At 68.9% G+C, this 55,301-nt stretch carries 56 protein-coding genes and 5 pseudogenes (2 of these 61 cut by a window edge); 26 read left to right on the top strand and 35 right to left on the bottom strand.

Going from position 1 to position 55,301, the window contains the following annotated elements; genetic code table 11:
* Nucleotides 1–541, bottom strand: partial view of a succinyl-diaminopimelate desuccinylase gene (gene dapE / locus LPH33_RS06745; RefSeq protein ID WP_016692048.1) — the 5' portion only. 536 nt of this gene lie to the left of the window's left edge; only the first 541 of its 1,077 coding nucleotides appear in the window; the start codon lies at nucleotides 539–541; its stop codon lies beyond the left edge, outside the window.
* A 98-nt stretch (nucleotides 542–639) separates the two neighbouring features.
* Here dapE and dapD point away from each other — a divergent pair, with 98 nt between their 5' ends.
* Together dapD and LPH33_RS06735 are read left to right on the top strand one after the other, a co-directional pair.
* Nucleotides 640–1,593 carry a 2,3,4,5-tetrahydropyridine-2,6-dicarboxylate N-succinyltransferase gene (dapD, locus tag LPH33_RS06740; RefSeq protein WP_160874837.1) on the top strand — a complete coding sequence of 318 codons (954 nt, stop codon included), beginning with the start codon at nucleotides 640–642 and terminating at the stop codon, nucleotides 1,591–1,593.
* A 108-nt stretch (nucleotides 1,594–1,701) separates the two neighbouring features.
* A complete protein-coding gene (locus LPH33_RS06735) occupies nucleotides 1,702–3,039 on the top strand; it encodes an amino acid permease (protein ID WP_420714494.1) in 1,338 nt (445 codons plus the stop codon).
* Here LPH33_RS06735 and LPH33_RS06730 read toward each other — a convergent pair.
* The 8 genes from LPH33_RS06730 to LPH33_RS06695 form a co-directional block, all read right to left on the bottom strand.
* Complete coding sequence (locus tag LPH33_RS06730) at nucleotides 3,008–4,624, bottom strand: substrate-binding domain-containing protein (RefSeq protein ID WP_229567522.1); 1,617 nt, start codon at nucleotides 4,622–4,624, stop codon at nucleotides 3,008–3,010. The two genes, LPH33_RS06735 and LPH33_RS06730, sit on opposite strands and share 32 nt — an antisense overlap.
* A gap of 153 nt (nucleotides 4,625–4,777) precedes the next feature.
* Nucleotides 4,778–6,031 carry a PucR family transcriptional regulator gene (locus LPH33_RS06725; protein WP_160874961.1) on the bottom strand — a complete coding sequence of 418 codons (1,254 nt, stop codon included), beginning with the start codon at nucleotides 6,029–6,031 and terminating at the stop codon, nucleotides 4,778–4,780.
* Between the two features lie 171 nt (nucleotides 6,032–6,202).
* The gene (locus LPH33_RS06720) at nucleotides 6,203–7,633 is read right to left on the bottom strand and encodes an acyl-CoA synthetase (protein ID WP_160874843.1); all 1,431 of its coding nucleotides are present in this window, start codon (nucleotides 7,631–7,633) and stop codon (nucleotides 6,203–6,205) included.
* Nucleotides 7,634–7,677: 44 nt separating this feature from the next.
* Nucleotides 7,678–8,382: a rhomboid family intramembrane serine protease gene (locus LPH33_RS06715; RefSeq protein ID WP_088896684.1), complete on the bottom strand. Its 705-nt coding sequence runs from the start codon at nucleotides 8,380–8,382 to the stop codon at nucleotides 7,678–7,680.
* A 187-nt stretch (nucleotides 8,383–8,569) separates the two neighbouring features.
* Nucleotides 8,570–9,682 carry a succinyldiaminopimelate transaminase gene (dapC, locus tag LPH33_RS06710; protein ID WP_229567520.1) on the bottom strand — a complete coding sequence of 371 codons (1,113 nt, stop codon included), beginning with the start codon at nucleotides 9,680–9,682 and terminating at the stop codon, nucleotides 8,570–8,572.
* Between the two features lie 22 nt (nucleotides 9,683–9,704).
* A complete protein-coding gene (fdxA, locus tag LPH33_RS06705) occupies nucleotides 9,705–10,028 on the bottom strand; it encodes a ferredoxin (RefSeq protein WP_006550573.1) in 324 nt (107 codons plus the stop codon).
* Nucleotides 10,029–10,182: 154 nt separating this feature from the next.
* Complete coding sequence (locus LPH33_RS06700; protein WP_229567519.1) at nucleotides 10,183–12,780, bottom strand: bifunctional FO biosynthesis protein CofGH; 2,598 nt, start codon at nucleotides 12,778–12,780, stop codon at nucleotides 10,183–10,185.
* 45 nt (nucleotides 12,781–12,825) lie between these two features.
* On the bottom strand, nucleotides 12,826–13,023 hold the full coding sequence (locus LPH33_RS06695) for a hypothetical protein (protein WP_088896683.1): 198 nt from the start codon (nucleotides 13,021–13,023) through the stop codon (nucleotides 12,826–12,828).
* 100 nt (nucleotides 13,024–13,123) lie between these two features.
* Here LPH33_RS06695 and LPH33_RS06690 point away from each other — a divergent pair, with 100 nt between their 5' ends.
* The 3 genes from LPH33_RS06690 to LPH33_RS06680 are packed head-to-tail and all read left to right on the top strand — an operon-like array spanning nucleotide 13,124 to nucleotide 15,944.
* Nucleotides 13,124–13,681 (top strand): PH domain-containing protein, encoded by a 558-nt coding sequence (locus LPH33_RS06690; RefSeq protein WP_088896682.1) that lies wholly within the window; start codon nucleotides 13,124–13,126, stop codon nucleotides 13,679–13,681.
* Nucleotides 13,678–15,189 (top strand): PH domain-containing protein, encoded by a 1,512-nt coding sequence (locus tag LPH33_RS06685; RefSeq protein ID WP_229567517.1) that lies wholly within the window; start codon nucleotides 13,678–13,680, stop codon nucleotides 15,187–15,189. The genes LPH33_RS06690 and LPH33_RS06685 overlap by 4 nt, the downstream gene beginning before the upstream one ends.
* On the top strand, nucleotides 15,186–15,944 hold the full coding sequence (locus LPH33_RS06680) for a uracil-DNA glycosylase (protein WP_160874845.1): 759 nt from the start codon (nucleotides 15,186–15,188) through the stop codon (nucleotides 15,942–15,944). Before LPH33_RS06685 ends, LPH33_RS06680 begins: the two co-directional genes overlap by 4 nt.
* Here the strand turns inward: LPH33_RS06680 and LPH33_RS06675 are convergent.
* The 5 genes from LPH33_RS06675 to typA all read right to left on the bottom strand — a co-directional run bounded on the left by LPH33_RS06675 (nucleotide 15,901) and on the right by typA (nucleotide 21,551).
* Nucleotides 15,901–16,341, bottom strand: a complete 441-nt coding sequence (locus LPH33_RS06675) for a hypothetical protein (RefSeq protein WP_088896679.1) — start codon at nucleotides 16,339–16,341, stop codon at nucleotides 15,901–15,903. The genes LPH33_RS06680 and LPH33_RS06675 overlap by 44 nt on opposite strands.
* Before the next feature lie 77 nt (nucleotides 16,342–16,418).
* Nucleotides 16,419–16,577 (bottom strand): hypothetical protein, encoded by a 159-nt coding sequence (locus LPH33_RS06670; RefSeq protein WP_016693616.1) that lies wholly within the window; start codon nucleotides 16,575–16,577, stop codon nucleotides 16,419–16,421.
* An 87-nt stretch (nucleotides 16,578–16,664) separates the two neighbouring features.
* Entirely contained in the window at nucleotides 16,665–17,588 is a 924-nt protein-coding gene (mshB, locus tag LPH33_RS06665; RefSeq protein WP_016693617.1) for an N-acetyl-1-D-myo-inositol-2-amino-2-deoxy-alpha-D-glucopyranoside deacetylase, read from the bottom strand.
* Nucleotides 17,567–19,585 (bottom strand): ABC transporter family substrate-binding protein, encoded by a 2,019-nt coding sequence (locus tag LPH33_RS06660; RefSeq protein WP_229567515.1) that lies wholly within the window; start codon nucleotides 19,583–19,585, stop codon nucleotides 17,567–17,569. Before LPH33_RS06660 ends, mshB begins: the two co-directional genes overlap by 22 nt.
* A 79-nt stretch (nucleotides 19,586–19,664) precedes the next feature.
* Nucleotides 19,665–21,551 (bottom strand): translational GTPase TypA, encoded by a 1,887-nt coding sequence (typA, locus tag LPH33_RS06655; RefSeq protein WP_006550583.1) that lies wholly within the window; start codon nucleotides 21,549–21,551, stop codon nucleotides 19,665–19,667.
* Nucleotides 21,552–21,910: 359 nt separating this feature from the next.
* Between typA and LPH33_RS06650 the strand changes: the two genes are divergently transcribed.
* A complete protein-coding gene (locus tag LPH33_RS06650) occupies nucleotides 21,911–22,087 on the top strand; it encodes a hypothetical protein (protein WP_006550584.1) in 177 nt (58 codons plus the stop codon).
* Between the two features lie 24 nt (nucleotides 22,088–22,111).
* Here LPH33_RS06650 and LPH33_RS06645 read toward each other — a convergent pair whose 3' ends face one another.
* Nucleotides 22,112–22,534, bottom strand: a complete 423-nt coding sequence (locus LPH33_RS06645; RefSeq protein ID WP_172414829.1) for a (deoxy)nucleoside triphosphate pyrophosphohydrolase — start codon at nucleotides 22,532–22,534, stop codon at nucleotides 22,112–22,114.
* Between the two features lie 25 nt (nucleotides 22,535–22,559).
* Between LPH33_RS06645 and LPH33_RS06640 the strand changes: the two genes are divergently transcribed.
* Nucleotides 22,560–22,856 (top strand): 4a-hydroxytetrahydrobiopterin dehydratase, encoded by a 297-nt coding sequence (locus tag LPH33_RS06640; protein WP_016693621.1) that lies wholly within the window; start codon nucleotides 22,560–22,562, stop codon nucleotides 22,854–22,856.
* A gap of 279 nt (nucleotides 22,857–23,135) precedes the next feature.
* Nucleotides 23,136–23,315, top strand: a pseudogene (locus LPH33_RS26950) (pentapeptide repeat-containing protein); the annotation flags it as partial.
* A gap of 55 nt (nucleotides 23,316–23,370) precedes the next feature.
* Here the strand turns inward: LPH33_RS26950 and LPH33_RS26945 are convergent.
* Nucleotides 23,371–24,105, bottom strand: a pseudogene (locus tag LPH33_RS26945) (glycosyltransferase 87 family protein); the annotation flags it as partial.
* A 453-nt stretch (nucleotides 24,106–24,558) separates the two neighbouring features.
* Here LPH33_RS26945 and LPH33_RS06630 point away from each other — a divergent pair.
* The 3 genes from LPH33_RS06630 to LPH33_RS06620 all read left to right on the top strand — a co-directional run bounded on the left by LPH33_RS06630 (nucleotide 24,559) and on the right by LPH33_RS06620 (nucleotide 27,474).
* Complete coding sequence (locus tag LPH33_RS06630) at nucleotides 24,559–25,401, top strand: hypothetical protein (protein ID WP_160874965.1); 843 nt, start codon at nucleotides 24,559–24,561, stop codon at nucleotides 25,399–25,401.
* Nucleotides 25,402–25,490: 89 nt separating this feature from the next.
* On the top strand, nucleotides 25,491–25,874 hold the full coding sequence (locus LPH33_RS06625) for a hypothetical protein (RefSeq protein WP_229567513.1): 384 nt from the start codon (nucleotides 25,491–25,493) through the stop codon (nucleotides 25,872–25,874).
* Between the two features lie 157 nt (nucleotides 25,875–26,031).
* Entirely contained in the window at nucleotides 26,032–27,474 is a 1,443-nt protein-coding gene (locus LPH33_RS06620; RefSeq protein WP_229567511.1) for an MFS transporter, read from the top strand.
* Here the strand turns inward: LPH33_RS06620 and LPH33_RS06615 are convergent.
* Nucleotides 27,471–28,229 (bottom strand): DUF1906 domain-containing protein, encoded by a 759-nt coding sequence (locus LPH33_RS06615; RefSeq protein WP_229567509.1) that lies wholly within the window; start codon nucleotides 28,227–28,229, stop codon nucleotides 27,471–27,473. The two genes, LPH33_RS06620 and LPH33_RS06615, sit on opposite strands and share 4 nt — an antisense overlap.
* 125 nt (nucleotides 28,230–28,354) lie before the next feature.
* A complete protein-coding gene (locus LPH33_RS06610; protein WP_088896674.1) occupies nucleotides 28,355–29,293 on the bottom strand; it encodes a winged helix-turn-helix domain-containing protein in 939 nt (312 codons plus the stop codon).
* Between the two features lie 185 nt (nucleotides 29,294–29,478).
* Between LPH33_RS06610 and LPH33_RS06605 the strand changes: the two genes are divergently transcribed.
* Nucleotides 29,479–30,864 (top strand): carotenoid oxygenase family protein, encoded by a 1,386-nt coding sequence (locus tag LPH33_RS06605; protein ID WP_229567508.1) that lies wholly within the window; start codon nucleotides 29,479–29,481, stop codon nucleotides 30,862–30,864.
* 25 nt (nucleotides 30,865–30,889) lie between these two features.
* Complete coding sequence (gene mug / locus LPH33_RS06600) at nucleotides 30,890–31,456, top strand: G/U mismatch-specific DNA glycosylase (RefSeq protein WP_016693629.1); 567 nt, start codon at nucleotides 30,890–30,892, stop codon at nucleotides 31,454–31,456.
* 1 nt (nucleotide 31,457) lies between these two features.
* On the opposite strand, the gene LPH33_RS06595 is transcribed toward mug, so the two are convergent.
* Nucleotides 31,458–31,799 carry a DUF1330 domain-containing protein gene (locus LPH33_RS06595; protein ID WP_016693630.1) on the bottom strand — a complete coding sequence of 114 codons (342 nt, stop codon included), beginning with the start codon at nucleotides 31,797–31,799 and terminating at the stop codon, nucleotides 31,458–31,460.
* An 87-nt stretch (nucleotides 31,800–31,886) separates the two neighbouring features.
* Between LPH33_RS06595 and LPH33_RS06590 the strand changes: the two genes are divergently transcribed.
* A complete protein-coding gene (locus tag LPH33_RS06590; RefSeq protein WP_016693631.1) occupies nucleotides 31,887–32,666 on the top strand; it encodes a helix-turn-helix domain-containing protein in 780 nt (259 codons plus the stop codon).
* An 84-nt stretch (nucleotides 32,667–32,750) separates the two neighbouring features.
* The gene (locus tag LPH33_RS06585) at nucleotides 32,751–32,966 is read left to right on the top strand and encodes a hypothetical protein (protein ID WP_026061451.1); all 216 of its coding nucleotides are present in this window, start codon (nucleotides 32,751–32,753) and stop codon (nucleotides 32,964–32,966) included.
* Between the two features lie 7 nt (nucleotides 32,967–32,973).
* On the opposite strand, the gene LPH33_RS06580 is transcribed toward LPH33_RS06585, so the two are convergent.
* Together LPH33_RS06580 and LPH33_RS06575 are read right to left on the bottom strand one after the other, a co-directional pair.
* Nucleotides 32,974–33,498, bottom strand: coding sequence for a 2'-5' RNA ligase family protein (locus LPH33_RS06580; RefSeq protein ID WP_016693633.1), 525 nt, complete (start codon nucleotides 33,496–33,498; stop codon nucleotides 32,974–32,976).
* Nucleotides 33,498–34,247 carry a CPBP family intramembrane glutamic endopeptidase gene (locus LPH33_RS06575; RefSeq protein WP_085989384.1) on the bottom strand — a complete coding sequence of 250 codons (750 nt, stop codon included), beginning with the start codon at nucleotides 34,245–34,247 and terminating at the stop codon, nucleotides 33,498–33,500. Before LPH33_RS06575 ends, LPH33_RS06580 begins: the two co-directional genes overlap by 1 nt.
* Before the next feature lie 281 nt (nucleotides 34,248–34,528).
* Between LPH33_RS06575 and LPH33_RS06570 the strand changes: the two genes are divergently transcribed.
* On the top strand, nucleotides 34,529–36,226 hold the full coding sequence (locus LPH33_RS06570; protein WP_229567507.1) for a fumarate hydratase: 1,698 nt from the start codon (nucleotides 34,529–34,531) through the stop codon (nucleotides 36,224–36,226).
* 67 nt (nucleotides 36,227–36,293) lie between these two features.
* On the opposite strand, the gene LPH33_RS06565 is transcribed toward LPH33_RS06570, so the two are convergent.
* On the bottom strand, nucleotides 36,294–36,755 hold the full coding sequence (locus LPH33_RS06565) for a carboxymuconolactone decarboxylase family protein (RefSeq protein ID WP_229567506.1): 462 nt from the start codon (nucleotides 36,753–36,755) through the stop codon (nucleotides 36,294–36,296).
* A gap of 75 nt (nucleotides 36,756–36,830) precedes the next feature.
* Between LPH33_RS06565 and LPH33_RS06560 the strand changes: the two genes are divergently transcribed.
* The gene (locus LPH33_RS06560) at nucleotides 36,831–37,721 is read left to right on the top strand and encodes a sigma-70 family RNA polymerase sigma factor (RefSeq protein ID WP_229567505.1); all 891 of its coding nucleotides are present in this window, start codon (nucleotides 36,831–36,833) and stop codon (nucleotides 37,719–37,721) included.
* Between the two features lie 67 nt (nucleotides 37,722–37,788).
* On the opposite strand, the gene LPH33_RS06555 is transcribed toward LPH33_RS06560, so the two are convergent.
* Nucleotides 37,789–38,181 carry a hypothetical protein gene (locus LPH33_RS06555; RefSeq protein WP_059383014.1) on the bottom strand — a complete coding sequence of 131 codons (393 nt, stop codon included), beginning with the start codon at nucleotides 38,179–38,181 and terminating at the stop codon, nucleotides 37,789–37,791.
* Nucleotides 38,182–38,402: 221 nt separating this feature from the next.
* On the opposite strand from LPH33_RS06555, the gene uraD reads away from it, so the two are divergent.
* From uraD to LPH33_RS06540, 3 genes and pseudogenes are all read left to right on the top strand, one after another.
* Nucleotides 38,403–38,909 carry a 2-oxo-4-hydroxy-4-carboxy-5-ureidoimidazoline decarboxylase gene (gene uraD, locus LPH33_RS06550; RefSeq protein ID WP_080968297.1) on the top strand — a complete coding sequence of 169 codons (507 nt, stop codon included), beginning with the start codon at nucleotides 38,403–38,405 and terminating at the stop codon, nucleotides 38,907–38,909.
* A pseudogene (locus LPH33_RS06545) lies at nucleotides 38,906–39,052 on the top strand (hydroxyisourate hydrolase); the annotation flags it as partial. The gene uraD and the pseudogene LPH33_RS06545, both read left to right, overlap by 4 nt.
* Before the next feature lie 115 nt (nucleotides 39,053–39,167).
* Nucleotides 39,168–39,360: pseudogene (locus tag LPH33_RS06540) on the top strand (hypothetical protein); the annotation flags it as partial.
* Between the two features lie 138 nt (nucleotides 39,361–39,498).
* On the opposite strand, the gene alc reads toward LPH33_RS06540, so the two are convergent.
* Genes alc through LPH33_RS06525 form a run of 3 tightly spaced genes read right to left on the bottom strand, consistent with a single transcriptional unit; the run spans nucleotide 39,499 to nucleotide 43,087 of the window.
* Nucleotides 39,499–40,467, bottom strand: coding sequence for an allantoicase (gene alc, locus LPH33_RS06535; protein ID WP_229567504.1), 969 nt, complete (start codon nucleotides 40,465–40,467; stop codon nucleotides 39,499–39,501).
* The gene (gene allB / locus LPH33_RS06530; RefSeq protein ID WP_229567503.1) at nucleotides 40,464–41,816 is read right to left on the bottom strand and encodes an allantoinase AllB; all 1,353 of its coding nucleotides are present in this window, start codon (nucleotides 41,814–41,816) and stop codon (nucleotides 40,464–40,466) included. The genes alc and allB overlap by 4 nt, the downstream gene beginning before the upstream one ends.
* A complete protein-coding gene (locus LPH33_RS06525) occupies nucleotides 41,813–43,087 on the bottom strand; it encodes a DUF6986 family protein (protein ID WP_229567502.1) in 1,275 nt (424 codons plus the stop codon). Before LPH33_RS06525 ends, allB begins: the two co-directional genes overlap by 4 nt.
* A 319-nt stretch (nucleotides 43,088–43,406) precedes the next feature.
* Between LPH33_RS06525 and LPH33_RS06520 the strand changes: the two genes are divergently transcribed.
* Nucleotides 43,407–43,712 (top strand): helix-turn-helix transcriptional regulator, encoded by a 306-nt coding sequence (locus LPH33_RS06520; protein ID WP_324256237.1) that lies wholly within the window; start codon nucleotides 43,407–43,409, stop codon nucleotides 43,710–43,712.
* A 36-nt stretch (nucleotides 43,713–43,748) separates the two neighbouring features.
* On the opposite strand, the gene LPH33_RS06515 is transcribed toward LPH33_RS06520, so the two are convergent.
* From LPH33_RS06515 to LPH33_RS06505, 3 genes are all read right to left on the bottom strand, one after another.
* Entirely contained in the window at nucleotides 43,749–44,342 is a 594-nt protein-coding gene (locus tag LPH33_RS06515; RefSeq protein WP_229567499.1) for a ClpP family protease, read from the bottom strand.
* Entirely contained in the window at nucleotides 44,339–44,947 is a 609-nt protein-coding gene (locus LPH33_RS06510; protein ID WP_160874875.1) for a ClpP family protease, read from the bottom strand. Before LPH33_RS06510 ends, LPH33_RS06515 begins: the two co-directional genes overlap by 4 nt.
* 77 nt (nucleotides 44,948–45,024) lie before the next feature.
* A complete protein-coding gene (locus LPH33_RS06505) occupies nucleotides 45,025–45,288 on the bottom strand; it encodes a hypothetical protein (protein ID WP_229567498.1) in 264 nt (87 codons plus the stop codon).
* Between the two features lie 789 nt (nucleotides 45,289–46,077).
* Here LPH33_RS06505 and LPH33_RS06500 point away from each other — a divergent pair.
* Complete coding sequence (locus tag LPH33_RS06500) at nucleotides 46,078–47,604, top strand: AMP-binding protein (RefSeq protein WP_160874877.1); 1,527 nt, start codon at nucleotides 46,078–46,080, stop codon at nucleotides 47,602–47,604.
* 25 nt (nucleotides 47,605–47,629) lie between these two features.
* Here LPH33_RS06500 and LPH33_RS06495 read toward each other — a convergent pair whose 3' ends face one another.
* Together LPH33_RS06495 and LPH33_RS06490 are read right to left on the bottom strand one after the other, a co-directional pair.
* A complete protein-coding gene (locus LPH33_RS06495) occupies nucleotides 47,630–48,964 on the bottom strand; it encodes an MFS transporter (protein WP_229567496.1) in 1,335 nt (444 codons plus the stop codon).
* 33 nt (nucleotides 48,965–48,997) lie between these two features.
* Nucleotides 48,998–49,486, bottom strand: coding sequence for a VOC family protein (locus LPH33_RS06490; RefSeq protein ID WP_229567495.1), 489 nt, complete (start codon nucleotides 49,484–49,486; stop codon nucleotides 48,998–49,000).
* A 123-nt stretch (nucleotides 49,487–49,609) separates the two neighbouring features.
* On the opposite strand from LPH33_RS06490, the gene LPH33_RS06485 reads away from it, so the two are divergent.
* The 4 genes from LPH33_RS06485 to LPH33_RS06470 all read left to right on the top strand — a co-directional run bounded on the left by LPH33_RS06485 (nucleotide 49,610) and on the right by LPH33_RS06470 (nucleotide 52,661).
* Nucleotides 49,610–50,512, top strand: coding sequence for an SDR family NAD(P)-dependent oxidoreductase (locus LPH33_RS06485; protein WP_229567493.1), 903 nt, complete (start codon nucleotides 49,610–49,612; stop codon nucleotides 50,510–50,512).
* Between the two features lie 27 nt (nucleotides 50,513–50,539).
* On the top strand, nucleotides 50,540–51,058 hold the full coding sequence (locus tag LPH33_RS06480) for a hypothetical protein (protein WP_016693880.1): 519 nt from the start codon (nucleotides 50,540–50,542) through the stop codon (nucleotides 51,056–51,058).
* Nucleotides 51,059–51,334: 276 nt separating this feature from the next.
* The gene (locus LPH33_RS06475; protein WP_229567492.1) at nucleotides 51,335–51,886 is read left to right on the top strand and encodes a CGNR zinc finger domain-containing protein; all 552 of its coding nucleotides are present in this window, start codon (nucleotides 51,335–51,337) and stop codon (nucleotides 51,884–51,886) included.
* A gap of 112 nt (nucleotides 51,887–51,998) precedes the next feature.
* Nucleotides 51,999–52,661, top strand: coding sequence for a pentapeptide repeat-containing protein (locus tag LPH33_RS06470; protein ID WP_145692706.1), 663 nt, complete (start codon nucleotides 51,999–52,001; stop codon nucleotides 52,659–52,661).
* A gap of 150 nt (nucleotides 52,662–52,811) precedes the next feature.
* Here the strand turns inward: LPH33_RS06470 and LPH33_RS06465 are convergent.
* The 4 genes and pseudogenes from LPH33_RS06465 to LPH33_RS06450 all read right to left on the bottom strand — a co-directional run.
* Nucleotides 52,812–53,030, bottom strand: a pseudogene (locus LPH33_RS06465) (FAD-dependent oxidoreductase); the annotation flags it as partial.
* 70 nt (nucleotides 53,031–53,100) lie between these two features.
* Nucleotides 53,101–53,766, bottom strand: coding sequence for a potassium channel family protein (locus LPH33_RS06460; RefSeq protein ID WP_016693884.1), 666 nt, complete (start codon nucleotides 53,764–53,766; stop codon nucleotides 53,101–53,103).
* Nucleotides 53,759–55,114 carry a TrkH family potassium uptake protein gene (locus tag LPH33_RS06455; protein WP_145692778.1) on the bottom strand — a complete coding sequence of 452 codons (1,356 nt, stop codon included), beginning with the start codon at nucleotides 55,112–55,114 and terminating at the stop codon, nucleotides 53,759–53,761. The genes LPH33_RS06460 and LPH33_RS06455 overlap by 8 nt, the downstream gene beginning before the upstream one ends.
* 77 nt (nucleotides 55,115–55,191) lie before the next feature.
* Nucleotides 55,192–55,301: the end of an MFS transporter gene (locus tag LPH33_RS06450; protein WP_229567488.1), read on the bottom strand. 1,114 nt of this gene lie beyond the right edge of the window; only the last 110 of its 1,224 coding nucleotides appear in the window; the start codon falls outside the window, past its right edge — the gene reads right to left on this strand; it ends in the stop codon at nucleotides 55,192–55,194.

The raw sequence follows: 55,301 nt of genomic DNA, 5'->3' as shown, positions 1-55,301 counted from the left end.
CACCGTCGGTCGTGATCCGCACCCGCAGGGTGCCCTGGCAGCCGGCCTCGATCTCACCCGAGGTGGGTTCGCCGAGGATCGCGACGTCCGCGTCGAGCCAGTCGCGCAGTTCGGTCTCGATCCGTCCGAGCCCGTTGTACGCGGCCGCGATCTCCTCGCAGTCGTACATCACGATCGTCAGGTCGTGCGCGGGATCGGTGACGGTCGCGGCGAGGTGCAGGAAGACGGCGTCGCCGGCCTTCATGTCGGAGGTGCCGCATCCCCACAGCAGGTCGCCGTCGCGCCGCGACGGCACGTTGTCGGCGATCGGGACGGTGTCGAGGTGGCCGGCGAGCATCACGCGGCTGCCGAGCCCGCGGTTCGTCCGCGCCAGGACACAGTTGCCGTTGCGCACGATCTCGAAGCCGTCGGTCTGCTCACGCAGGGCCGTCTCCACGGCGTCGGCGATGAGCGTCTCGTCCTGCGACACGCTCGGGATGTCGACGAGCGCGGCGGTCAGTTCGACGGGGTCGGCGTGCAGGTCCAGCTGCGGTACGGGCATACCTGCACGATACGAAACGCGTCCGCCCCTCAGACCCCGCACACGATATTCTCAGGGGGGACACAGGCGCAGGACCGCCTCGCGTACGCTTCTCACCCGTGAGTGCACACGGAGCATCAGCAGTAGGCATCGCGAACATCACGGAGGACGGGACCGTCCTCGACACGTGGTACCCGGCACCCGCCCTCGGCGAGCCGAGCGAAACCGGAACGACGCGGCTCGAGGGCACGGACATCCCGTCCGATCTCGCCCTGCTCGCCGGTCACGACGAGGCGCGCGAGGTCCAGCAGGTCGTGGTGCGCACCGACATCGCAGACCTGTCGAAGCCCCCCGTCGACACTCACGACGCCTACCTGCGCCTGCACCTGCTGTCGCACCGTCTCGTCCAGCCACACGGACTCAACCTCGACGGCATCTTCGGTCTGCTCGCGAACGTCGTGTGGACCAACTACGGCCCGTGCTCGCTCGAGAATTTCGAGACCGTGCGCTCGCGTCTGCGCATCCGCGGACCGGTGACCGTCTTCGGTGTCGACAAGTTCCCCCGCATGGTCGACTACGTCGTTCCCGCCGGTGTCCGCATCGCCGACGCCGACCGCGTCCGCCTCGGTGCGCACCTCGCGTCCGGCACCACCGTGATGCACGAGGGCTTCGTCAACTTCAACGCCGGCACGCTCGGCAACTCGATGGTCGAGGGCCGCATCTCCGCGGGTGTCGTCGTCGACGACGGTTCCGACGTCGGTGGTGGCGCCTCGATCATGGGCACCCTCTCCGGTGGCGGCAAGGAGGTCATCTCCGTCGGCAAGCGCTGCCTGCTCGGCGCGAACGCGGGCGTGGGCATCTCGCTCGGCGACGACTGCATCGTCGAGGCCGGCCTGTACGTCACCGCCGGCACCAAGGTCACCGGTCCTGACGGCACCGTCGTCAAGGCCGCGACCCTCAGCGGCGCCTCCAACCTCCTGCTGCGACGCAACTCGGTGAGCGGCGCGGTCGAGGTCGTGCCGAACAAGGGCAGCGGAGTCGAACTGAACGCAGCTCTGCACGCCAACGACTAGCTCTGCACCCCACAACAGATTCGGAACCGAGAAACTGTGAGTGAAACCCAGCGGCCCGCTTCCGAGGTCGAACATCTCGGGAGCGGCCTGAAGGTCCGCCATCTGACCATGATGGGACTCGGCTCCGCCATCGGCGCGGGCCTGTTCCTCGGTTCCGGAGTGGGCATCGCCGCCGCCGGTCCGGCCATCATCGTGTCGTACCTGCTCGCCGGCGTGATGATCATCTTCGTGATGCGCATGCTCGGCGAGATGGGTGCCGCGCTGCCGGTGAGCGGTTCGTTCTCCCACTACGCACGCATCGGGATCGGCCGCTGGGCCGGATTCAGCATGGGCTGGCTGTACTGGTTCATGCTGATCATGGTGCTCGGTGTCGAGATCACCGGCGCCTCCGCGATCGTGCAGTCGTGGCTACCGGGCGTACCCCAATGGGTGGTCGCGCTGGTGTTCGTCACCTTCTTCGCGGTGGTCAATCTCGCGCGGGTCGCCAACTTCGGTGAGTTCGAGTTCTGGTTCGCGGCACTGAAGGTCGCGGTCATCCTCGGCTTCCTGGTGATCGGCATCCTGCTCGTGTTCGGTCTGCTTCCCGGCACCGAACCCGTCGGCACCACGCACCTGCTCGGCGACGGCGACGGTTTCGCACCCAACGGCATCGCCGGCATCGCGGCCGGTCTGCTCGCGGTGGCCTTCGCCTTCGGCGGCATCGAGATCGTCACGATCGCCGCGGCCGAATCGAAGGACCCGGAACGGTCCATCGCGACCGCCGTGCGCAGCGTCGTCTGGCGTATCTCGGTCTTCTACCTCGGGTCGATCTCGATCATGGTGCTCGTACTGCCGTGGACCGCGGCGAGTGGCGAGACCTCCCCGTTCGTCTCGGTGCTCGACATCGCCGGCATCCCCTACGTGTCCGGCTTCATGGAACTCGTCGTGGTGATCGCGCTGCTGTCGGCGTTCAACGCCAACGTCTACGGCACCTCCCGCATGGCCTACTCGCTGGCGCGCGGCGGCGACGGCCCGGCCTGGCTCAGCAAGCTCACCCACCACGGGGTGCCCCGCAACGCGGTGCTCGTCTCGGTGTTCTTCGGCTTCGTCAGCGTGTGGCTCAACTGGTTGCTGCCCGACACCATCCTCGGGATCCTGCTCAATGCCGTCGGATCGGCGCTCATCGCGATCTGGTTGTTCATCGTCGTCTCGCACCTGCGGTTGCGCCGCAAGTTCGAGCGCGAGGGCACCATCCGCCTGCGCATGTGGCTGTTCCCCTATCTCAGCTGGTTCACGCTCGCGATGCTCATCGGCTTCATCGTGCTGATGCTGTCCGACAGCGCGGCCCGGGTCCAGCTCGCGTCGACCTTCGTGCTGTTCCTGATCATCACGGCGCTCGGCCTGCTCTGGCACCGCGCCCACGACAAGAAGGCCGTCAGCCACCCGTCCGATCGGCCAGCGCAGTGAGCACGAGCTCGGTGATGTCGAGCGGATCGCTCGTCCGGTAGTTCACCCCTCCGGTCGCCGCGGCGATCTGTTCGAGGGTCGCGGTGTCGACGTCCTCGCCGAGTCCGATCGTCACGATGCGGACCGGCCTGGACGGATCGTTCTCGTTCGAGAGGACGGCGAGCAGTTCGTCCTTCGAGATCGCGGAGCCGTTGTCGGCACCGTCGGTCACCACGACGACACTGTTGGCCGCTCGTGGGTCGTAGCTGTCCTGCACGTACCGGAAGGCCGCGAGGATCGTGTCGTAGAGTGCGGTGGTCTCGTCGGCCGTACCGGCCATCTGCGCGACGAGCGAGGTGAGCAGGTCGCGTTGGGTACCGTCGTCCACCACCGCATCGAAGCGCCGGATCGGTGCCGCCACGATGTAGTCCCCCGTTGCCTCGGCGCGGTCGTTCGGCAATGTGGCGTAGTCGCTCACTCCCCCACCGAAGAACCACAGGCCCGCTGAGACGTTCCCGGGCAGGACCTCGTTGGCGGCGGTCGCGGCGCGCCGGACCAGTTCGATCCGACTCTCGTCGCCGAGATTACGGTTCATCGACGCGGAGACGTCCACCGCGAACACGGTGCGCACGGGAAGCGCCTGCAACGCCCACACGTTCATCGCCTCCTCGGCGACGGTCTCGTCGTCGAGTTCGAGCACCGGCACCGCTCCCACACCGCGGCCGTCGGGCAGGGGTCGTCCGCCTCCGTCCCGGAAGCCGTGACGGGTCAGCCTGTCGAGTCCTTCGGACGTGTGCAGCGCGTCGGTCAGCGCCGTGGCGGCCGCCGCCGCGGCGTCGTGCCGTTCTCCGCGCGCCGTCACGACCACCGGATAGTCCACGAGCAGCGTCCCGGTGGCGGGTACCTCGATGCCCAGTTCGCGCTTGTGGACGCTGCGATAGGTCTCGACCTGCTGTTCGGTGCTCACCACCGTCCCACCATCGGCGACGGTCTCCCCGAGCAAGGTCGATCCGGTAGGTACCTCCTCGTCGCGAACCCCCTCCCGCTCGGCGAGCGGCGCCATGACGGGACGGACCGTGCCCATCGCGACGGGATCGTCGGCGGCCTCGGCCAGCACGGCGCGGATGGCACCTGCCGCGGGACCGGAGCGCAATGGATTGCCGAAGACGAGACCGGGATCGGACAGGGCCTCCTGCCAGTCGGCCGCCGGTTCGACGGTGCCCGGCGCACCCGCGATCACGAGCGGCGTGGTGGCCAGCGGTGTCGACACCGTGCGCACCGGGCCCGTGGCGGTCTCACCCGCCCACGACGCCCACCATCCGCCCGCCGGGAGCCACAGGTCAGGAACGTCGTCGGTCGCCAGTCGCGCCGACACCTCCCCCGGTTCCTGTTCGACGACCTCGAACTCCGTACATCCGGATACCGAGGTCCCCTCGATCACCGGTGCGAGGTCGGCGGTGACCGCCACGGTGTAGCGCTCGGAGTCGTCGCACCCACTCCGCCGCTCCACGAACAGGAAGGCGACGGATCCGGCCGCGAGGACGAGGATCACGGCGACGACGAACCAGCGCGCCCGACCCCCGCCCGGCCGTGCATCCCCACTCACGCCGCCACGACGGCTCGGCGGATCCGACTCGGACGGTCCGGACTCCCCCGCCATGCGTCGGCCCCCTCGTGCTCACTCCGGGTGACGCCCCTCGGTCGCCCGAGACCGATGATATAGACCGGCACGCCTCGGGAAGCCGAATCCGACGCGATATCAGCCCTGTTCGGAGCTCTCCAGTTCGAGTCGTCGAGCGATCAGCGCCGCCTGCAGCTGGCGCAGTCCGGAGGGCCGGGTGGGGTCGAATCCGGTGAGTTGCGCGACCCGCTTGAGGCGGTAGTCGACAGTGTTCGCGTGGACGTGCAGGGTCTTGGCCGTGAGCTGGCGACTGAGATCGTGGGCGATGTGCGTTTCCAGCGTCTCGACGAGTTCGGGTGATTCCTCGAGCGGATCGAGTACGCGCGCAAGATGGCGGCGTGCCGGTCCGGGCCGGGTCAGCTGGTATTCGAGTGCGAGATCCTGCATGCCGTAGGCCCCGACCGGGCGGCCGAGCCGTCGCACGAGGTCGAGCAGCTCGTGGGCCTGCTTCGCCGCGGTGGGTACCTCCCGGACGGGAGCGTGCACGAGGGCGAGCGTGACGGACACCCCGGCCACGGTCTCGATGCGCTGCCGGAACTCCTCGATCGCCTCCGTCGAGGGTGATTCGGGGAGCAGGACGGTGCCGCCCTCGGGGCCGAGCATCGCGAGATGGCGGCCCTCGCAGATCGCCTCGAGTTCGGTCTCGACCCGGCGCAGCGTGCGCCGCGCGACGACCTCCGGCCGCACGTGCGGATTGCGTTCGTCGGGATGACGGGTGAGCGAGACCGCGAGCACCGTGTAGGTGTCGGCGAGCACCAGCCCGGAACGCTGCGCGACGGCCGCGGCGTCCTGCCCGCGCAGCAGCGCGGTGACCAGTTCCTGCGCGGCGACGTCGCGTTCGCGGCGGATGGCGTCGAGTTCGGCGACGAAACCGGTGGTCGCGGCGACGGTGACCTTCTCGAGCAGGGCCATCCACAGGCGGGACGCGTCGGCGACCGAGGAGACGTCGCCCTCCCGGGCCCGATCGGTGACCAGTTCCCAACCGAGACGGATGCCTTCGTGGTAGATCCGGAGCATGTACTCGAGCCGGAAACCGGCGCGGGCCCACTGGGCGGCGCTGCTGCGCAGGTCGGCGAGCTCCGCGTCGGACGGCAGTTCTCCCGAGTCCAGGAGATGGATCGCGATGCGCAGGCAGCGCACGGTGACCTCGGTGACGTCGCCGCGCAGCGATTCCCCCGGTCGGAGCGAACACGGCGCCACGTTGTCGGCGAAGTGCGCCACGAGTTTGCGAGCCACGGCCGGCAGATCGCGCAGCGGAACGGACGCGGGCTTGCCGTCCACCAGGAAGAGCGGGGCGTTGTCACCGTCCCCCCGACGGTCGTGCCCGGGCAACCGGACCTGATCCGTTACAGACATCCCTCGAACCCCCATCGAAGTGAGTAGATCTACATACGGTGCAGTAGAGAATCCGCCTCGCAGCATGACACATGCAACCCCTGTGACCGATTTTCCACGAAGTTCCGGTAACAGGAACTTGACCGCGGGCGCTCCCCACCGACCCCGTCAGCCCAGTTTCTTCTTCTGCACCTTGCCCATCGCATTGCGCGGAAGGTCGCTCACCACACGTACCTCCCGGGGCCGCTTGTGCACGGAGAGCTGTTGCGCGACAAGGTCGATCAGTTCCGACTCGTCGACCTGGGGACCGTCCGCGGCGGGCACCACGAACGCGACGATCCGCTGACCGAGATCGTCGTCGGGCAGGCCCACCACGGCAACCTCCCGCACAGCGGGATGACCGAGCAGAACGGTCTCGATCTCCCCCGCACCGACCCGGAAACCACCGGTCTTGATCAGATCGGTCGACTCGCGACCCACGATGCGGTGGAAGCCACCCTCGTCGACGGCCGCCACGTCGCCGGTGACGAACCATCCGTCCTCGGTCCACGCGGCGGCGGTGGCCTCGGGCCTGTTCAGGTAGCCGTCGAAGAGCATCGGCCCACGTACCTGCAGGACACCGATGCTCTCCCCGTCGTGGGGCACGTCGCGGCCCTGCTCGTCGCGCAGTCGCGTCTCGACTCCGGCGACGGGCGTGCCGACCCAGCCGGGACGGCGCTCGCCGTCGACCCGCGTGCTGAGGGTCAGCATCGTCTCGCTCATGCCGTAGCGCTCGATCGGGACCAGCCCCGTGAGCTCACGCAGCCGTTCGAAGACCGGCACCGGCAGCGGCGCGCTGCCGGAGACGAGCAGTCGTGCACCGCTGAGCGCGCGGGCGGAGTCCTCGTCCTCGACGATGCGTGTCCACACCGTCGGCACCCCGAAGTAGAGCGATCCCTGCGCTTCGGCGTAGGCCTGTGGGGTGGGCTTGCCGGTATGGATCAGCCGGCTGCCGACCCGCAGGGCTCCGACCACACCGAGCACGAGTCCGTGCACGTGGAACAGCGGCAGTCCGTGGACGAGCGTGTCGCGTTCGGTCCAGGCCCACGCCTCGGCGAGGGCGTCGATACCCGCGGCGATCGCCCGGCGGCTCAGCAGCACACCCTTGGGCAGGCCGGTGGTCCCGGAGGTGTAGAGCACGAACGCGATTCGCGCCGGGTTCGGCTCGGGCAGGTGGTGCCAGTCGCGGGCGTGCAACCGGACCGGCAGGCTCGGCAACTGTGGAACGTCGGGATGCTGCACCTCCGGCGCCGGACCGAGCCAGGCCTGCGCACCCGAGTCCCTCAGGATGTGGGCGAGTTCGGCGGGCCCCGAATCCGGCGGCACCGGCACCACGGTCGTCCCGGCGAGCAGGGCACCGGTCACGGCGACGACGGTGGTCGCGTTCGGGGTGGCGAGCACGGCCACCCGATCGGCGCGGGCCACCCGTGCCGCGACCGCGGTCGCCGCGCCGAGCAGATCGCTGCGGGAGAAGGTGTGGCCGTCGATGCGAACGGCGTCCGGGAGATCGTCGCCGCGCGCGACGGCCAGCGGGTTCAGCGAACGAAGCAGTGCAGACACAGCAGCCACGATTCCATATCGCTGCGGCACTCCTGCAGAGGCGGTCAGGTACGGATGTCGCCGCGTGCCGCGGACACCGATGCCCGCGCGAGGTGCACCGGGGGAAGCACGGTGGCCAGAACCGCGCCCAGCAGCATTCCGATGAGGACGGCCACGCCGTGCGCGTCGCCCGCGATCACGAGGACCACACCGAGCAGGAAGGTCGCCGCGGAGGCGACGAGCAACGGGCGGGTCGCTCCGACGACCGGCCACAGTCCCGCCAGGGTCGCGGCGGACGCGAGGGTCGCGCCGGTCGTTCCCGCGCCGTCGGACGGGAAGACGAAGGTGGTGAACAACCCCCACATCACCTGGCCGATCACGAACAGGCCGAGGGCGCGGTACCACCGCCACACCCGCACGATCGCGACGGCGACCACCGCGAGCAACAGCAGGTTCACGACGGTGAGGAGCACGCCGCCGTCCTCGATCAGACCGGCGGTGAGGACGCGCCACCACTCCCCCGAGTCACGGGTGCGCACCGGCTGCCGCCGGAAGACGTCGAGCAGTCCGGGAAAGACGAGCCGAGCGAGCGAGGCCACGGCGACCACCGACCACAGGATCGTCGCCGCGACCGGCGGGGGCCACCAGAACGATCGCGTCGTCGCGCGGGCGGCACTTCCCGAGTGGGAGCGTGACGCGCTCGCCGCAGCGATCGCCACCACAGCGACATAGAGCACCCACAGCAGCGGATCCTCACCGGACGAACTCACGGGGCCAATCTACCGGCGAGCCGCTCGCCCGGCGGTGCGTCGGCGACGTCCGACACAGGAGAGCTACCGACGGGACGATCGACGGGGAGATTGTGTGCGCGTTTCTCGGGAATTCCGCACACAACCTCCCCCACGATCCGCATTCACGTGGGGCGGGCGAACTTCGTGCGGAGCCGGAGGCTGCGCTCTATCCGCGCAGTCGCGCAGCGGCGGCGTCGATGGCCTCGTCGGTCGCGGTGAGTGCGATCCGGACGTGCAGGACACCACCGGGACCGTAGAACTCGCCGGGTGCGACGAGGATGCCGCGTTCGGCGAACCAGTCGACGGTCGCGCGGCATTCCTCACCGCGCGTCGCCCACAGGTACAGGCCGGCCTCCGAGTGGTCGACGGTGAAGCCGGCACCGCGCACCGCGTCGAGAAGCACTTCGCGCCGCTTGCGGTACTTCTCGCGCTGGGCGTTCTCGTGCTCGTCGTCGTTCAGTGCCGCCGTCATCGCGGCCTGGATCGGCAGCGGCACCATCATGCCGGAGTGCTTGCGGACCTCGAGCAGGTCGGCGACGAGGTCGGCGTCGCCGGTGACGAAACCGGCCCGGTAGCTCGCGAGATTCGAGGTCTTCGACAGCGAGTGCACCGCGAGGAGGTTGGTGTGGTCGCCCCCGCACACGCTCGGGTGCAGGATCGACAGGGCCTCACCCTCCCAGGTGAGCCCGAGATAGCACTCGTCGGAGACGACGATCGCGTTGCGGCTGCGCGCCCAGTCGACCACCTTGCGCAGGTGGTCGGGTCCGAGCACCTTGCCGGTGGGGTTCGACGGCGAGTTCACGAAGACCAGCGACGCGACCTCGGGACCGAGGCGGGTCAGCCCGTCGGCGCGGATGATGCGGGCACCGGCGAGCAGGCCACCCACCTCGTAGGTCGGGTACGCCAGTTCGGGGATCACGACGAGATCGTCGGCGCCGAGGCCGAGCAGCGACGGCAGCCAGGCGATCATCTCCTTGGTGCCGATCGCCGGCAGGATCGCCGAGTCGTCGAGACCGGTGATGCCGTAGCGCCGTTCGAGTGCACCCACGGCCGCCCGCCGCAGTTCGGCGGTGCCGTGCGTGGTCGGATAACCCGGCTCCTCCGCGACGGAGACGAGCGCCTCCCGGATCACGGGGGCGACCGGGTCGACCGGTGTGCCCACCGACAGGTTGACGATGCCGTCGGGATGCGCCGCTGCCTTCGCCTTCGCGTCGGTCAGGGAATCCCAGGGGAAGTCCGGAAGGCTCTTCGCCACCGAACGGCGGACACGCGTACTCACGAAAGTTCCACCGGTCCGTTCGTCACTCTTCGCCCATGGGAGGGAGGTTCTTGACGAACGGCGGGTCGTAGTCGACCTTGCCGAGCTTCGCGGCGCCGCCGGGCGAGCCGAGATCGTTGAAGAAGTCGACGTTGGCCTTGACGTACTCGGACCACTCGTCCGGGACGTCGTCCTCGTAGAAGATCGCTTCGACGGGGCACACGGGCTCGCACGCACCGCAGTCGACGCACTCGTCGGGGTGGATGTACAGCATGCGACCGCCCTCGTAGATGCAGTCGACGGGGCACTCCTCGATGCATGCCTTGTCCAACACGTCCACGCACGGTTCCGCAATCGTGTACGTCACTGCTGTTCTCCCTGCCTCTCTGTAAGCCCGCCGACCTGCGCGGTCTCGCCCGAGCGGGCGCCCTCGACGCCCACGGTCCTCCAGTATCCCCCGTCCCCGTGCGACCCTCCGGAGTAAGGGTCCCCTACTTCGGAGTGCCGGCCGCCGCGGCGGGTCAGCCCGAGGTGACCGGGAGCTCGATCGGCGTGTACGCGGTGGTCCGCTGGCGCGCCGGCCGCCCGATGCCCTCGGCGATCGCGACGAGTTCGGCGACGGTCTTCTCCGAGCCGTGCTGCGAGCCCGCCATGCGCGAGATCGTCTCCTCCATGAGCGTGCCGCCGAGGTCGTTGGCGCCGCCCTCGAGCATGGCCTGCGTCCCGGCGACACCCAGCTTCACCCAGCTGGTCTGGATGTTGTCGATCCGGCCGTGCAACATGACCCGGGCGAGGGCGTGCGCGGCACGGTTGTCGCGCATGGTCGGGCCGGGGCGCGACGCGCCGGCCAGATACAGCGGCGACGACTGGTGCACGAAGGGCAACAGCACGAACTCGGTGAATCCGCCCGTGCGGTCCTGGATCCCGCGGATCACTTCGAGGTGGCCGACCCAGTGGTACGGCTGGTCGACGTGCCCGTACATCATCGTCGAGCTCGAGCGCAGTCCCACCTCGTGCGCGGTGGTCACGACCTCGATCCACTCGGCGGTCGGGAGCTTGCCCTTGGTGAGCACCCACCGCACCTCGTCGTCGAGGATCTCCGCAGCGGTGCCCGGGATGGTGTCGAGCCCCGCCTCGCGCAGCTCGGTGAGCCAGTCCCGGATGGACGTGCCGCTGCGCGCGACACCGTTGACGATCTCCATCGGCGAGAACGCGTGGACGTGCATCGACGGCACCCGCGCCTTGACGGCGCGGACGAGATCGGCGTAGCCGGTCACCGGCAGCTCCGGGTCGATGCCGCCCTGCATGCACACCTCGGTGGCGCCGGCGACGTGCGCCTCCCACGCGCGGTCGGCGACCTCGCTCGCCGAGAGGGTGAACGCGTCGGCGTCGCCCTTGCGCTGCGCGAACGCACAGAACCGGCAGCCGGTGTAGCAGATGTTGGTGAAGTTGATGTTCCGGTTGACGACGTAGGTGACGTCGTCGCCGACGGTGTCGCGGCGCAACTGGTCGGCGAGCGCCACGAGCGCTTCGAGACCGGCGCCGTCGGCGTTGGCGAGGGCGATGTACTCCGCTTCGGTGCAACCGCCCGGATCCCGTTCCGCGGAGCGCAGCGCCGAGAGCACGTCGCTGTCGAGCCGCACCGGCGCGGAGGCACCCAGTTCGAGCACCTGTTCGCGGACGGTCTCCCAGTCGCCGAAGGCGCTCCCCAGATCGGAGCGGTGCTCGGTGTTGCGTCCGGTCACGTCGATCTCGGAGTTCAGGTCGACCCGGCCCGACGACTCCCAGTCGATGTCGGGCTCCTGCCAGGGCAGTCCGGACGGGATCACCTCGCGTGCGAGGCCCGTGTCCGGATCGGCGAGGGCGTGCACGTGAGCAGTGATGCGCGGATCGATCCACGGCTGCTCGGCGAGCACGTATTTCGGCTGCGCCGCGATCCGTTCGGTGAGCTCGAAGCCGGCCTCGGAGCTCAGGCGCGCCAGGGTGTCGAGGTTCGGCCAGGGTCGTTCGGGATTGACGTGATCGGGCGTCAACGGCGAGACGCCACCCCAGTCGTCGACACCCGCCCCGAGCAGCGCGCGGCACTCGTCGAGCGAGACGAGATTCGGCGGGGCCTGGATGCGCATTCCCGGTCCGAGGACGAGCCGTGCGACGGCGATCGCGGCGAGGAACTCGTCGAGATCGGCGTCGTCGTGCTCGCGCATCGCGGTGTCGTCCTTGGCGCGGAAGTTCTGGACGATCACTTCCTGGATGTGACCGAATGCCTTGTGCGACTTGCGGATCGCGTGGATCGATTCGGCGCGCTCGGTGAAGTCCTCACCGATGCCGACGAGGATGCCGGTGGTGAACGGCACCGCGAGTCGGCCCGCGTCGGTGAGCACCCGCAGCCGCACCGCAGGATCCTTGTCGGGGCTGCCGTAGTGGCACTGCCCCTTCTCGGTGAACAACCGTTCGGAGGTGGTCTCGAGCATCATGCCCATCGACGGGGCGACCGGCTTCAGCCGCGAGATCTCGGCCCAGCTCATCACCCCGGGGTTGAGGTGCGGCAACAGACCGGTCTCCTCGAGGACGCGGATCGCCATCGCGCGCACGTAGTCGAGGGTGGAGTCGTAACCGCGTTCGTCGAGCCACTGCTTCGCTTCGGGCCACCGGTCCTCGGGTCGGTCGCCGAGTGTGAACAGGGCTTCCTTGCACCCCAGTTCGGCTCCCTGACGGGCGATCTCGAGGATCTCGTCGGGTTCGAGGTACATGCCGTGACCCTCGGCGCGGAGCTTGCCGGGGACGGTGACGAAGGTGCAGTAGTGGCATCGGTCCCGGCACAGCCGGGTGATGGGGACGAAGACCTTGCGCGAATAGGTGACCGTGCCGGGGCGTCCCTCCGCGAGGAGGCCGGCATCGCGCACCCGCGCCGCCGACGCACAGAGATCCTCGAGATCGGCGCCCCGGGCCTGCAGCAGGACCGCCGCTTCGTCGACGTTCAGCGCGACCCCGTCGCGCGCCCGGCGCAACGCCCGACGCATTCCCGAGGGAGTAGCCGTGGATCGGGACGCGGCGCCGGGACGCACGCTGGGGGTCGGGAGCATCGCGGACTGCGGGGTGTCGTCTGCGGAATCGGTCATGGGCCCGATCATGCGCCTACGAGCACCCCCATGCCACTTCGGGGTCTATCCGCGCGGGTAGTCGTCGTCCGCCGGGACTTCGCGGGACTGCTCGTAGGTGTCTGCCGGGTCGGCTTCGAGGGGCACGTCCGAAGGCAGGTCGTCGACAGGATCGTCGTAGACGGGAATGGCCTGCTCGAGCCGGTCGGCCTCGGAATCGTTGTCGGACTGGATCTCGATGCCGAGCGCATTCGACTCCGTCATTGCGATCTCCTCCTGATAGGGCCCGATCGTGAGATCGGATCGGGCGAGTCCGGCCGGTTCTACGGATCCCAGCCTAGCGTGGAACCGGACACGGGGCCCGATGGAGCAGGAGGTGCGGGTGGAGGACGACGAGAGTTCGCCGGCGGGGTCGGCCGACAACACGGCAGCGACGAGCGTGGTGATGAGGGAACCGTCGTGGCGGCCGAGCCCGAAGGCGCGTGTGCTGTGGGCCGTGAGTGCAGCGCTGATGTGGTTGCCGCTGGTCGTCGCGCAGGTCGTGTGGGTGCTCGTCGCACCGGTGGGCGCCGGATGGCACATCGCCGCCGCGGTCGCGACCGTCGTCCTCGGTGCGCTGCACGTCGCGGTGGTGCCGGTCTGGCGTTACCGCGTCCATCGCTGGGAGATGGACGCGACCGCGGTCTACACGCGTTCGGGCTGGTGGACGCAGGAACACCGCATCGCGCCGATCTCCCGGATCCAGACCGTCGACACCGAGCGAGGCCCGCTCGACCGGTGGCTCGATCTGACCACCGTCACCGTCACCACTGCTTCCGCTGCGGGTGCGGTGGAGATCGTCGGCCTCGACAGCCGGGTCGCCGACGAGACCGTCGCCCGTCTGACCACGCTCGCGGCGAGCTCGGAGGCGGACGCGACATGAACGAGGCCGTCGCGCCCGTGGCCGGGACGGACGAGGAGGTGCCGTGGTCGCGCCTCGATCGCCGGATGCTGCTGATCCACCCGATCGAGGAGATCCTGCGCCTGCTGCCCGTCCTCGCCGGCTCGTTCGTCATCGGGACCACCAGCGGCAATCCCGTGTGGGGCCTCGCAGCGACGGGCGTGCTCGTGCTGGTCGGTCTGCTGCGCTGGTTCACCACCACCTACCGCGTGGGACCGCAGCACGTCGAACTCCGCCGCGGCCTGCTGCAACGACGCGAGTTGTCGATCCCCCGTAGCCGTATCCGGTCGGTGGACGTCGAGCAACGCCTCCTGCACCGCGTGCTGGGCCTCGCGCTCGTGAAGATCGGCACGGGCCAGAGCGGGGGCGCCGATCGCAACCGGTTCGAACTCAACGGCATCCCGATCGCGGCCGTCCCCGAGCTCCGTGCCGTTCTCCTGAGGGGCGGGCAGCAGGACGAGGCGCCGGCCGAGGCGACCCCGACCCCTGCCGTCACCGAGCGTCAGCTGGCGCGCTTCGACCCGGCCTGGGTGCGCTACGCCCCCTTCTCCACGACGGGCCTGCTCGCCGTCGCGGCCATCGCCGGTGCCGCCTTCCAGTTCGGGCTCGGCCGGTGGATCGCAGAATCGCAGGTCGTCCGCCGCGCGGTGGAGACCGCAGAGGACCTCGGCCTGGTGGTCGCGCTCGTGATCCTCGTGCTGGTCGTCGTGCTCGTCGCCAGCCCGGCCGCATGCGTGCGGTACCTGCTGCTCTACGGCGATCTGCAGGTGACCGACGACAACCGGGTCCTGCGCATCGCGCACGGCCTGCTCACGACCCGTCACACCACCCTCGACCGGGCGCGGCTGCGTGGAGTTGCGCTGCGCGAGCCCCTGGCGCTGCGGCTCGTCGGTGCCGCGCGGCTCGATGCCGTCATGACGGGCAGGACCGCGCAGCAGGGCGGTTCGTCGCTGGTCCTGCCGTCCGCACCCGACGAGGAGGTCCGGCGGGTCGCGGCCGAGGTGCTCACCGGGCGGCTGCCGCTCGAGGTTCCGCTGCGCAGCCACGGTCCCCGTGCCCGTCGTCGCCGCTACACGCGGACGTTGTCGCCGGTGGCCGTCGTGGTCGTCGCCAGACTCGTCGCCCTGACCGTCACCGACCGGCGCGTGCCGTTCGCCGTGATCGCCACGGTGGTCGTGGTGCTGGTCGCGGGGGCGTGCGCGCTGGCGCAGGACCGCTACCGGGGTCTCGGCCACGCCGTCGTCGACGGGCATCTCGTCGCCCGCAGCGGCTCGATCGACCGGCAGCGCATCTGCCTCGACGCGGACGGTGTGATCGGCTGGACGGTGCGGCAGACCTTCTTCCAGCGCCGTGCGGGTCTCGCGACCGTCGTCGCGGCGACCCCGGCGGGTGCGGGACGTTACGAGGTGATCGACATCCCGGTGGACGAGGCGTGGGCGCTTGTCCAGGAGGTCACACCGGGTATGGGAGAAGCATGGATCGACCGATGAAACCCACGTCCGGTAAAGGCCCCCTGCACGGCACTCCCCCGACGACGCTGACCGAACTCGACGACGCGCTCGTCGACTGCTACGCGTGTCCGCGGCTGGTCGCATGGCGTGAGCAGGTCGCCCGGGAGAAACGAGCGGCCTTCCGCGACGAGGAGTACTGGGGCCGGCCCGTCCCGGGCTTCGGTCCGGCCGATGCGTCCCTGCTGATCGTCGGGCTGGCGCCCGCCGCGCACGGCGGGAACCGCACCGGACGGATGTTCACGGGAGACCGGTCGGGTGACGTGCTGTATGCGGCCCTGTACGACGCGGGACTCGCATCGCAACCGACCGCGACACACATCGACGACGGGCTCGAACTGTTCGGCACCCGCATCACCTCGCCGGTGCACTGCGCGCCACCGGCCAATCGCCCCACGGTCGTCGAACGCGACACCTGCCGGCACTGGCTCGAACAGGAACTCGACCTGCTCGCTCCCACACTGCGGTCGGTCGTCGTCCTCGGCGGGTTCGGGTGGCAGGCGCTGCTGCCCGTCCTGTCGGCCGCGGGGTGGACGATCCCGGTTCCCCGCCCGAAGTTCGGACACGGTGCGCACGCGCTGCTGGCCCCCACCGAGGCACGGGAGCACCCGCTGCACCTGTTCGGTTGCTATCACGTCAGCCAGCAGAACACCTTCACCGGCCGGTTGACGAAGGAGATGGTGACCGACGTGCTCAGGGACGCGGCGCGGGCTGCGTCCCTCCCACTGCCTGAGTGATCTCCTTGATACGGGCCGAGAACAGGTATCCGCCGGCGGGGGCGAGCGCAGCCACGGGCAGCAGCAGGGTCCGCCAGTCGCCGAGCGCGAGCTGATCGCCGCCCGGCCCGCCCACGAGGCAGACGAGGAAGACGACGGCCCAGGCCAGCAGCGGCAGGGCCGCGCTGCGCAGGGAGCCGGTCTCGGCGCGGACCGCCATCACGAGGAGCAGGTTCGCGGCGCCGGCCAACAGGATGGTGATCGGGAAGGGCACCCCGGCGATGTACAGGCCGAGGTAGAAGACCGACAACAGGGCGCACAGCGCACCGTCGAGCACGAGCAGCGCGACGAGTCCCCGGCGGGGCTGGACGTCCACCGGTGACGCTAGGGGTGCAGCGGTTGCTGGATCGACCGTCATGCTTCGATGGTGCGCTACCGGACGCGCGCGAGCGCAACCGGGGTCCGCGGAACCATCCGCGGACCAGGCACCGGATGTCAGGGAACCGGCGGGTATCCGAGCATGGTGAGCAGCGCGCTCTGCTGGTCGGCGAAGGAGTACAGGGCGTGCCAGTAGTCGGCCCGGATCTCGTCGGCGTACGGCCTCAACGAATCCACGAACGCGACGATCTGGTTCTGGACGGACCAGTTGTACATCGACAACCCCCTGCACGGTGTGTCTGCGTAGTGCACGAGCCCGGGTGGCGCGAGCCACTCGAAGCCTCGTTGATGACGCGGATCACACTAGCCGATGCCGGAGAAGAGGTCGTCCTCTCGTCCCGTGGAGTCGGTCAGGCCGAGCTGCCCGCGCACGAGCACGAAGTGCTCCTGGTCGAAGACGGGCTGGGCGACGAGGTTGGAGAGCACGAACTGCTCGCCGTCCTCCGCGACCAGCACCTGGGTCGCGTGCGCGGCCATCGCGGTCCGCTTCGCGTCGAGGACCGAACGGACGTCGACGACGGTGGTGACCTCGTCGTCGGGCACGCTCGGCAGTTCGCCGGGCTCCGGTCGGCGCCAGCCCTCGGGCAGCGCGCCCATGGCGGCGATGCCGCGTTCGAGCGCGGACCGTTCGGCGACGGTCCAGTAGACCTTCGCGGGGGTCCACGCCGCCCCGGCGGACGGATAGTCCTCGGTGCCGGCCGCTTCGACGGCCGCGGTCACCCTCTCGTGCACCGCGATGTGGTCGGGGTGCCCGTAGCCACCGAACGGGTCGTAGGTGACGACCACGTGCGGACGCGTCTCACGGATCACGGCGACGAGCGCCTCGACCGCTTCCTCGCGGTCGGCGTTGACCCAGGCGCGGGGGTTGGCGGCGGACGGGGTGCCCGCCATTCCCGAGTCGCGCCAGTGCCCGGCACCGCCGAGGAAGCGCGGCCGGTCGACGCCGAGCGCTCCGAGCGCCCGGGTGAGTTCGAGGATGCGGTACCCGCCGAGCTGATCGGCGCGGTCGGCGGTGAGCTGTGCCCACTCGTCGCCGATCACTTCGCCCTCCTCGCCGAGCGTGCAGGTCACGACGGTGACCTCGGCGCCTTCGGCGACGTACCGGGCGATGGTGCCGCCGGTGGTGAGGGTTTCGTCGTCGGGATGGGCGTGGACGAGCAGAAGTCGTCGATCCGCAACGTCGGGGAGAGCCCCCGGAGTATCGGTCACGGTGTGGTCCTTCCCCACAGATGGGCGTCGCCGAGAATACCGGTGGCGACGGCGGCTGTCAGCGAGACGTTCTCGACACCGGGGCCGGCGGCGACGACGGCGCGGTCCTGCAGGATCGGCAGGTTCACCGCGAGATCCCACAGCCTGGTCTGTGCGTCGGCGACGACCTTCGCCGGGTCGGTGGTGCCGTTCAGTGCAGCGAGCAGATCGGGTTCGAGACCGGGATCGCACGCGCCCGAGAGGTTGCTCGGAGCTTCGAGTTGCGCTGCGAGCGCATCCTCACGTTCCTCGACGTCGTCCTCGTCGAGCGTGGTGGTCGCGGGGTCCGACGGCTGTGCCGCCTCCGTCGTCCCGGGGGCGTCGGGCTGCGCCGGGAGGCCGGACTCGGGCGCGGTCGGCAGGTCCTCCCCCGCCGCCGTGGGTGCTGCGGCCACCGGGACGCATCCGAATCGGGACAGCGCGGCGGTGGCGGGGTCTCCACCGGCACGCATCCAGCCGACGACCGCGTGCACGGTGCCCTCGACGAGGGCTTCGCCGTACAGCTCGTCGGGGGGCAGTTCGTCGACCGACGCGTCGATCCCGGCGCCGCGCCACAGGTCGACGGCGGTACGTGCGACGGCGCGGGCGGTCTCGTCGCCCTCCGGCACGCCCACGACCAGCGTCAACGGCACGCCGTTCCGGGCCAGGGTGCCCTCGGGCAGGGCCGGTCCGCTCGGGGTTCCCGGTTCGGGAGTCGCGCTCGTCGGCACCGCAGTCCCGGATGTACCGGTCTCGGATGCCTCGGTCTCCGGTGCATCGTTCCCGGGTGTTCCGGGGTCGGGTGCGTCCGGGTCTGCCGGCACCGGGGGCACGGCAGGCGGAACGGGCAGATATCCGGCCTCGGCGAGACGGTCGAGGGCCTGCTCCCGGGGCAGACGCGGCGGCATCGTGTCGGTGTAGCCCGGATCGGACGGCGCGAGCACCTGGGCACGGGCTCGCACGACCTCGGTGCTGTCGGCCGTCGCGACGAGTCCGAGCAGCTCGGGATCCAGCAGGTCGATAACGCCTCGTCGGACTCCGGGGTCGGCGAGTTCGGCGGTGCGGGTGTTGAGGGTCAGATCGAGGGTGCGCGGCTGGAGCTGGACGCCGGTCCGCACGCCCGGCACGGCGGCGAGCTGCGCTTCGAGAGCGACACCGCCCGCGCTCTGGACCACCTGGGCGTCGTCGCTGCGCACCGATTCGGTCACCTGGGCGTCGGTGCCGGCGCGGCGCATGAGCAGTTCGTCGGGTCCGGCCGGGGTGCCCCAGAACCGGTCGTTGCGTTCGAGCAGTACCTCGGCGCGTCCGCGGTCGACGTTGTCGACGTGGAATCGCGCGCCCGACACGGGGATCGTCTCGGACAGGCCGGTGGAGAAGCCGCCCGGAGTGTCCTTGACCAGGTGCGCGGGCAGCAGGTTGGTGAACAGTTCGCGCCAGGCCGGATACGGCTCGCGCAGGGTGACGGTGACGGTCTTGCCTCCGCCCGACGACCGGATGTCGTCGATCAGGCGGTAGCCGGCGGGATCGACCACGCCGGGCTGGGTGACCATCTGCCGCCACAGATACCGGAAGTCCTCGGCGGCGATCGGCGCTCCGTCCGACCACTGGGCCTCGTCGCGCAGGCGGTAGTTGATGGTGAACGGCGCCTCGTCGGTGACCTCTGCGGACAGCAGCAGCGAGTCGTCCGGAACCCACAGTGTGGCAGCGGGATTCTCCGGGTCGGGCACGGCCCGGAAAGCACTCGGGAGCACGAGTTCGGCAACGGCGTTCGCGACGGGCGACTGGTCTGCGAGCAGGTGGGGGTTGAATCCCGAGCCGACCTCGTCGATCGCGACCACCACCGTGCTGCGCTTCGGAGCTGGAGCGGGAGTCGTGGTCGGCTCCGTCTGCTCGATGGGAGGCGGCGGGTCGGCGGTGCAGCCGGTGAGGACCAGCGCAGCCACGGCCAGGCCGGCCGTCGCCCCGATCAGTCGGCGACGAGCGCGCGTACGCGACACTCGGGCTCCTTCCGTGAGGCAGGTGGTACATGGGTGGCCCCGGCCAGCATGCGCTCGCCGGGGCCACCCCACACCTGGACTACTTGTTACGGGCCTTCTCCCGCGACCGCGCACGCGCGCGGTCGGTCTGCGAGAGGTGCAGCTTCCGCACGCGCACGTCCTCCGGGGTGACCTCGACGCACTCGTCCGCAGCACAGAACTCGAGCGCGGCCTCGAGGGTCAGCTCGATCGGCTTGGCGAGGGTCTCCATCACGTCGGCGGTCGAAGAGCGCATATTGGTGAGCTTCTTCTCGCGGGTGACGTTGATGTCGAGGTCCTCGGCGCGCGGGTTGATGCCCACGACGTGGCCCTCGTAGGTGTCGCTGCCCGGTTCGACGAAGAACGTGCCGCGGTCGGCGAGCTGGATCATCGCGAACGGGGTGACCGAGCCGGCACGGTCGGAGACGAGCGAACCGGTGTGGCGGGCGCGGATCTCGCCGGCCCACGGCGCGTAACCGTGGAAGATGGCGTTCGAGATGCCGGTGCCACGGGTCTCCGTGAGGAAGTCGGTGCGGAAACCGATCAGACCGCGCGACGGGATGATGAACTCCATACGGACCCAACCGGTGCCCTGGTTGGTCATCTGGACCATCTTGCCCTTGCGGTTCGCGAGCAGCTGGGTGATGGCACCGAGGTGCTCCTCGGGGCTGTCGATGGTCAGCTCCTCGTAGGGCTCGTGCAGCTTGCCGTCGATGGTGCGGGTGACCACCTGCGGCTTGCCGACGGTCAGCTCGAAGCCTTCACGGCGCATCTGCTCGACGAGGATGGCGAGGGCGAGTTCGCCTCGGCCCTGAACCTCCCACGCGTCGGGTCGTCCGATGTCGAGGACGCGCAGCGACACGTTGCCGACGAGCTCGGAGTCGAGCCGCGTCTTGACCATGCGGGCGGTGAGCTTGTGGCCCTTGACCCGGCCGACGAGCGGCGAGGTGTTGGTGCCGATGACCATCGAGATGGCCGGCTCGTCGACGGTGATGCGGGGCAGCGCCACCGGGTTCTCCGGATCGGCGAGGGTGTCGCCGATCATGATCTCCGGGATACCGGCCACGGCGACGATGTCGCCGGCGACCGCGACCTCGCCGGGCTGCCGCTCGACACCGACGGTCTTGAGCAGCTCGGTGATCTTGACGTTCTTGACGCCGTCGGCGTGCATCCATGCGACGGTCTGGCCCTTGCGCAGCTCACCCTGGTGGATGCGCAGCAGCGCGAGACGACCGAGGAACTCGGAGGCGTCGAGGTTGGTGACGTGAGCCTGGAGCGGAGCCGACGGATCGCCCTTGGGTGCGGGGATGCACTCCATGAGGACCTCGAAGAGCTCGTCGAGGTTCTCGGCGTCGGGGACCTGGCCGTTCTCGGGCTGCTTCTTCGAGGCCTTGCCCTCACGACCGGAGGCGTAGAGGACGGGCAGCTCGAGGGCGAGCTCGGCGGCTTCGGCGGCCTCGTCGTCGAGGTCGGATGCGAGGTCGAGCAGCAGGGTCTGGCTCTCCTCGACGACCTCGGCGATGCGGGCGTCCGGTCGGTCGGTCTTGTTGACCACGAGGATCACCGGCAGCGACGCGGCGAGCGCCTTGCGGAGCACGAAGCGGGTCTGCGGCAGCGGGCCCTCGGAGGAGTCGACCAGCAGGACGACGCCGTCGACCATGGACAGGCCGCGCTCGACCTCACCGCCGAAGTCGGCGTGGCCGGGGGTGTCGATGACGTTGATGACAGTGACGGTGCCGTCCGGGTGGTGACGGTGCACCGCGGTGTTCTTCGCGAGAATGGTGATGCCCTTCTCGCGCTCGAGGTCGCCCGAGTCCATGACCCGGTCGACGAGTTCCGCACGTTCGGCGAACGCGCCCGACTGGCGCAACATGGCGTCGACGAGAGTGGTCTTTCCATGGTCGACGTGCGCCACGATGGCGACGTTCCGAAAATCAGCGGTGCTCACGCGATAGCTCTCCTGGCTGTAGTCCGGCCACACGGCACTGGACCCGGTCGGCACCTCGCCCGTACGGCGTTCGTCTCGATGGCCGCGACGCGAGATTGCGAGCTACCTGCCCCGTCCGATTCTCGGCGTGCAGGCACTGCGGCCGTCAATACACTTTACAGGCCGCTTGTCGGTCGCCGCTTCTACCTCATCCGATACCTGCAGGTCGGCGACGATCGGGGTGACGCTCGACACTCCCACAGGAGACGTAACCGCCGAATCCGGCACCACATACACCCCTTGGTTCACAAGTAAGGGGATGCTAACCTTCGCCCGCCGGTGGATTCGCCGCGCAGGACCGTGGAAGGCAGGCGGGACGTATGGGGAAGGTGAAGGCGAGCAAGGTCGCAGGCCTGAAGCCGAAGAAGAAGTGCTGCCGCAAGAAGACGCGGTGCCTCAAATGCCCCGTCGTCGTCATGCGCATGAAGAAGGTCGAGAACGACGGCCTGAGCAAGAAGGAACTGCGCAAATATCTCGACAAGGCCCGCGCCGCCTGACCACAAGGCATGCGCCGTATGACCTCAACGCCGCAGATGTTCGCGTAGATCGGGGATCCACGCGCGATCGGCCGGGACGAGATCGACCTGCCCGAGTTCGTCCGCGTCGACCCACCGCAACGCCGCATGATCCAGCGGCTCGGGATCACCCGAGACGAGTTCGACCCTGTAGGCACACAACTCGCGACCACCCGCCAACGGCACCGCGACACCCAGTCGCTCCGCACCGCGCACCTCGACACCGAGCTCTTCCCTCAGCTCCCGCACGAGCGCCGCTTCCACACTCTCCCCCGGTTCCGCCTTGCCGCCGGGCAACTCCCACAGGCCCGCGAGGTCGACGGGCCGCGTGCGCTGGGCGAGCAGCACGCGGCCGTCCCGGATGACGGCGCCGGCCACGACGTGCCCGTCGGGCGCCGGTGTACTCGCAGACGATGCGCTTGCAGACATGAACTGCATCGTCCCAGAATGAGTCATGTCCCAGCTGCTGACGGACGGAGAGATCGACGCCGCGCTGGCCGAGTTGCCGCACTGGCACCGCGCGGGACAGTCGCTGGTCCGCACCATCGAAGCGTCCACCTTCCCCGATGCGATCGCGCTCGTCGACCGGGTGGCCGTCGTCGCCGAGGAGGCGAATCACCATCCGGACATCGACATCAGGTGGCGGAAGGTGACCTTCGCGTTGAGCACGCATTCCGCCGGTGGCATCACGGAGTCGGATCCGGCTCTTGCGCGTCGGATCGACGAGGAGGCACGGCGCTCGGGTCTGTAGTCACCGGCTCGCCGTGCGTCCCGCGCCGCCGGGCGGCGAGGATCACGACGACGTAGACGGCGAGGACACCGACCACGTTGACGGCGCCGAGCCAGGCGAGCGGGGCGGGACGTTCGACGTCCCAGATCGAGTTCTGCGCCGTACTCAGCACCCACGGGACACCGATCAGCGTGACCACGGCCCAGCACGCGGCGACGATGCGGGCACCGAGCGATCGCGCCAGGGGCCCGTAGACCAGCCACAGCAGCAACGGGACCACCCACACCCAGTGGTGAACCCATGAGATGGGCGAGACGAGCAGACCGAACAGCTGCACGATCAGCAGCGTGCCGAGACGATCCTGTGTTCCGTCGGGCTGTGTTCCGTCGGGCTGTGTTCCGTCGGGCTGTGTTCCGTCGGGCTGTGTTCCGTCGGGCTGTGTTCCGTCGGGCTGTGTTCCGTCGGGCTGTGTTCCGTCGGGCTGTGTTCCGTCGGGCTGTGTTCCGTCGGGCAGCGGTCCCAGCGACCGCCACGCCGCGAACGCCAGGACCGCGCAGACGACGACGCCGACCAGCCACACGGGACCGAGCCCGACGTCCTCACCCGCGAGACGACCCAGAGCTCCGCGCAGCGACTGGTTCCACACCGAGACGACCGGGCCGATCCGATCCGCGTCGCCGAAGAGGGACCCGAAATAGGTGGCGGCCTGGGAGCCGAGCACGAGCAGGCTCACCAGGACGGTCCCCACGAAGACGACCGCGGAGAACACCGCCTCCCGCCAGCGTCGCTGCGCGAGGAAGTACAGCCCGGTGATGGCGGGCGTGAGCTTGATCCCGGCGAGTACGCCGACGAGTCCACCCGACAGCCACCATCGGGAACTGCGGGCCGCGAGCATCACGCCGAGGACGAGGAAGACGTTGATCTGGCCGTAGTCGAGGGTCGTGCGTACCGGCTCGGTCCATATGCCCGCAGCCGTCCACAGCATCGCGACACCGATCCACGACCGGCTCCGCGCCCGCGCGCCCACGACGAGTTCGAGGGAGATCCACACGACGGCGAACAGCGCCGCGACCGTCAGCAGCTGCCAGGCCACGCCCAGGATCCCGAACGGGATCAGGTGCAGGGGAAGGAAGACGAGCGCGGCGAAGGGTGGATAGGTGAACGGCAGGGGGAAGTCGGGGGTGTCCTCCGAATAGGTGAATCCGTAGAGGTCGCCCTGCAGCAGAGCGGCCGATCCGTCGACGTAGACGTGCAGGTCGACGAGGTTCATGCCGTTGGGAGTGATGAATCCCCAGGCCAGGCGGACGACGACGGACAGCGCCAGTAACGCCGCGCACCACCACATCCGGTGCGAAGGAAACCCTCGTGGCACTGCGGTGCGGCCTCTCCCGTCGAACGTCCGTCCGGTGAACCGGACCCGGCGAAGGAGATTACCGTTCCGATAGGCATGCAAACGAACCGGAGTTCACTCCCGTAACGATTTCATCTACAGTCACAATCTTCTCAGGTCGGACGCGTTATGTTCGACAGGATCCGAGGGACGGAACACCCCGTGGTTAGAATCCCGAACCAGCGATGGGCGCGCCGTTCCGAAACGGCAGGCTTGTCCCGTGTGCGGGGGGTCCATAGAGTGTCCCCTCGAGCCGTCAGCATCCGGTCGTTCGTCCCGAACAACCGGATGCTTCAACGACAAGGATGGGGAACAGTGCTTCGTACTCGAGGAATGCGACGGGCGCTCACGCTGTGCGCACTCGCCGCCACCGCGGGATTGGCCGTGCCTACGCAGGCCGTCGCGCAACCGGCGCTACCCGCGCTGCCGGATTTGGCAGGGCTCGTCGAACTGCCCCGGTTCGAAATTCCCGCCGATCTGTCCGTCGAGTCGTTGACCGACCTTCTGGCCGGAGTCCGGGCGAACCCCGAAGAGGTCGAGGCCCTGGCTTCCCTCGCACCCGCGATCATCGGTGCGGCTGCAGGCCCCGCCGATGTCGCCGACGCGGCCGACGGCAAGAACGACCTGCTGGCGCAGGCCAAGGAACTGCTCGCGAACTCCGAGCTCCCCGAGTCCGTGAAGAGCACGCTCCAGCGCGTCATCACCTTCCTCGACGGCAGCGGCGGCGGCGGACCCGAGATCCCCGAGCCCGGCGCCGTGGTGATCTCACAGTTCCTCTACCCGACGATCGGCAAGGGCTGCATCGGCGACAGCCAGGACTCCGTGGGCACCGCCCTCGCGGTCGCGGGTCCGTCGCACCTTCCCCCTCCCGGACCGGGCGCAGGCCAGACCGGCTTCGTCTTCACCGCGCTGGGCACCGCACCCGCCGCCGGCGAACAGCAGCAGCCGCTCACCCTGAGCTGGGTCAACGTCTCCAACGGACGCACGGGAACGCAGCCGCTCACCAACGACGCGAAGATCAACCCCGACGGCCCGACCACGCTGAGCACGATCGCCGACACCGGTTCGGGTCAGGTCCTCGCCGTGATCTCCGGTGGAATCACCACGCAGGACGAGGGCGCCGATCCGCGTTCGTGCACCTTCCTGCCCACCGTGGGTCTCGTCGCCGTTCCCTGATTCACGTACTCACCGAAGGCCGCCGGGAGTTTCTCCCGGCGGCCTTCGCGTCTCTTCCCCCGTCGCTGTCGGGCGTGATAGACCGGAGCATGGCCTCCACCGCGTCGCGCATCCCCTCGAAGCAGCGTCGTCTGCGGCACCCGGCCGGTGCCGCGTCCGTGAATTCCCGCCGTTCGCTCGTCTCCCACCGCTCGATCCTGTCGATCGCCTCGGAGCGGTCGATCCTGTCGATCGGTTCCTCGTACTCGATCCTGTCGATCGGTAGCTGCGGGTCGGTCCTGTCCATCGGCTCCGTCGGATCGTTCGGTTCGGCGTTGTCGTCACTGTCGTTCGCGAGTCTCGGCTCGGCGCTGTCCGGACTGTCGCGCTGGTCGCTGCTGGCGTGGCGGGGCGATCATTCCGCACCAGACGAGCATCCGCCGCTCTCGATCACCGTCGACGAATCCGAGCCCGACAAGCACTGTCAGTCCTGACACCGGGAGCCGGTCGAACGGCCACGCAGGACCGGAAGGCGGAAGGTCACTAGGGATCGACGGCCCCGTCGTGTTAGACACGATGGCAGCGTCGTTCGTATTGCGCACAAATTGTCGTCGTAGGCCGCGTCACCCCGGCCCCGGACCGAGGAGCCGCATGGCCGTAGAGACACCGCTCTCCACCCGGGAGATTCCTGCCCCGCGCGGGATCGTGCCGGTCCTCGCGACCGTCGGTATCAGCGTCGCGCTCATGCAGACCCTGATCGTCCCGCTCCTCCCCCGGCTGCCGGTGCTCGTCGGCGCGACGCCCGAGAACACGTCCTGGGCCGTGACGGCGACTCTGCTCGCCGGCGCGGTGGTCACTCCGATCAGTGGTCGCCTCGGCGACATGTTCGGCAAACGCCGAATGCTGCTGGCCTCGCTGTCGCTGATGGTGCTCGGTTCGGCGGTCTGCGCGCTCGCGACGACCCTCGTTCCGCTCGTGATCGGTCGGGCACTCCAGGGCGCCGCGATGGGCGCGATCCCGCTCGGTATCGCGATCCTGCGCGACGAGTTGCCCTCCCGGCGACTCCCGGGCGCCATGGCCACCATCAGCGCCACGATGGGTGTCGGCGGCGCGATCGGCCTGCCCGCCGCGGCCTTCGTCGCCCAGGCGACCGACTGGCACATGCTGTTCGTCGCCTCGCTGGTCCTCGGCCTCGTCGGGATCGCCGCGATCCTGTTCGTCGTGCCCGAGTCGTCGCAACGCAATCCGGGACGCTTCGACATCGCCGGGGCACTGTTGCTCTCCGTCGCCCTCGTGTTGTTGCTCCTGCCGGTCACCAAGGGCAACGACTGGGGATGGACCGCCCCGGCCACCCTCGGAATGCTCGCCGGGGCACTCGTGGTGTTCGTCGGCTGGGGCCTGTACGAACTGCGGATACCGCGACCGCTCGTGGACCTTCGGTTGTCCGCCCGCCGGCCGATCCTCATGACGAATCTCGCGTCGGTCGCACTCGGCTTCTCGATGTACTCGAATATCCTGGCGTTCCCGCAGCTGCTGATGGCGCCGACGGAGACCGGCTACGGCTTCGGGCAGACGATGGTCACCGCCGGGATCGCGCTCGCTCCCGCCGGGCTCGTCATGATGGCGCTGTCCCCCGTCTCGGCGCGCATCACGACGCGGTTCGGGGCTCGTGTGACCCTCGGTTGCGGCGCGGTACTGGTGGGCCTCGGCTACCTCATGGCGTACGTGCTGTACCAGGAGGTCTGGCACATCGTCGGCGCCTCGATGCTCATCGGCGCCGGTGTGGGTCTCGCCTACGCCGCGATGCCTGCGCTCATCATGGGCGCCGTGCCGCTACGCGAGTCCGCCGCGGCCAACAGCCTCAACACCCTGATGCGGTCGATCGGCACGACGAGCGCCGCAGCGGTGGTGGGTGTGATGCTGGCGGCGATGACCCAGCGCATCGGCGACTCCGTGGTGCCCGCCCTCGAAGGGTTCCGCGTCAGCTTCCTGGTGGCGGTGGGCGCGGCAGTGGTGGCGCTGGTCTTCACGGTCCTCATCCCGCCGCCGGGCCGATCCGTACGACCCGTCGACGAGACCCGACCCGAGCGCTAACTGCCCAGGAGTCCCGGGTCCGAACTCGGTGCGCTGCCGGCGAGCGACCACTGGCCGTAGTCGGGCGTGAGCACGTGGTTGATGTCGACGCCGATGCCGTCGATCCGGACCTCGCCCGGAATCTGGTGCAGGTTCGCGCGCGGATGCACGTAGCCCTTCGGCGTGCCCCAGTCGTGCTGCCAGTAGAAGGACCCGAGGGAGATCGCCGACGCCCAGTCGATGGTCGGCGAGTTGGCGTACACACCGAGATTTCCGGCGCCGACCACTTCCTGCCAGCCCAGCAGGTACGGCACGACCTGGAGCGTGAACTGCTCGAAGGTCGGGTTGTCGTCGATCGAGGCGTAGATCGGCCGGTTCTCCGGGCCACCGGCCGCGTAGTGGAGGTCGAGACCGCGCCGGGCGTGCTTCAGACCGGCCTCGTAACCACCGTGCCAGTCGGCGGTCGCGGCCTTGCCGTACTGGTAACAGGAGACCACTTCGAGCCCGCTGTCGAGCAGCGCGTCCGCTTCCCGTCCGGTGAGCGGCTTGGCGCGCATCCACGCGGCGTCGGGTCGCGCATCGGACACGTACCGGATGGCGCCGATATGGCCGGCGGCGCGGATCGACGAGGGCGACGGCACGGCGGCCGAGTAGTCGACGATGGTGCCGAGCACCGGGCGTCCCTGGGCCAGGCCCGGTGCGCCGAGCGCAGAGATCAACGCGACGCCCGATCCGAGCGTCGCGTACCGCAACATGTCCCGCCGCGAAAGGGTCATCGCAACCTGTCCTTCGTATTGCCGTCTGTACGTCCGCCGTATTGCATCACAATCACAGGCGTCCCACCGGCCACACGGGGAATTCGACAGGTCGCGGCAGTCGATATCGCGACGGCGCTACGAGGTCAGCGGCCGGACAGTTCGGCGAAGAAGGCCGGCACCAGGGAGACGTCCTCGATCGTCCGCACCGTGGAACGGACACCGAGACCGTGCTCCTTGAGCAGATCGCACAACCCGTCGCCGTCGACGAGGTCGATCGGCGGCGCGCCGTGCCGGTGGGCTTCGGCGCGCGCGTCCTCGGTGAACGATCCGGTGGTGACGAGCAGGCCCTTCTCGCCCCGCCCGACCATCGCGGCGCGGAACTCGCGGACCACGTCGGCACCCGCCTTCTCCGGTGCCCGCAGGAAACGGAAGAAGACGGAGAAGCTCAGCAGCGACACGCGCAGGACACCGGTGCCCTCGACGTGGCCGGCGCCCTCGGGCTCATGGGATCCGCCCGGCGCCGGAATCGTCAGGGTGGTGAATCCGGCCGCGCGCAGCACCGCGGTGGCGAGCCGTTCGAATCCGTCCTCCGACAGGTCGGCGACGGCACCGAGGACCGGTTCGCGCCACAGTTCGGGATCCTCGGGGGCGGCCGCGAGCGGCACGACCTGGGCGCCCTGCGAGACGTTCCGCACCATGCGCTTGCGGCGTTTCTCGGCCGTGTACGCGACCTGCATGGGTTTGATCTCCGACTCGCGGACGGCGCGGCCGCGGTCGGTCACGCTCCACACGCCGCGGCGGGTGTTCGACAGCAGACCCATGCCCTTGAGGTACGTCCGGGCCCAGGCCAGCCGGTATTCGATCTCCGTTCCGGGACCGTCGCCGTGGAGTACCGCCTGTGCTTCCTCGGACAGTCCGGTCCGGGCGATCACGGCGGAGTCGATCTCCTCGATGACGCCGGATCCGCCGAGCTCGATCACCGCCTGCACGGTCGGCCAGAGAAGATCCGTGTACGGCGGCAACGTGGCCTCGCCACCTCCGGTGTTCCGGACGGAGTTTCCGATCGCGTTCCGGCGCTGCACACCTTCCCCTAACGTCGCGGCCGTGCGGCCGCACTATCGGTCCTGCACGTAGGCAACAACCCTATCCGATGTACGGCCCCTGTCCGCGGGTGCGGGATCGGGCGCGCCGAATCACGAACCGATCGCCCTCCCCGGTCCTACGATTTCCCCACGGAAGAATTTCGCCTCCACCGAAGCGAGTCGCCATGCAACGTCCGGCGCCTGTCGACCTGGCACACCATCCTCACCTCAGCGGCCTGTTCGCGCCTCAACGCGAGGAAGTGGACGTCCGCGATCTCGAGGTCCACGGGGAACTCCCCGCCGATCTGCACGGAAGCTATCTCCGCAACGGGCCCAATCCGCGCTTCGACCCGATCGGCCATTACGTCTATCCGATCGACGGTGACGGCATGGTCCACCGCGTGCAGATCGCCGAGGGCACCGCGCGCTACTCGAACCGGTTCGTGCGCACCCCGCAGGTCGTCGCGGAGGAGAAGGCCGGTCGCGCACTGTGGGCCGGCATCACCGATCCGTACTTCCCTCCCGAGGAGGAGGTCGGGCCGGACCTGGCGAACACCATGCGCGAACTGCCGGACATCAACATCGTCCGGCACGGCGGGCGGCTCATGGCGATGGCCGAGGCAGCGCCGCCGTACACGCTGGGTTCCGACCTCGAGACGCTCGGACGCGAGACCTTCGACGGAACCCTGCCGGTCGGGCTGACGGCGCACCCGAAGATCGATCCGCACACCGGTGAGATGGTCGCCTTCTGCTACATGCTCGACCCGCCGTACCTGACCTGGTCGGTGGTCGCACCGGACGGGACGGTGACGCGCGCGCCGACCCCGATCGACGGCGCCGACCGGCCGTTGATGATCCACGACATGGCGCTGACGCCGACCTACGCCGTCCTGGTCCTGGCCCCGCTCGTGTTCGACCTCTCGCAGATCTTCTCCGGCGGGTCGCCGCTCGACTGGAAGCCGGATCTCGGAACGCGGGTCGCGCTCGTCCCCCGCGACGGCGGTGCGGTGCGGTGGTTCTCGACCGACACCTTCTGGATGTGGCACACTGCCAACGCGTTCGACCTGCCCGACGGTGACGTCGCACTCGACTACGTGGAGTGGGCGTATCCGGGCGCGTTGACCGAGAAGGCAGGTCCGAACCGGTCCGTCCTGCGACGCGCCGTGATCGGCCGCAACGGGGTGACCCGCACGACCCTGCACGAACGCGACATCGAGTTCCCCCGCATCGACGACCGGTCGCTGACCCTCGGCCACTCCGTCGTCGCGACCATCGGACGCAGCAGGACGCAGAAACTCCCTGCGGGAGCGGCCGATTCGCTCTTCTGGTTCGATGTGGCGTCCGGAACCGAATCGGTCTGGGCACACGAGACGCTCTCCCCCGGCGAACCGGCCTATCTCACGGGTGATTCGGGCGGCTACTGGGGCGCGATCGCGACCGACCGGGCGGACATGACGAGCTGGTTCCTCGTCTTCCCCGAGACCGACCCGGCCTCGGGGCCGATCGCGCGGGTCCGTCTGCCGATCCGCGTTCCGGCCGGCCTGCACGGAGCCTGGCTCCCGCCGGACTGAGCGTCGCTCCGGCTAGTTTGGGTGGATGGGTTTCACACGAGCCGAACTCGAGTCCTTCCGCGATGCGGTGATCCCCGACCTCGTCGCGCCCGGTTGCCGCCTGTTGTTCGTCGGCATCAATCCGGGACTGTGGACCGCGGCGACGGGAGCCCACTTCGCGCGGCCCGGAAACCGCTTCTACCCCGCCCTGTTCCGCGCCGGCATCGTCGACCGGCTGATCGACGCATCGTCCGGCATGAGCGTCGCCGACCGCGATCACCTGCTCGAGCGGGGTGTCGGCATCACGAACCTGGCGCCGCGTGCGACGGCCCGCGCCGACGAGCTCACCGACGAGGAACTCCGTGAGGGCGGACGTCATCTGGCGAACGTGGTGGCGGAGTTCCGCCCTCGCGCCGTGGCGGTCGCGGGCATCACCGCCTACCGCGCGGCCTTCGGCCGGCGCAAGGCGAAGGCCGGGCGGCAGGACGACACGATCGGCGACGTCCCGTTGTGGGTGGTGCCCAATCCGAGCGGGTTGAATGCCCACGAGACGGTGGAGTCTCTGGCGCGGGCCTACGCCGAACCGGCCCGGGCGGCCGGCATCCTGTCCTGAACTACCGCTGAGCGCCGAACACCTTGTCGAGGAAGTGCGTGGCGCGGTAGCCGGTCGGTGTGCCCTGCACGACGACCGCCCATCCCTCGGAGTTCTCGGTGCGGAGCGGGAGGATCGCCTGGTACTCCGGGGATTCGTACCAGGTCCGGGCACGGTCGACGTCGGGGAACTCGATGATCACGAGGTTCCCCTCGAAGGGTCCCTCCATCCCTTCGGGATCGACGCCGTGGACGAGGAAGCGACCGTCGTACGGGGCGAGGGTGTCGTCGATGGTCTCGAGGTACCGGACGATGTCGTCGTTGAGGTCGATGGTGCGGAGATGAGCCACTGCGTATGCGTTCATGGGGACCACCCTGCGCCTCGTCGTGCACGGAATCGATTACCCCGGAAGTAATGGTGACCGTTCCCGGCCGGCTCTACTGTCGGGTGCATGACCACGGTCGACACTCCCCACGCCGGAGCGCTGCTGCGGGCATGGCGCGAGCGGCGCGGCCTGAGCCAACTCTCGCTGGCCCACACCGCCGGCATCTCGTCGCGGCATCTCAGCTTCGTCGAGACCGGCCGGTCCCGACCGTCACGCGCGACCGTGCTGAAGTTGAGCGACCGGCTGGACATCCCGCTGCGCGAACGCAACACCATCCTGGTCGCGGCGGGACACGCGCCCGTCTACCCCGAGCATCACCTCGGCGACCTGCCGATGGCGGCGATCTCCGACGCGATCACGCGAATCCTGTCGTCGCACCGTCCTTTTCCCGCACTCGTCGTCGACCGGCACTGGACGATGGTCGATTCCAACGACGCCGTCGGGGTGTTCGTCGAGGGGTGCGCTCCGGAGCTGCTGGAACCGCCGATCAACGTGCTGCGACTGACCCTGCACCCGCGGGGACTGGCGCCGCGCATCGTCGATCTCGGGCAGTGGCGCGGTCATCTGCTCGCCCGACTGCAACACCAGATCGGGGCGACGGCCGACCCCGTCCTGCTGCGCCTGTACGACGAACTCGCCGGTTACCCCTGCGACGATCCGGTCGAGGAGGTCGAACCGCATTCGCTGGTCGTGCCGATGCGGTTGCGGACCGAGGCCGGCGAGTTGTCGTTCTTCAGCACGACCACCCTCTTCGGGACCCCGCTCGACGTGACGGTGTCGGAACTGGCGATCGAGGCGTTCTATCCCGCCGACGATGCGACGGCCCGGGCGCTGAGCGGATCGTGATCGCCGAATCGGCCGATCACGAACGGTTTCCGCGCTAACGTGGAGGTGCGCGTCTGCCGAGCGGATCATGCGGAGGACACCGACATGAGCACTGCGAAATGGTGGGTTCTCGATCAGCGGGAGTCCGGCTTCGCCCTCGAACACCGCCCCAGCGGCGACCTCGTACTGATGAACACCGCGACGTCGGAAGAACACGTCCTGCACGGCTACGTGTGGAAGCACTGTCCGCACTTCGGTCTGCAGATCCAGAGCGAGGGCCCACCTCCGTACGGACCGTGGGTGGAGAACCCCGAGGAGTGAGTTTCCCTCACGGGATCATCCGTAGCGGCGTGTGCTCGCCGGTGGCGGTGTCGATCAGCACCGCGCGATCGAGTGTCGCTTCGATCGGCAGCACGTCGTAGACGACCGCACCCAGACGGTCGAGTTCCTCGCGCCGCGTTCGGGGACTCAGCGAACAGTGCGGTGTCCAGCGCCCCGGGACGTAGTAGCGGTGCAGGTCCGCCCCCGTCGTCTCCACGACCCGCACGACGCGATCCTGCCGCTGCACGAGTTCGGCCGAGGGCGCGGGCACGAGCGACGCCCGGCCGCGCCGGAACAATCCGAGAGTGTCGATGTAGACCGGGACCGGTCCCCCGTCGGGTATGTCCTCGAGGGCCGAGACGACGGCGGCCCGGTCGTAGGTCCGCAGCACCGCGTACGACAGGTGCGGCACGTGCTTGCGGTGCGTATGGGTGAGCAGGGTGGGGATGCCGCTCTCCTCGAGCCGGCCCCACAGGCGCCGGATCGCGCGGTCGGTCTCGGTGTCGAACAGGAGACAGACCGCCAGCGCCATCAGTTGAGTGTGGCGTGCCAGACGAGCGCGGCGGCGAGGGCACCGGCGCCGTTGAGCGACCAGTGCAGGGCGATGGGCGCGAGGATGCTGCCGCTGCGGCGACGCAGCCACGTGAACACGAAGCCCGCGGCGGCGGTCGCGATCACTGCACCGACGATGCCGGCGATCTGCGCGAGCAACCCGGCTCCGAGGAAGGCGCTGAGGCCGGCGTTGCCCGCCGTGAGACCGAACGACGAGGCGACGTGCCACAGGCCGAACAGCAGAGATCCCGCGGCGAAGACCCCGCGTGCGCCCCACACCCGCTCGAGGGTTCCGTGGAGCACCCCGCGGAAGGCCAGTTCCTCGGGGATGACGGTCTGGAGCGGGATGATGATCATCGAGGCGAGGAGGGCGCCGGAGATCGTGGCGTAGCGCTCGGAGAGGAAGAACTGCCTGGTGAAAGGCAACGCGATGCCGATCGCGACCACCGCCAGGACGAGGCCGACGGCCGCTACCGAGTAGAGCGTCCCCCTCTTCCAGTGCCGGGGTGAAAGTCCGAGTTCCGACCAGCGCATGCCGCGTCGGCGCATCATCGCGACCAGCACGCATGCTGCGATCGGCACGGTCGCGATCGACGCCCACGCCGTGGTGAAGTGGGCGATCAGGTTGGTGGTGACGAGCACCGCGATCACGACGGCGAGATCGATCCAGGCGTGGAAACGGGGAAGCCAGGCCAGCGACGGCAGGCGTCCGGTCTCGGGCGAGGGCAACCGTTCGATTTCTACGGTCACGTGCGATCCCTCCGGAAACTCTCGAACATCCGGTCAAGTGTACGGTTCGATGCCTGCCGGCCGCCGTGACGGCGAACACTCCGGCCTCGACTTCTTTCCGGGATTTCCGGTCGTCGGCGACATAAACACGCCACCGAAAGTCGCGAGACGCAGGTCACATTCACTCTGCAGGTCGAGTCCGTCACATGCCCCGTTGTCAAGGCCTTGCGTCGGCGCCGCTAACGTGTACGGCGATCATCAGCCCTCTTCCAGGAGAAACAATGGCCGACTTCCTCTACGAGGACCTGCTGCCGATCGGGGAAGACCCCACCGAGTATCGGTTGCTGACCGCCGAGGGGGTGTCCACCGTCGAAGGACCCGACGGCCGCACCTTCCTGAAGGTGGAGCCCGAGGCCCTGCGCCTGCTCACCGAGACCGCGCTGCACGACATCTCCCATTACCTGCGCACGGATCACCTGAAGCAGCTGGCGAGCATCCTCGAGGACCCCGAGGCGTCGAACAACGACAAGTTCGTTGCGCTCGACCTCCTGAAGAATGCGAACATCGCCGCCGGCGGCGTGCTGCCCATGTGCCAGGACACCGGCACCGCCATCGTCATGGGCAAGCGCGGCCAGCAGGTGCTCACCCCGGGCGACGACGAGGAGTCCATCGCGCGCGGTGTGTACGACGCGTACACGAAGCTGAACCTGCGGTACTCGCAGAACGCCCCGCTGACGATGTGGGACGAGAAGAACACGGGCAACAACCTGCCGGCGCAGATCGAGCTGTACGCGGACACCGCGAAGGGCCACGAGAACGCCTACAAGTTCCTGTTCATGGCCAAGGGCGGCGGATCGGCCAACAAGTCGTACCTGTACCAGGAGACGAAGGCCATCCTGAACCCGGACTCGATGATGCAGTTCCTCGAGGCCAAGATCCGGTCGCTCGGCACCGCGGCGTGCCCGCCCTACCACCTCGCGATCGTCGTCGGCGGCACCTCCGCCGAGTTCGCGCTCAAGACGGCCAAGTACGCCTCGGCGCACTACCTCGACGAGCTGCCCACCGAGGGTGCCATCACGGGCCGCGGCTTCCGCGATCTCGAACTCGAGAAGAAGGTCTTCGAGCTCACCCAGAAGATCGGCATCGGCGCGCAGTTCGGCGGCAAGTACTTCTGCCACGACGTCCGCGTCGTCCGCCTGCCGCGCCACGGCGCGTCGCTGCCCGTCGCGATCGCCGTCTCCTGCTCGGCCGACCGCCAGGCCAAGGCCAAGATCACGCCCGAGGGTGTCTTCCTCGAGCAGCTCGAATTCAATCCCGGTCAGTTCCTGCCCGAGGTCACCGACAGCCAGCTCGACTCCGAGACGTCGGGCGTCTCGGGCACCGGCAAGGGTGCCGCGGTCAAGATCGACCTCACCCGGCCGATGCCGGAGATCCTCGCCGAGCTGTCCAAGCACCCGGTCAAGACGCGCCTGTCGCTCACCGGTCCGCTGGTCGTCGCGCGCGACATCGCGCACGCGAAGATCAAGGAGCGCCTCGACCGCGGCGAGGAGATGCCGCAGTACCTGAAGGATCACCCGGTCTACTACGCCGGTCCCGCGAAGACCCCCGAGGGTCTCGCGTCGGGCTCGTTCGGCCCGACGACGGCCGGTCGCATGGACTCCTACGTCGACCAGTTCCAGGCCGCCGGCGGCTCGATGGTGATGCTCGCAAAGGGCAACCGCTCCAAGCAGGTCACCGACGCATGCCACAAGTACGGCGGCTTCTACCTCGGTTCGATCGGCGGCCCGGCCGCGCGCCTGGCGCTCGACTGCATCAAGAACGTCGAGGTCGTCGAGTACGAAGAGCTCGGCATGGAAGCGGTCTGGAAGATCGAGGTCGAGGACTTCCCCGCCTTCATCGTCGTCGACGACAAGGGCAACGACTTCTTCGCGCACACCGGCGAGGTCACGCTCACGGTCGGCAAGCGCCCCGGTCTGTAGACCCGGCTCGCTGTAGACGCACTACCCCGAACGGCCCGGCAGGATTCCTGCCGGGCCGTTCGTGATGTCAGCTCCGGGGTGCCACTCCGGCCGGTTGCCGGATCGTGGCGTTGACCCGGTTCCACATGTTGATCGTCGCGATCTGCATGACCAGCGCGGCCAGTTGCTTCTCGTCGTAGATGTCGGCCGCGGCGTCCCACACCTCGTCGGAGACGGACTCGGGTCGGTCGGTGATCCGCGTGACGGCCTCGGTGAGCGCGAGTGCGGCGCGCTCGGCCTCGGTGAACCGTCGCGATTCGCGCCAGGCCGCGACCGCCGTGAGCCGCTCGACGCTCTCCCCGTCGTCCAGTGCTTCACGCGTGTGCATCTCCACGCAGAAGCTGCACCCGTTGATCTGGCTGGCCCGCAGGTGCACCAGGTGGACCGTGCGGGCCGGGAGCCCGGTGTTCTCGTAGGTCCGGCCCGCGGCCTGCAACGCGTCGAGGGTGCCGGGCAGCACCATCACGGGATTGTTCATTCGTGCTTCCATCGTCTGCTCCTGTCACATCGGTTCTTCGGGATCCGTCACTTCCTTGACGGATCCCGACGGAAGAATGTGACGACGATGGACGAGGAATTTCTGGCGAGGGAGTTCGACGCACACCGCGAGCGCTTGCGCGCGGTCGGTTTCCGGATGCTGGGGTCGGCTGCGGAGGCGGACGATGCGGTGCAGGAGACGTGGTTGAAGGTTGCCCGCGCCGACACCGACGCCGTGGACAATCTCGGCGGCTGGCTCACCACCGTGATGAGCCGCGTGTGTCTCGACATGCTGCGCGCACGTTCGGCGCGTCACGAGATCGTCGTCGGCGAACCCGTCGAACCGCCTCGACGGAACGACAGCTCCGAGGAGCCGGAAGACGAGGCGGTGCTTGCGGATTCGATCGGTATCGCGATGATGGTGGTCCTCGACGCGCTCGGTCCCGCCGAACGTCTCGCCTTCGTGCTGCACGACATGTTCGGCATGCCGTTCGACGAGATCGCGCCCGTCGTGGGCCGATCCGCTGCCGCGACGCGTCAGCTCGCCAGTCGTGCGCGGCGGCGCGTGCGCGGTGCACGTACGGCGTCGGCGGGTGCCGGGGATCCGCGTCGGGTGGTCGACGCCTTCCTCGTCGCGGCCCGCGAGGGTCGTTTCGAGGATCTGCTCGCGGTGCTCGATCCCGACGTGGTGCTCCGCGCCGACACCGTGGCGGCAGCGAACGCCGAGACGGGCCGGCTGCACGGTGGCCCCGCACTCGAGCCGGAACTGCGCGGCGCCGACGCGGTGGCACACGCCTTCCACGGCCGCGCACGCGGCGCGGTGCCCGCGACGATCGACGGTGTACCCGGGGCGGCGTGGGCGCCGGGCGGGATCGTGCGGTCGGTGTTCCGCTTCACCGTCGAGGACGGTCGCATCGTGGCGCTCGAGGTGATCGCAGATCCCGAGACGATCACCACGCTCGACACGGCTCTGCTCTGACGCCCGCTCCGATACGGTTCGAGCCCGGCGGGAGTGATCCCACCGGGCTCGAACCGTCGTGTGCTCGTCAGGCAGCGCAGGTATGCGTCCGCGCGAGCACCGCGGGCGACTGCACGACCACCTGCTGCAGGAAGTCGAGGACGATGCCCGGTGCCGGTTCGGCGCCGGGTGCGAGTACCGAGCACAGTGCGCGGTACTGGTCGTCGCTCATCACGGGCGCGATACGGAAGTGCGTAGTCATCGCGAGCGTGAAGTCGATCCCGAAGTCGCGGGCGCGGACCTGCAGCTGTGGGCCGTGCTCTCCTGCGATCAGGCAGACCTCGAAGACGGCCCGTCCGGCGGTGTGCTCGAACGATGCGGCCGGAACGTTGTTGCGGACCATCTGCCGGTAGAGAGGCCGCAGTCCGCCGAGCACGACCGGCGGAAGCGTCACTGCTCGAGGACGGTCGGCGGTGAACATGTGATCACTCCTTCAACCCTGCGACCCCATCCGGGTCGCCCACTTTTTCTGGAATAAATCCAATAACTGGAACTATTCCAGAAAAACGTTCAAGACGCAACCACCTCGTTGGCCGATCATCCAACCGGCGCACCCGCGGCGAACCGAACTCTGTAGCGCTTGCACCTCCCCCGCCGCACGCCCACCGGACAGTATCGAATGCACCGACGAAAGGAGGGTCCGTGCAGCTCACAACGGCCCGGTTCGATGCGATGCCCGAGGACGAGGCCATCGCACTGTTGCTCGATTGCTGCTCGAGCCGGACATGGGCGCACTCCGTCGTCGCGGCGCGCCCGTTCGGTTCACGCACCGTGCTGCTCACCACCGCCGCTGCCGCGGCCGAGAACCTCGACGGTGACGACCTCGCCGACGCTCTCGCCGGCCACCCGCGCATCGGCGAACGCAGCGAACACGCTGCTTCCCGTCGCGAGCAGTCCGCCGTCGCCACGGCCGACGCCGACATCCTCGACCGGCTCGCCGCCGGCAACCGCGAATACGAGGAACGGTTCGGGCACGTCTACCTCGTCCGCGCCGCCGGCCGCACGGCGCCGGAACTGCTGGAGATCCTCGAACGTCGCCTCGGCAACGACCCGGAGAGCGAGAAGGCCGAGATGCGTGCGGCGCTCGCCGAGATCACCCGGCTCCGCCTCGAGCGGATCGTCATCGAGACCGCAGGGAGCCGCGCATGAACACCCTGAGTACCCACGTCCTCGACGCGACGGCCGGTGCACCCGCGGTGGGGTTGCACGTCACCCTCACCGACACGCACGGAACCTCGCTGGGCGCCGGCGTCACCGACGACGACGGTCGTCTCATCGGTTTCACCGATGCGCTGCCCGAGGGCACCTACCACCTGACCTTCGCCACCGGCGACTGGTTCTCGCGCCGTGGAGTCGGAGTGGGCGAAGCCGTCGATCCGCCACAGCGCCAGGTCGGCGAGCTTGCCGGACGTCCCGCGCACCGAGGTCTACTTCGCCGACACCTACGACGAACTCGAGCCGATGGGCGCGAAGTCGATGAGCGAGACCCCGTTCAACCCGGTCGCCCCGGCCCCTGGCGAACGCCGTGCGCAACGCCATCGGGGTGCGGCCGCACCAGCTGCCTCTGTCCCGCGACCACATCTGGCGCCTCATGCAGTGAGACCGATCCGTCGAGACCGATGTTGTGTGTGAAATCCGGCCGAATTTCGCACACAACGTCGGTCTCGTTCCGTTGATCCGCTCTGCGCCCGGGCCGACAGAGCGGTTCGACCAGTGTGTCCCACACACAGCGTCGGAGCTAGGTCAGTCGTCCGTTCACGCGCAGGCGGGCGATGCCGCCGTCGGGATAGACGTCGAGCCGCACGAATTCCACGGGCGTCGGCGAATAGACGCGGAAACGGTGCCGGCAGTCCGGGAGCAGCGCGGTACGCGGCACGAGTTCGACCCAGGACGATTCGTCGGACATCGCGTCCCCGCTGGGAATTCCGCTCAGGCGCGCCGCTCCCGGTGCGTTGCCGACGAAATAGGAGGTGTCGATCTCGACGTGGTCGACGCAGCCCTGCCCCGCGAGGCGGATCACGACGTAGTCGTTGCCGTCGTCGCGGCGACGCGCGTTCTCCCAGCCCTCCCCCATGTGCCGCGAGCGGCCGAGGCCGATGATGTTGCGCGGCGACGAATAGAAACGGTTCGAGCAGGCGACGACGTCGCCACCGTTCTCGAGGGCTGCGAGATCGATCGTGCCAGTGAGAAAGGCCGGGTCCGGACGGGCATGTCCGTGCACGCGGAATCGGGCTACACCGCCGTCGGGAAAGATGTTCAGGCGCAGGTGTGTCCAGCGCCGGTCGTCGTCCACCGCGAAGGCGTTCGCGGTGTCGCCCTTCAGGGCCACGCGATCGAGGACCGGTTCCCACGGCGCGTCCAGCAACTCCTGATCGGTCGGGTATCCGTCGAGGTTCACCCCGTCGACGGATGCGAAGGGCGGGTAGTTACCGGTGAACCAGGCGGTGTCGATCACGACGCCCTCGACGACGCCGGGAACGCCGAGCCGGACCACCGCGAAGTCGTGCCCGGCTTCACGGCGACGCCGGGTCTCCCACCCGTCGTAGACCTTTCCCTTGTGCCCGAACTCGGACGGATCGAAATTGGGTGCGCCCGGCGAGATCAGGTTCTCGCGACTCGCGAAGAACTCGTCGTTCGCGTACACGACGGACCCGCCCAGCGATCGCGCGGCGAGATCGGGTAGTTGCAGGAAATCTGCTTCGGTCAACGGTTTTCCTTTCGGGAGAGCAGCGCACCACGCGGTGCGGGGTCGGTGGCGTCGAGGGTGACGGTGAGCGGTTCACCGGCGAGCCAGGTCTGCCGCACGACCCCGGCCAGCGCGCGTTCGGCGTAGGGCGTCACGGCGTTGCGGTGGTGCAGCCGCTCCGGGAAGACGACGAAGGCGTCGTCGGGCGCGAAGACACACAGGTCGGCACTGTTGCCCACGGCGATGGCACCGCGGTCGGCCAGTCCCACGAGGTCGGCGGTGCGGCCGGCCATCCAGCGCACCACGTCGACGAGGGTGTGCCCGCGCTTGCGGGCCTCCGACCACACGATGGGCAGTCCGAGTTGCAGCGACGAGATTCCGCCCCAGGCCTCGCCGAAGTCGCCGGTGACGAACTTCTTCAGCTCCGGCAGGCACGGCGAGTGATCGGAGACGATGCAGTCGAGCGTGCCGTCGGCCAGGCCGCGCCACAGCGCTTCCCGGTTGCGGGCCTCACGGATCGGCGGGCAGCACTTGAAATGTGTGGAGCCGTCGAGGATCTCCTCGCTGAACAGCGACAGATAGTGCGGGCAGGTCTCCGCGGTGACGGGCAGGCCCTCGGCCTTCGCCGCGGCCACGAGCGGAAGGCTTCCCGCATCCGACAGATGCAGGATGTGCACGCGGCACCCGGTCTGCCGCGCGCCGTCGATCACCTGGGCCACGGCACGGGACTCGGCGACCGGTGGTCGCGAGTACAGGAAGTCGTCGTAGCGCGGTCCGGCCGGTGGGTCCTGCGCGTCGAGGGTCGGTCCGTCCTCGGCATGCACGATGAGCAGGCCGCCGAAGCCGGCGATCACGCGCATCGCCTCGATCATCTGCTCGCGGTCCAGCGGCGGGTACTCGTCGAGACCCGAATACGCGAGGAAGCACTTGAATCCGTACACCCCTGCGTCCCAGAGCGGTTCGAGATCGGCGAGGTTACCGGGAATCGCACCGCCCCAGAATCCGACGTCGACGGTGACCTGCCCGTCCGCGACCTTCTGCTTCACCTCGAGGGCCGCCACGTCGACGGTGGACGGGATGGAGTTGAGGGGCATGTCGACGATCGTCGTCACTCCCCCGGCCGCGGCGGCACGCGTGGCCGTCGCGAAGCCCTCCCATTCGGTGCGGCCGGGTTCGTTGACGTGGACGTGCGTGTCCACCAGGCCGGGGAGCAGCACCTCGTCGTCGGCGAGGACGGTCTCCCGCGCACCGGTCGGAGCGGCACCGTCGTATTCCTCGATCGCGACGATGCGGTCGTCGCGCACGTGGACGGCGCAGCTGCGTTCCTCGTCCCCCACCACAGCGCGTCGCGCGCGGATCACGGTGGTCATCGCGTCACCGCCGTCGGTCGACCCGCGAGCCGGGCCAGGTGGTCGAGATTCGTGCCGGTGCGATCGCATACTTCCTTCTCGGTGAGAGCTCCGCAGCTCGTTCCCCGCAGGAGGAAGGCGGCGAGAGCACGGGCGGTGGCGGGTTCGTCGAGATACCCCGACGACAGGGCCGGGTCGATGTAGGCCGCGACGCGTCCCGCGGCGGTGGACAGCGACCGGCGGTAGAACGCGAAGGTCGCGGCGTAGCGGGTGGGCAACTGCGCCGGATGCAGGTCCCAGCCCTGGTAGAAGCCGCGGCGCAGCGACCGGTCGATCAGGCGGGCGTGCAGTCCCCATGCCGCGCGGATCTCGTCGCGGGTGCCGACGGGAAGGCGATTGGTGGACCCATCGGACAACCGCACCCCGGTACCCGCTGCCGCGACCTGCATCGTGGCCTTGGCGTGGTCGGCGACGGGGTGGTCCATCGCTTGGTACTCGGCGGCGATGTCGCACGCGGCCGAGTAGTCGTAGGTGCCGTAGTGCAACCCCGAACAGCGCCCGTGGGCCGCTCGGATCATGGTGGCGACGGCAGCGGTGCCGTCGGGGCCGCAGATCGCCTGCGGCGTCTCGATCTGGATCTCGAACCGCAGGGACGCGGCGAGCGAGTGGGTGGCTTCGAGATGTTCGCAGACCGTCACCATGGCGGCGACCTGCTCGGGCGCGGTGACCTTGGGCAGTGTGACGACGAATCCGTCCGGGAGAGCGCACTTTCCGGTCAGCTCGGCGACGAAGGTGTCGAGCGTGCGGAGACCGCGGCGCCGGGTGGCGGCCTCGAAGGACTTGAACCGGATGCCGACGAAGGGTGTCGCGGTGGGATCGGTCGCCAGCGCGGCGGCGGCGCGGGCGATGTGGGCGTCCTCGTCGGCGTCGCGTTCGTGCTCGGGAATGCCCGGGCGGGTGAACCCGTCCTCGAAGTCGATGCGCAGATCCTCGATCGATTCGGTGCGCAGTTTGGCCTCCACGAGCGGGAGGACGGCTTCGGCGAGTTCGGGTTCGATGCCGGTGACCGCGGCGAGGTCCGCGGGACCGTCGATGTGGGTGTCGAGGACGTCGAGCGCGTCGGCCCCCCACCGCGCCACGATCCCGGCGTCGTAGCGGTCGGCCGGGACGTAGACGGTGTGCACCGGTTGGCGGGCACCGTCGGTCCCGGGATAGGTCGCGGCGTATGCCGCGTCGGTGTCCGCGAGCTGCGCGTCGAGCGCAGCCGCAAGCCTGTGCAATCCTGTCGGCACCCGAACTCCTGTCCTGTATCCACGGCTGTATACGTCGTGGTGCGCCGACGTTATCGGCGCCAGGTCATGTGTTCGGTTAACTGCGGTTACGGGCCCGTTACACATCTGCCGGAGCGGTGTTCGTCCTCGGCTGAACCCGGTCCGATGCCGCCGGATCGACGGCACAATGGTCGGCATGGAGCCGGAGCAGGGTCGTGTGATCGATTTCGCCACCGCCGCGAAGGCGGCACGGGCGACCGCCGCGAGGGCGGCACGGGCGACCGCCGCGAGGGCGGCACGGGCGACCGCCGCGAGGGCGGCACGGGCTGCACGGACTCCCGTGCGGGGAGCCGACGGCACCGAACCCCGTCTGCTCCGTCAGATCTACGGTGAGATCCTGCGCGACGAGCGTCGCGATCAGGACCGCAGCCTCGAGGACGTCGCCCGCACGGTCGGGATGTCGAAGCAGTACCTGTCGGAGGTCGAACGTGGGCGCAAGGAGGCATCCTCCGAGGTGCTGCGGTCCGTGTGCGATGCGCTGGATCTTCCGATGGAGCAACTGCTCGCGCGCGGGATCCGCCGGATGACCGCGCACCGCACACTCCGGACCACGGGTCACGCCGGCGTCGAGTTGTGCGCCGCGTGACGGTGCAACTACGTCACAGTGTGACCACGTGACGGGTCATCCGTCCCGGTCGACGATGACGTGATCGGCCAGGCCGTAGGCGACCGCCTCCGCCGGTGAGAAGATTCGGTCCCGGTCGGTGTCGCGGCGCAGTTGGTCGATATCTCGTCCGGTGTGCGCGGCCAGGATCTCCTCGGTCTGGGCCCGCACCCTCGTCACCTCCGCTGCCTGCAGGGCCAGATCGGAGATGGTGCCCTGCCCCTGCGCCGACGGCTGGTGCAGCAGCACCCGCGAATGAGCGAGCACGTGCCGACGGCCGCGCGCTCCGGCCGCGAGCAGCACGGCGGCCGCCGACGCGGCCTGTCCCATGCAGTAGGTCGCGACCTTCGGGCGCAGGAACTGCATGGTGTCGTAGATCGCGAGCATCGCGGTGGACGATCCGCCGGGTGAGTTGATGTAGAGGCCGATCTCCCGATCGGGGGATTCGGCCTCGAGATGCAACATCTGCGCCATGATGACGTTGGCGACCCCGTCGTCGATCTCGGTACCGAGGAAGACGATGCGTTCGTTGAGCAACCGGCTGAAGACGTCGAACGACCGCTCCCCCGCCGGTGTGCGTTCGATGACGTTGGGGATCGTGTAGGTGCTCATCGTCCCAGTCCCATCTGCCGTCCCGTGGCGAACGGCGCCAGTTCGGCGAGCGAGCCGACGACGGTGTCGACGATGCCGTACTCGCGTGCCTGTTCGGCGGTGAACCACCGGTCGCGGTCGCTGTCGCGTTCGATCTCCTCGAGCGAATGTCCGGTGGCGTCCGAGAGGATCTGCTGTGACTGCAGTTTCATGTATTCGAGATTCTCGGCCTGGATCGCGATGTCGACGGCCGTCCCCGAGAATCCGGCCGAGGGTTGGTGCATCATGATCCGGCTGTGGGCGAGGCTCGCGCGTTTGCCCTTCGTGCCCGCCGCGAGCAGGACCTGCCCCATGCTGGCGGCGAATCCCGCTGCCACGGTGACGATGTCGTTGGGAACGAGTTGCATCGTGTCGTAGATGGCGAGGCCGGCGAAGACCGATCCGCCCGGTGAGTTGATGTGTAGGACGATGTCGCGCCGGTCGTCGGCGGAGGCGAGCAGGACGAGTTCCGAGCACACGCGCTCGGCCATCTCGTCGTCCACCTCCCCGGTCAGTCGCAGGATGCGCTGACGGAAGAGTCTGTCGGCCAGTTGGTCCCGGTACGAGAGTGGTTCGGTGGTCGTCATGCAGCCAGCCTGACCCCGGACGGGCGCGAACCGGCGGTTCGTCTGCTCACGGCAGACGGACCGGTCGTTCCGGCAGATCAGTCCCCTGCGGATCGGACGGCGCTGATCACCGCCGCGACGAGGACGGCCAGCAACAGGATCACGAGCAGGACCGGTCCGAGCAGCAGCACCAGCACGATCAGGACGGCCAGTCCGATCTTCGCCTTGGTGCTGAGTCCGGAGATCAGCCCGCCCAGTGCGGCGAGGGCCGGATTGCGGCCTTCCAGCGCGGCCCGGATGCCGGCGAGGACCGCCTGCAGTCCCACGCCGCCGCTGGTGACCTCGCCGAGGAGCGAGTCCACCCATCCGCGGATCTTCCGGGTCAGTCCCGCCCCGAGTCCCCGGAACCCGCCGAGCGCGGTACGGACACCGGTCCGCAGCGCATCCTTCAGCCTCTCGAGGAGCGATGTAGGTTCCGACTGTGCCTGCTCGGTTCGTGGCCGCTCACGTGCGGGGCGGGTCGGTTTCCCTGCCCGGGCGTCGTTCGCCGGCGGACGCGGTCGTCTCTCCTTCGGAGGCGCCGGCTTCGCACGAGAGCGGGGCGTGGTGGCCGAACGGGTCGATGTCCGAGTGGTCGATCGGGATGAGGTTCGGGTCGAGGTGCGCCGCGAGCCGGTCCCGGGGTCGCGGTCCCGACGCCGTGCAGCGGGTTCGGGCTCGCGGGTGCGCCGCTGGGGGGTGGTCTCGGGTTCGCGGGTGCGACGCCGCTCGGTGGGCTCGGGCTCGCGCGGTCGACGGCTGCGCGTCCGCGCAGGCTCGGCTGGGGTCTCCGTCCCCGCGGTCCTCGCATGCGTCGCGGTCGGCCGCCGCACCGGACGGGAGGTTCGGCGGGCTTCGTTCTGCCGAGCACTCATACCGCTCGCCTTCTCTCGTGGACGGGCACGGTGTCTCTCAGTGAACGCCGGATTCCGGGTCCGGTCAACGGCAGACGGAGCGTTCAGCCGGTACGGAGAAGGGATGGACCCTGTTCAAGATCGGTAACGGCTCTTGGAAGAATGAGCAATGCCCTCACAGCACACGGGGAGGTGTGCGCATCATCGTTCGCGATGGGGAGTGCGCGCGCGACGTAATCCGAAGGAGCACCGACAGACGTGACCGAGCAATTCAGTTTCGAAACACTCACGCCCACGGCATTTCTCGACCGTTCCGCCCGGGTCTTCCGTGACGACCTCGCGATGGTGGACGGCGATGTCCGTCGCACCTACGCCGAATTGCGCGATCGGTGCCTGCGACAGTCTGGCATGCTGCACGCTCTCGGCGTCGAACCCGGCGACCGTGTCGCAGTACTCGCGCCGAACACCTCGCTGATGCTCGAGGCGCACTACGGCGTGCTCTACGCGGGCGCCGTGCTCGTCTCGCTCAACACGCGCCTCACCGCGCCGGAGCTGCGGTTCATTCTCGAGCACTCCGGCAGCCGGGTCCTGCTCGTCGAGGAGTCGCTGGCCGATCTGGCACGCGAGGCGACGGCCGATCTGCCGTCGATCACGGTCGTCGGCGACGACTACGAGGACAAGCTCGCCGCCGCCCGCCACCGGTACGTGCCGCTCGCCGACGAGCGCACCATGATCGCCCTGAACTACACGTCCGGCACGACGGGTGATCCGAAGGGCGTGATGTACCACGCGCGCGGCGCCTACCTGCAGGCCCTGGCGATGGTCGCGCACTTCGGGCTCGACAGCGGATCCACCTACCTGTGGACGCTGCCGATGTTCCACTGCAACGGCTGGACGTTCACCTGGGCCGTCACCGCAGCCGGTGGCACGCACGTGTGCCTGCCCAAGGTCGACCCCGAGCGGATCTGGGATCTCGTGCGCACCGAGAACGTCACGCACCTGTGCGGTGCGCCGACCGTTCTCGCGTCGCTGGTCTACGCCCCGAATGCGGGCGGCATCGACCACCGTGTCGTCGCGGCGATCGGTGGCGCACCGCCGGCGCCCGCCCTCATCGAGCGCTGCACCGCGCTCGGACTCGACATCACCCACCTGTACGGGCTCACCGAGACGTACGGCCCGGCGGCGATCTGCGAGTGGCGTTCGGAATGGGACGTCCTCCCCGAGGACGAGAAGGCACGGCTGCGCTCCCGGCAGGGCGTGGGCAACGTCGTGGCCGGTGAACTCCGCATCGTCGACCCGATGGGCTCCGACGTTCCCGCCGACGGCGAGACGACCGGTGAGATCGCGCTGCGCGGCAACAATGTGATGCTCGGTTACTACAACAACCCGGACGCGACCGCCCGCGCCGTGCCGGACGGCTGGTTCCGCACCGGCGACATCGGCGTCATGCATCCGGACGGCTACATCGAGATCCGCGACCGCGCGAAGGACGTCATCATCTCCGGTGGCGAGAACATCTCGTCCGTCGAGGTCGAGGCGGCCCTCATCAGCCACCCGGCCGTTCTCGAAGCCGCCGTCGTCGCGGCGCCGAGCGAGAAGTGGGGCGAACGTCCCGTCGCCTACGTGGCACTGCGCAGCGGCGCGAGCGCCGACGAGGCGGAACTGCGCGCGCACGTGCGTTCGCAGCTCGCCGGTTTCAAGGTTCCCGACAGCATCGTCTTCGGCGCCCTGCCGAAGACCGCCTCGGGCAAGATCCGCAAGGTCGAACTGCGCGAGCGTCTCTGAGCACCGGCCGGGGCGGTTCCCGACGTCACCTCTCGTCGAGAACCGTCCCGGCCCGCTCGGGCAGCGTGAACGCCGCGAGCGCGGCGACGACGAACGATGCCGCGAACGCACCGAAGACGAGACCGTTGCCGCCGGCGCCCAGCAGCACCGGCACCAGCAGCGGCGCGATGATCGACGCGAGCCGCCCGAAGGCCGCTGCCGAACCGGTGCCGGCGCCCCGCACCGGCGTGGGATACAGCTCGGGTCCGATCGCGTACAGCGCACCCCAGGCTCCGAGGTTGAAGAACGACAGCGCCATGCCCGCCGCGACGATCGTTCCCGGAGTCTCGGCGAGCCCGAACAACCCTGCCGAGACTGCCGACCCGGCGAGGAAGACCCCCAGCGTCAGGCGGCGTCCCCACACCTCGATCAGCCACGCCGCGACGCCGTAGCCCGGTAGCTGGGCGAGCGTGATGAGCAACGTGTAGCCGAACGAGGTGACCAGGTCGAAGCCCTGCGCGACGAGCAGGCTCGGCAGCCAGATGAACGCGCCGTAGTACGAGAAGTTGATCCCGAACCACACGATCCACAGCGCCGCGGTGCGGCGGCGCAGGCTCGGCGCCCACACCGATCCGCGGGGTGGACGCTCGACTTCTGCGACGGACTGTTCGCTGTCGTCCGTATCGTCGCTGTCCTCCGGAACGGAGGTGACCCCCGCCGAGCGCTCGTAGTCGCGCACGATCTCCTCGGCTTCCGCGTGCCGACCGCGACTCTCGAGATAACGCACCGATTCGGGTAGGCCGAACCGCACGACGAGGGCGTAGGCGGCCGGGACGAGCCCGACGGCGAGCGCCCACCGCCACCCGTTGTCGCTGGTGGGAACGACGAAATAACCGATGAGAGCGGCCAGGAGCCAGCCGACCGCCCAGAACGCCTCGAGGGCGACGACCACGCGTCCTCGCACCTTGCGGGGCGCGAACTCACTGACCAGCGTCGACGCGACCGGCAGTTCGGCACCGAGACCGAGTCCGACGACGAACCGCAGGACGATGAGCATCGCCACCGAGGTCGACAGCGCCGCCGCACCGGTCGCGAGACCGTAGACGAGCAGCGTCGCGGCGAAGACCTGCCGGCGTCCGATGCGGTCGGCGAGCAGACCACCGAGGGACGCACCGATCGCCATGCCGACGAAGCCGATGGATCCGATCCACGAGAGCTGCGTCGACGACAGATCCCACTGCACGGCCAGGGCTGCCATGACGAACGAGATCAACCCGACGTCCATGGCGTCGAGGGCCCAGCCCACGCCGGAGCCGGTCAGCAGGCGGCGATGCCTGCCGGTGAACGGCAGGTCGTCGAGCCGCTGGGTGCGAGTGGTCATGCACCGAAACGTACCGCAGCGCTCGGGCGCCGATCAGCCGCGCGCGGCGGCCTCCAGCGCCGACACGTCGATCCGGCGCATCTTCATCATCGCGGCGGTCACGCGCTTCGCGACCTCCGGATCGGGGTCGGCGAGAAGTTCGTTCAGCCGTTTCGGTACCACCTGCCACGACAGGCCGTACTTGTCCTTCAACCATCCGCAGGCGGATTCCTCGCCGCCGTCGGCGGTCAGCGCGTACCAGTAGTGGTCGGCCTCATCCTGGTCGGTGCAGTCGATCTGGAAGGACACCGCTTCGGAGAACCGGAACTGCGGTCCCCCGTTGAGTCCGTAGAAGACCTGACCGTCGAGGAAGAACTCGACCGTCATCGGAGTCCCCGGCGGGACCGGGATGTCGCCTCCGGTGGACTCCTCGGTGTAGCGGGTGATCTCACCGATCTTGGAGTTGGGGAAGATGCCGATGTAGAAGTTCGCGGCCTCCTCGGCGTTCATGTCGAACCACAACCACGGAGTGATCCTGGGCATCGTGACTCCTCGTGTCGTCGAATGTGTTCCACTGTCACGAAGGCAGACCCTGTCCGGCCCGGATTCTCATCGCCGTGCGCACTCGCAGGCCGAGCCGCAGGGCTCCCGCTCGTAGGGGGAAGCATGTCCACGACGGTCATGACCGGAGGCACGTCGGGTTTCGGGACGATCGCCGCCGAACGGATCGCGGGCGCAGACGGGATACGCCTCGTCCACGGCGCCCGGCACGCCGCATCCACCGGAGAGGTACTACCGCTCGATCTGTCCTCCCTGGACTCAGTTCGTGCGTTCGCGGCGACGGTTCGCGAGCGCGGCGACCCGATCGACGGGCTCGTGCTGAACGCCGGGATGATCCGGAGCGACGTCGCCGCGCGGACCGTCGACGGTTTCGAGACGACCTTCGCCGTCAACCATCTCGCCCACTACCTGCTGCTGCGCCTGTTGCTTCCGGCTCTGGGGGACCGGGCCGTCGTCGTTGCGACCACCAGCGGCACACACGACCCCGCGACCGGTGCGGGACTGGTACCGCCACGACATGCCGACGCCGGGTTGCTCGCCCACCCCGAACGGGATCCCGACCTCGATACGCATCCCCGCAAGGCCGGACAGCACGCCTATACCGCCTCGAAGCTGTGCACCGTCCTCACGATGCGGAGGTTGTCGAAGGACGACGCGGTTCGAGCCGGACGGATCACCGCGGTCGCCTTCGATCCCGGCCAGGTCTTCGGCACCGGTCTGGCACGAGCACTCCCCACTCCGATGCGGCTGGCGTGGCGCGTCCTCGGGACGCGGGCCGGCATGTTCCTCCGTATCGTGCAGGACACCTTCAACACGCAGACCGAAGCCGGGAACACGCTCGCAGACCTCGTTCTCGGTGACATCGACGTTCCGGACGGCCGGGGTTATCTCGCACTGCGCCGCGGCGAACCGTCGTGGGCGGAACCGTCGGTGCTCGCTCGCAGCGACGAGCAGGCAGAACGGTTGTGGCGCGAGAGCGCACGACTCGTCGGACTGCCCGACCACTAGGTCCGCCGTTGTGGGTATACGACGTCCGTGGCGAAGAAGACACGCGATCGCAGGGAACGACCAAGGCAGCGGCACCGGCCGCCGGGAAACGCGCCCGCAACTCCGGCACGGTACGTCGAGGATCCGACCCTCCCGGCGGCCTGGCTCGTCGACATCGACGGAACGCTCGCGCACATGAGCGACCGGAGTCCGTATCACTGGCACAGGGTGGGCGAGGACACCGTCTCCCCGGCGGTCGAGGCCGCGGTGCGAGCGTTCGCCGCCGCACCCGACAGGGCGGCGATCGTGCTGCTCTCGGGACGCGACGGCGTGTGCCGGCCGGAAACCGAGGAGTGGCTCGCCCGGCACGACATCCCCTACGACGAGCTGTACATGCGTCCGGCCGGCGACAACCGGAAGGATTCGATCGTCAAGGCCGAGCTGTTCGACCGTCACATCCGGCACCGCTATCGCATCATCGCGGTGCTCGACGATCGCGATCAGGTGGTGCGCATGTGGCGACGGATGGGACTGGTGTGCTTCCAGGTCGCCGAGGGCGATTTCTGACGGGAATCTGCACACGCCCGGCTCTCGCCCCGGTGACTCAATCGTTCGGGGACACTTCGGTACTCAGCGCGGTCGGCGGAACGAACGGCGCCCCACCGAGATCGACGCGCCGGGCCCCGCACCCGACGCAGCGCACGTACAGCACCTGTCCGATCGACGTGGCGTGACTCGACTCCACGCTCCACGCGTGTTCGTGAGCGGGGGTCCGGACCGGGCATTCCTGTGGGTTCCGAGCTTCGATAGCAGTCATGTCCACCACCATGATGTAATGGCCTTATGCATCTCAACCCTTACGGCGAGTATGCGGTCCTCCTCGCGGCGTCACTGGCCGGCGACTGGCCCGACGATCGGGACGGCATCATGGCCCGTACCCGCGAGGTGGGCATGACCATGGACTTCCCGACCGCGCCCGACGACCATCCACGCACCCGTGAGGTCATCGACGACTGGCTCGCCATCGTCGACGCGTCCGACCCCAGGGAACGTGCGCGCTTGCTCAACGCGCAGATGGCCACCGCAGCGGCCTATCCCCGGCTGACCGATCACGACGGCGAGGGGTGGCACCTGCACTACCGCGACGAGGTCCAGCCGCTCCCCGACGTACTGCGCGCGGTGATCAGTGTCGGCACGGCACTGCACCTCACCACTCGCGGAATGCACCGCCTCCACCGGTGCGCCGCAGCGAGCATCCCGACCAACCCGTGCTCGGCCGTGGTCGTGGACATCACCCGCAACGGCCGCCAGCAGTACTGCTCCGTGCGTTGCGCGAACCGCGCTGCAGTGCGCCGGCACCGAGCGCGAGCGGCCCAGCAGCGTCGACCCGCATAGCCCGAGTAGCACATCGCAATCGGGAACGGGCCTGTCCCCCACGTTCCCCCGAACCCGACGGGTTGGGAAGCTGGACCGCAGACACCCCACCGATCCGGAGGCCCCGAGAACCATGGCTGCTCGTTCCACCACCCACCCGCCGAGGATCGACGCCCCGGACCTCGGCGTCCTCACCGACGCGGACGGCGACGAGTTGCTCGCGCACGGAATCTTCGAGAACAGCCGCTACACCGACACCGACCTGACGGGTCGTGATCTGGCCGGGATCATCCTGTCCGAATGTTCGCTCGTCGCACCGATCGTCGCCGACAGCGACCTCACGAGCGCACGCCTGCGCGACACTCTGGTCGAGCGCATGCAGGCACCGAATCTGTTCGCGCCGCGCAGCGGCCTGCACCGCGTGCACATCCGGGACAGCCGGATCGGTGCGCTGGACCTCTTCGACGCGGATCTGCGCAGCGTCACGATCGCGGATTCGAAACTCGGCCTGGTCAATCTGCGGGCCGCCACGGGACGCGACGTGCTCTTCCGCGGCTGCATCCTCGACGAACTGGATCTGGGAGGCGGCACGTTCACCCGCGTCGCCTTCGAGGACTGTTCCGTCGGCGTCCTCGACGTCGACCGCGCAACCCTCGACCAGGTGGATCTGCGCGGCCTGCGGATCGACACGATCCGCAACATGGGCGGGATGAAGGGCGCGACCATCGACGCCCACCAGGCCGTAGCCCTGGCAGGGCAGTTCGCCGCCCATCTCGGTCTGCGAGTGGAGGATTGATCTCACCGACCACTCGACGGGTCAGACCCGTTCGGATGGGCCCGACGCGACGTCGAACGACGCGACGTCGAACGACGACAACTCCCGCAACATCCGGTCCGTCGATCACGGCCAGCACTCGCTCGTTGAAGGAATCCTGCACGGCACGAAGCGGTTCCATCCCTGCATCTCCGCGAACGAACAGGAATAGAGCGCCGACGGCACATCGCACGTACAGCCGGGACAGGTGTTGTCGCGCCAGGTTCCCGCGACGGCGTCCGCCTTCTCGAGAACGACGAAGTTGTCGATCCCGTGTCGGAGCAACTGGACGGCGGCACCGAGACCGGAGATGCCGGCGCCGACGATCACCACATCGTAGCGGTAATACATGCTGCCCGCCGTCACACCAACACGCAGCGGTGCTGCGGCCGCCCTTCCTTTCCCATCGCACGGTTCGGCGTCAGGCCAATTCGGCGAAGCGTTCGGTCTCGCGCGCCTGCCCGGAGACGATGATCGTGTCGCCGGGAGAGATCACGGTGTCGGCCGCGGCGTAGGTGAATCCCTCCCCCGGCCGTTTGATCGCCACCACCGTCACGCCGTATCGACTTCGTATCGTCGTCTGCGACAAGGGCTTTCCCACAGCGAATGCCGGTGCGACGGTCTTGACCATGGCGAAGCCGTCGTCGAACTCGATGTAGTCCATCATCCGCCCACGCACCAGGTGCGCAACGCGTTTACCCATGTCGTGCTCGGGTCGCACGACATGATGCACACCGATCTGGGTGAGGATCCGGGCGTGCGCGTTGCTGATCGCCTTGGCCCACACATTCGGTACCGCCATGTTGATCAATGCCGAGGCGGTGAGGAGGCTCGCCTCGAGATCGGACCCGATACCGACGACGGCCCGGTCGTATTCGTGTACCGACAATTGTCGAAGTGATTCCTCATCGGTGGTGTCGGCTACGGCGGCGTGGGTGAGCCGACCGGACACCTTCTCGATCACCGCTTCGCTCGCATCGATACCGAGCACCTCGGTGCCCTGAGCCATCAACTCGAGGGCAAGAGACTTGCCGAACCGCCCGAGTCCGAGGACGACGACGACGTCGGCGGCTGGTTTCCTAGCCAATGAAGGGCCTTTCTGTGGGTAGTTCGTAGCGACGACCACGGTCGCGTGCCGCCAACGCGCTGACCAGCGTGACAGGTCCGATCCTGCCCAGGTACATCAACACCACCAGAATCAATTGCCCCCAGGCCGGCAACTGAGCGGTGATTCCAGTGGACAGCCCTACGGTCGCGAACGCCGAGGTGACCTCGAACAGCAGTACGTCGAGGTCGAACGCGGTACCGGCGAGAAGCACGAGGGTCGGCACCATCACCAGCGCCACGCCGATCAGTGCCACCGCCAGGGCCTGGCGTTGGAGACGTGGATCTATGCGCCGGTCGAACACCGTCACGGACTTCTCGCCCCGTACCTCGGCGGCGATGACGAACAACAGCAGGGCGAATGTGGTGACCTTGATACCGCCGGCGGTGCCGCCGCTTCCACCTCCGATGAACATCAGCACATCGGTCACCAGCAATGTCGCATTGTCCACCTGGGCGTAGTCGACGCTGTTGAACCCCGCTGTGCGCGGCATGACGCCCTGGAATGTGGCCACGAGCAGCTTCGCACCCCAGTCGTGGCCACGTAGGGTGTGATTCCACTCGAGAAGCAGGACCAGCAGCGGGCCGACCACCAGAAGCACCGCAGTGACAACGATCGTCAACCGGGTATGCAGCGTCCAGCGCGTTCGGTGTCCTCGCAGGTGCCGGCCGAGCTCGAACAGCACCGGAAACCCGATGCCGCCGAGGATCACCGCAGCCATCAACGGCACACAGATCCACGGATCGTCGGCGAACCCGACGATGTTGTCGCTGTAGAGCGCGAACCCGGCGTTGTTGAACGCCGAGATCGCGTGGAAGACCCCCAACCACACCGCGCGGACCGGGGTCTCGTCGTAGCCCACCGCGAAGCGGATCGCCAGGGCCGACGCCACGGCGATTTCGATGAGCACGCTGGTACGCACAACACCGATGACGACGCTGCGGACGTCGCCGAGTCCGGACGTACGGACCTCTGCCGCAGCGTTGAGACGGGCCTTCAGGCCGATCCGATCGGCCAGCACCAAGCCGATCAACGAGGCCATCGTCATGATGCCGAACCCACCCACCTGGATCAGCCCCACGATCACCCCTTGACCGAATCCGGACCAGTAGGTGGGTGTGTCCACGATGATCAGGCCGGTCAGGCACATCGCGGAAGTCGCAGTGAACAGCGCCGCCATCATCCCTGCGCCGACTCCGGACTGCGTCGCGGCCGGTGTCAGCAGTACGACCGTGCCCACCACGATCGCCGCGGCGAAGCCCAGCGCCACCACCCGGGCGGGGCTGTGCGTCAGCCGGGCCGCGAGCCGCCGGATCGGCGCGGACACCACATCGGTGCGACTACTCACATCGCCGAACCCTAGACCCGTCGGCCGCGAACCCGGAATACCGGGGGACCGCTACCGCGTCAGGCGTTCCCACATCGCTCGACGCGAAGGCACTCCCGCGCGCGCCTCACACCCCGCATCTCCCGAATCCAGAGGCACACCCCGCATGCGGGGAAGACTGCGCCCAGCA

The organism is Rhodococcus sp. RDE2, from assembly GCF_020885655.1.
GTDB classification, from domain to species: Bacteria; Actinomycetota; Actinomycetes; order Mycobacteriales; family Mycobacteriaceae; genus Rhodococcus; species Rhodococcus pyridinivorans.
This window is presented reverse-complemented; position numbering and strand designations above follow the sequence as displayed.

Excerpts from the sequence above, each read along its gene's own strand:
- LPH33_RS06560 (WP_229567505.1), top strand. The coding sequence starts at position 36,831 with ATGGACGAGGAATTTCTGGCGAGGGAGTTCGACGCACACCGCGAGCGC.
- LPH33_RS06650 (WP_006550584.1), top strand. The coding sequence starts at position 21,911 with ATGGGGAAGGTGAAGGCGAGCAAGGTCGCAGGCCTGAAGCCGAAGAAG.
- LPH33_RS06620 (WP_229567511.1), top strand. The coding sequence starts at position 26,032 with ATGGCCGTAGAGACACCGCTCTCCACCCGGGAGATTCCTGCCCCGCGC.
- LPH33_RS06625 (WP_229567513.1), top strand. The coding sequence starts at position 25,491 with ATGGCCTCCACCGCGTCGCGCATCCCCTCGAAGCAGCGTCGTCTGCGG.
- LPH33_RS06605 (WP_229567508.1), top strand. The coding sequence starts at position 29,479 with ATGCAACGTCCGGCGCCTGTCGACCTGGCACACCATCCTCACCTCAGC.
- LPH33_RS06645 (WP_172414829.1), bottom strand. The coding sequence starts at position 22,534 with ATGTCTGCAAGCGCATCGTCTGCGAGTACACCGGCGCCCGACGGGCAC.
- LPH33_RS06595 (WP_016693630.1), bottom strand. The coding sequence starts at position 31,799 with ATGAACGCATACGCAGTGGCTCATCTCCGCACCATCGACCTCAACGAC.
- LPH33_RS06565 (WP_229567506.1), bottom strand. The coding sequence starts at position 36,755 with ATGGAAGCACGAATGAACAATCCCGTGATGGTGCTGCCCGGCACCCTC.
- allB (WP_229567503.1), bottom strand. The coding sequence starts at position 41,816 with ATGACCACCGTGATCCGCGCGCGACGCGCTGTGGTGGGGGACGAGGAA.
- LPH33_RS06570 (WP_229567507.1), top strand. The coding sequence starts at position 34,529 with ATGGCCGACTTCCTCTACGAGGACCTGCTGCCGATCGGGGAAGACCCC.
- LPH33_RS06485 (WP_229567493.1), top strand. The coding sequence starts at position 49,610 with ATGTCCACGACGGTCATGACCGGAGGCACGTCGGGTTTCGGGACGATC.
- LPH33_RS06490 (WP_229567495.1), bottom strand. The coding sequence starts at position 49,486 with ATGCCCAGGATCACTCCGTGGTTGTGGTTCGACATGAACGCCGAGGAG.
- LPH33_RS06580 (WP_016693633.1), bottom strand. The coding sequence starts at position 33,498 with ATGGCGCTGGCGGTCTGTCTCCTGTTCGACACCGAGACCGACCGCGCG.
- LPH33_RS06475 (WP_229567492.1), top strand. The coding sequence starts at position 51,335 with ATGCATCTCAACCCTTACGGCGAGTATGCGGTCCTCCTCGCGGCGTCA.
- LPH33_RS06700 (WP_229567519.1), bottom strand. The coding sequence starts at position 12,780 with ATGACCGATTCCGCAGACGACACCCCGCAGTCCGCGATGCTCCCGACC.
- LPH33_RS06515 (WP_229567499.1), bottom strand. The coding sequence starts at position 44,342 with ATGAGCACCTACACGATCCCCAACGTCATCGAACGCACACCGGCGGGG.
- LPH33_RS06695 (WP_088896683.1), bottom strand. The coding sequence starts at position 13,023 with ATGACGGAGTCGAATGCGCTCGGCATCGAGATCCAGTCCGACAACGAT.
- LPH33_RS06690 (WP_088896682.1), top strand. The coding sequence starts at position 13,124 with ATGGAGCAGGAGGTGCGGGTGGAGGACGACGAGAGTTCGCCGGCGGGG.
- LPH33_RS06555 (WP_059383014.1), bottom strand. The coding sequence starts at position 38,181 with ATGTTCACCGCCGACCGTCCTCGAGCAGTGACGCTTCCGCCGGTCGTG.
- LPH33_RS06675 (WP_088896679.1), bottom strand. The coding sequence starts at position 16,341 with ATGACGGTCGATCCAGCAACCGCTGCACCCCTAGCGTCACCGGTGGAC.
- LPH33_RS06585 (WP_026061451.1), top strand. The coding sequence starts at position 32,751 with ATGAGCACTGCGAAATGGTGGGTTCTCGATCAGCGGGAGTCCGGCTTC.
- LPH33_RS06470 (WP_145692706.1), top strand. The coding sequence starts at position 51,999 with ATGGCTGCTCGTTCCACCACCCACCCGCCGAGGATCGACGCCCCGGAC.
- LPH33_RS06590 (WP_016693631.1), top strand. The coding sequence starts at position 31,887 with ATGACCACGGTCGACACTCCCCACGCCGGAGCGCTGCTGCGGGCATGG.
- LPH33_RS06685 (WP_229567517.1), top strand. The coding sequence starts at position 13,678 with ATGAACGAGGCCGTCGCGCCCGTGGCCGGGACGGACGAGGAGGTGCCG.
- LPH33_RS06735 (WP_420714494.1), top strand. The coding sequence starts at position 1,702 with ATGATGGGACTCGGCTCCGCCATCGGCGCGGGCCTGTTCCTCGGTTCC.
- LPH33_RS06640 (WP_016693621.1), top strand. The coding sequence starts at position 22,560 with ATGTCCCAGCTGCTGACGGACGGAGAGATCGACGCCGCGCTGGCCGAG.
- LPH33_RS06510 (WP_160874875.1), bottom strand. The coding sequence starts at position 44,947 with ATGACGACCACCGAACCACTCTCGTACCGGGACCAACTGGCCGACAGA.
- LPH33_RS06680 (WP_160874845.1), top strand. The coding sequence starts at position 15,186 with ATGAAACCCACGTCCGGTAAAGGCCCCCTGCACGGCACTCCCCCGACG.
- LPH33_RS06615 (WP_229567509.1), bottom strand. The coding sequence starts at position 28,229 with ATGACCCTTTCGCGGCGGGACATGTTGCGGTACGCGACGCTCGGATCG.
- LPH33_RS06630 (WP_160874965.1), top strand. The coding sequence starts at position 24,559 with ATGCGACGGGCGCTCACGCTGTGCGCACTCGCCGCCACCGCGGGATTG.
- mug (WP_016693629.1), top strand. The coding sequence starts at position 30,890 with ATGGGTTTCACACGAGCCGAACTCGAGTCCTTCCGCGATGCGGTGATC.
- LPH33_RS06670 (WP_016693616.1), bottom strand. The coding sequence starts at position 16,577 with ATGTACAACTGGTCCGTCCAGAACCAGATCGTCGCGTTCGTGGATTCG.
- LPH33_RS06495 (WP_229567496.1), bottom strand. The coding sequence starts at position 48,964 with ATGACCACTCGCACCCAGCGGCTCGACGACCTGCCGTTCACCGGCAGG.